The organism is Citreicoccus inhibens (assembly GCF_019039035.1).
In the GTDB taxonomy this organism is placed as follows: domain Bacteria; phylum Myxococcota; class Myxococcia; order Myxococcales; family Myxococcaceae; genus Citreicoccus; species Citreicoccus inhibens.
The window spans coordinates 452,795-510,465 of the sequence record NZ_JAHNZT010000001.1 but is presented as its reverse complement, the minus strand read 5'-3'; the positions used below and the strand labels follow the sequence as shown (position 1 = coordinate 510,465).

44 protein-coding genes (2 of these 44 running past the window's edge) are annotated in these 57,671 nt (G+C 68.1%); 28 read left to right on the top strand and 16 right to left on the bottom strand.

All coding sequences use genetic code 11. From position 1 onward, the window contains the following. On the bottom strand, positions 1-139 hold the beginning of the coding sequence (locus KRR26_RS01985) for a peptidase M3 (RefSeq protein ID WP_217078984.1). 1,382 nt of this gene lie to the left of the window's left edge; 139 of the gene's 1,521 nt are visible here — the first part of the coding sequence; it begins with the start codon at positions 137-139; its stop codon lies beyond the left edge, outside the window. Positions 140-420: 281 nt separating this feature from the next. On the opposite strand from KRR26_RS01985, the gene KRR26_RS01980 reads away from it, so the two are divergent. Together KRR26_RS01980 and KRR26_RS37565 are read left to right on the top strand one after the other, a co-directional pair. Further along, the gene (locus KRR26_RS01980; protein ID WP_217078983.1) at positions 421-1,368 is read left to right on the top strand and encodes an RluA family pseudouridine synthase; all 948 of its coding nucleotides are present in this window, start codon (positions 421-423) and stop codon (positions 1,366-1,368) included. Between the two features lie 2,252 nt (positions 1,369-3,620). Then, a complete protein-coding gene (locus tag KRR26_RS37565) occupies positions 3,621-7,058 on the top strand; it encodes a hypothetical protein (protein WP_328707043.1) in 3,438 nt (1,145 codons plus the stop codon). A gap of 6 nt (positions 7,059-7,064) precedes the next feature. On the opposite strand, the gene KRR26_RS01970 is transcribed toward KRR26_RS37565, so the two are convergent. Continuing rightward, positions 7,065-7,937, bottom strand: coding sequence for a PorV/PorQ family protein (locus tag KRR26_RS01970; RefSeq protein WP_233577481.1), 873 nt, complete (start codon positions 7,935-7,937; stop codon positions 7,065-7,067). Between the two features lie 59 nt (positions 7,938-7,996). Between KRR26_RS01970 and galU the strand changes: the two genes are divergently transcribed. From galU to def, 6 genes are all read left to right on the top strand, one after another. Then, a complete protein-coding gene (gene galU / locus KRR26_RS01965; protein WP_120210358.1) occupies positions 7,997-8,899 on the top strand; it encodes a UTP--glucose-1-phosphate uridylyltransferase GalU in 903 nt (300 codons plus the stop codon). Continuing rightward, positions 8,896-9,651: a LolA-like protein gene (locus tag KRR26_RS01960; protein WP_120210359.1), complete on the top strand. Its 756-nt coding sequence runs from the start codon at positions 8,896-8,898 to the stop codon at positions 9,649-9,651. Before galU ends, KRR26_RS01960 begins: the two co-directional genes overlap by 4 nt. A 95-nt stretch (positions 9,652-9,746) precedes the next feature. Next, positions 9,747-10,370, top strand: a complete 624-nt coding sequence (locus KRR26_RS01955) for a glutathione S-transferase family protein (protein ID WP_120210360.1) — start codon at positions 9,747-9,749, stop codon at positions 10,368-10,370. Between the two features lie 162 nt (positions 10,371-10,532). Beyond that, positions 10,533-12,926, top strand: a complete 2,394-nt coding sequence (gene priA, locus KRR26_RS01950; protein WP_120210361.1) for a replication restart helicase PriA — start codon at positions 10,533-10,535, stop codon at positions 12,924-12,926. Between the two features lie 15 nt (positions 12,927-12,941). Continuing rightward, a complete protein-coding gene (locus KRR26_RS01945) occupies positions 12,942-18,161 on the top strand; it encodes a response regulator receiver protein (protein ID WP_217078981.1) in 5,220 nt (1,739 codons plus the stop codon). An 87-nt stretch (positions 18,162-18,248) separates the two neighbouring features. After that, a complete protein-coding gene (gene def, locus KRR26_RS01940) occupies positions 18,249-18,776 on the top strand; it encodes a peptide deformylase (RefSeq protein WP_120210363.1) in 528 nt (175 codons plus the stop codon). Here the strand turns inward: def and nth are convergent. Next, positions 18,736-19,518, bottom strand: coding sequence for an endonuclease III (gene nth, locus KRR26_RS01935; RefSeq protein WP_217079037.1), 783 nt, complete (start codon positions 19,516-19,518; stop codon positions 18,736-18,738). The two genes, def and nth, sit on opposite strands and share 41 nt — an antisense overlap. Here nth and ltaE point away from each other — a divergent pair. Beyond that, positions 19,517-20,557: a low-specificity L-threonine aldolase gene (ltaE, locus tag KRR26_RS01930; RefSeq protein WP_217078980.1), complete on the top strand. Its 1,041-nt coding sequence runs from the start codon at positions 19,517-19,519 to the stop codon at positions 20,555-20,557. The two genes, nth and ltaE, sit on opposite strands and share 2 nt — an antisense overlap. Positions 20,558-20,596: 39 nt before the next feature. Continuing rightward, positions 20,597-21,622: a M23 family metallopeptidase gene (locus KRR26_RS01925; RefSeq protein ID WP_120210366.1), complete on the top strand. Its 1,026-nt coding sequence runs from the start codon at positions 20,597-20,599 to the stop codon at positions 21,620-21,622. A 31-nt stretch (positions 21,623-21,653) separates the two neighbouring features. Here KRR26_RS01925 and KRR26_RS01920 read toward each other — a convergent pair whose 3' ends face one another. Further along, entirely contained in the window at positions 21,654-21,923 is a 270-nt protein-coding gene (locus tag KRR26_RS01920) for an HU family DNA-binding protein (RefSeq protein ID WP_120210367.1), read from the bottom strand. 311 nt (positions 21,924-22,234) lie between these two features. On the opposite strand from KRR26_RS01920, the gene KRR26_RS01915 reads away from it, so the two are divergent. Beyond that, positions 22,235-24,208, top strand: a complete 1,974-nt coding sequence (locus tag KRR26_RS01915; protein ID WP_217078979.1) for a DUF1565 domain-containing protein — start codon at positions 22,235-22,237, stop codon at positions 24,206-24,208. Positions 24,209-24,490: 282 nt separating this feature from the next. Here KRR26_RS01915 and KRR26_RS01910 read toward each other — a convergent pair whose 3' ends face one another. Continuing rightward, positions 24,491-25,612, bottom strand: coding sequence for an alpha/beta fold hydrolase (locus KRR26_RS01910; RefSeq protein WP_120210369.1), 1,122 nt, complete (start codon positions 25,610-25,612; stop codon positions 24,491-24,493). A gap of 116 nt (positions 25,613-25,728) precedes the next feature. On the opposite strand from KRR26_RS01910, the gene pssA reads away from it, so the two are divergent. The 5 genes from pssA (at position 25,729) to KRR26_RS01885 (ending at position 31,892) form a co-directional block, all read left to right on the top strand. Next, the gene (pssA, locus tag KRR26_RS01905) at positions 25,729-26,574 is read left to right on the top strand and encodes a CDP-diacylglycerol--serine O-phosphatidyltransferase (protein ID WP_120210370.1); all 846 of its coding nucleotides are present in this window, start codon (positions 25,729-25,731) and stop codon (positions 26,572-26,574) included. Between the two features lie 947 nt (positions 26,575-27,521). Next, positions 27,522-27,977, top strand: coding sequence for an AAC(3)-I family aminoglycoside N-acetyltransferase (locus KRR26_RS01900; RefSeq protein WP_217079036.1), 456 nt, complete (start codon positions 27,522-27,524; stop codon positions 27,975-27,977). Positions 27,978-28,638: 661 nt separating this feature from the next. Then, positions 28,639-29,904 (top strand): CinA family nicotinamide mononucleotide deamidase-related protein, encoded by a 1,266-nt coding sequence (locus KRR26_RS01895; RefSeq protein ID WP_217078978.1) that lies wholly within the window; start codon positions 28,639-28,641, stop codon positions 29,902-29,904. After that, positions 29,901-31,325: a hypothetical protein gene (locus KRR26_RS01890; protein ID WP_217078977.1), complete on the top strand. Its 1,425-nt coding sequence runs from the start codon at positions 29,901-29,903 to the stop codon at positions 31,323-31,325. Before KRR26_RS01895 ends, KRR26_RS01890 begins: the two co-directional genes overlap by 4 nt. Positions 31,326-31,388: 63 nt before the next feature. Beyond that, a complete protein-coding gene (locus KRR26_RS01885; RefSeq protein ID WP_217078976.1) occupies positions 31,389-31,892 on the top strand; it encodes a DUF1285 domain-containing protein in 504 nt (167 codons plus the stop codon). Here the strand turns inward: KRR26_RS01885 and recA are convergent. Next, on the bottom strand, positions 31,889-32,914 hold the full coding sequence (gene recA, locus KRR26_RS01880) for a recombinase RecA (protein WP_120204993.1): 1,026 nt from the start codon (positions 32,912-32,914) through the stop codon (positions 31,889-31,891). The two genes, KRR26_RS01885 and recA, sit on opposite strands and share 4 nt — an antisense overlap. Positions 32,915-33,252: 338 nt before the next feature. Here recA and KRR26_RS01875 point away from each other — a divergent pair, with 338 nt between their 5' ends. Beyond that, positions 33,253-34,584, top strand: a complete 1,332-nt coding sequence (locus KRR26_RS01875) for an NAD(P)/FAD-dependent oxidoreductase (protein WP_217079035.1) — start codon at positions 33,253-33,255, stop codon at positions 34,582-34,584. 9 nt (positions 34,585-34,593) lie between these two features. Here the strand turns inward: KRR26_RS01875 and KRR26_RS01870 are convergent, their stop codons facing one another. The 5 genes from KRR26_RS01870 to KRR26_RS01850 form a co-directional block, all read right to left on the bottom strand. Then, positions 34,594-36,195, bottom strand: coding sequence for a YifB family Mg chelatase-like AAA ATPase (locus KRR26_RS01870; protein WP_120204997.1), 1,602 nt, complete (start codon positions 36,193-36,195; stop codon positions 34,594-34,596). 310 nt (positions 36,196-36,505) lie between these two features. Then, positions 36,506-37,006 (bottom strand): ExbD/TolR family protein, encoded by a 501-nt coding sequence (locus tag KRR26_RS01865; RefSeq protein ID WP_120204999.1) that lies wholly within the window; start codon positions 37,004-37,006, stop codon positions 36,506-36,508. Then, positions 37,006-37,422 carry an ExbD/TolR family protein gene (locus tag KRR26_RS01860; protein WP_120205000.1) on the bottom strand — a complete coding sequence of 139 codons (417 nt, stop codon included), beginning with the start codon at positions 37,420-37,422 and terminating at the stop codon, positions 37,006-37,008. Before KRR26_RS01860 ends, KRR26_RS01865 begins: the two co-directional genes overlap by 1 nt. A gap of 84 nt (positions 37,423-37,506) precedes the next feature. Further along, positions 37,507-38,193: a MotA/TolQ/ExbB proton channel family protein gene (locus KRR26_RS01855; protein ID WP_120205002.1), complete on the bottom strand. Its 687-nt coding sequence runs from the start codon at positions 38,191-38,193 to the stop codon at positions 37,507-37,509. Positions 38,194-38,264: 71 nt separating this feature from the next. Next, positions 38,265-39,014 carry an energy transducer TonB gene (locus KRR26_RS01850; protein ID WP_120205003.1) on the bottom strand — a complete coding sequence of 250 codons (750 nt, stop codon included), beginning with the start codon at positions 39,012-39,014 and terminating at the stop codon, positions 38,265-38,267. Positions 39,015-39,244: 230 nt separating this feature from the next. Here KRR26_RS01850 and KRR26_RS01845 point away from each other — a divergent pair, with 230 nt between their 5' ends. The 4 genes from KRR26_RS01845 (at position 39,245) to KRR26_RS01830 (ending at position 45,819) form a co-directional block, all read left to right on the top strand. Beyond that, on the top strand, positions 39,245-42,400 hold the full coding sequence (locus KRR26_RS01845; RefSeq protein WP_120205005.1) for a TonB-dependent receptor: 3,156 nt from the start codon (positions 39,245-39,247) through the stop codon (positions 42,398-42,400). 30 nt (positions 42,401-42,430) lie between these two features. Continuing rightward, positions 42,431-43,150: a hypothetical protein gene (locus tag KRR26_RS01840; RefSeq protein ID WP_120205006.1), complete on the top strand. Its 720-nt coding sequence runs from the start codon at positions 42,431-42,433 to the stop codon at positions 43,148-43,150. A gap of 111 nt (positions 43,151-43,261) precedes the next feature. After that, the gene (locus tag KRR26_RS01835) at positions 43,262-44,803 is read left to right on the top strand and encodes a radical SAM protein (RefSeq protein ID WP_120205008.1); all 1,542 of its coding nucleotides are present in this window, start codon (positions 43,262-43,264) and stop codon (positions 44,801-44,803) included. Between the two features lie 98 nt (positions 44,804-44,901). Next, on the top strand, positions 44,902-45,819 hold the full coding sequence (locus KRR26_RS01830) for a hypothetical protein (RefSeq protein ID WP_217078975.1): 918 nt from the start codon (positions 44,902-44,904) through the stop codon (positions 45,817-45,819). A gap of 84 nt (positions 45,820-45,903) precedes the next feature. Here the strand turns inward: KRR26_RS01830 and KRR26_RS01825 are convergent, their stop codons facing one another. Both KRR26_RS01825 and KRR26_RS01820 read right to left on the bottom strand, forming a co-directional pair. Further along, positions 45,904-46,503, bottom strand: coding sequence for a hypothetical protein (locus tag KRR26_RS01825; protein ID WP_120205010.1), 600 nt, complete (start codon positions 46,501-46,503; stop codon positions 45,904-45,906). Between the two features lie 3 nt (positions 46,504-46,506). Next, a complete protein-coding gene (locus tag KRR26_RS01820; RefSeq protein WP_120205011.1) occupies positions 46,507-47,055 on the bottom strand; it encodes a DUF4920 domain-containing protein in 549 nt (182 codons plus the stop codon). Positions 47,056-47,144: 89 nt separating this feature from the next. Between KRR26_RS01820 and KRR26_RS01815 the strand changes: the two genes are divergently transcribed. Together KRR26_RS01815 and plsY are read left to right on the top strand one after the other, a co-directional pair. Then, entirely contained in the window at positions 47,145-47,576 is a 432-nt protein-coding gene (locus KRR26_RS01815; RefSeq protein WP_217078974.1) for a DUF2752 domain-containing protein, read from the top strand. Positions 47,577-47,585: 9 nt separating this feature from the next. Next, positions 47,586-48,164 carry a glycerol-3-phosphate 1-O-acyltransferase PlsY gene (gene plsY, locus KRR26_RS01810; protein WP_120205015.1) on the top strand — a complete coding sequence of 193 codons (579 nt, stop codon included), beginning with the start codon at positions 47,586-47,588 and terminating at the stop codon, positions 48,162-48,164. Here plsY and KRR26_RS01805 read toward each other — a convergent pair. Beyond that, on the bottom strand, positions 48,081-49,385 hold the full coding sequence (locus KRR26_RS01805) for a THUMP domain-containing class I SAM-dependent RNA methyltransferase (RefSeq protein ID WP_217078973.1): 1,305 nt from the start codon (positions 49,383-49,385) through the stop codon (positions 48,081-48,083). The two genes, plsY and KRR26_RS01805, sit on opposite strands and share 84 nt — an antisense overlap. 266 nt (positions 49,386-49,651) lie before the next feature. Further along, entirely contained in the window at positions 49,652-52,708 is a 3,057-nt protein-coding gene (locus KRR26_RS01800) for an FtsK/SpoIIIE family DNA translocase (protein WP_120205018.1), read from the bottom strand. Positions 52,709-52,894: 186 nt separating this feature from the next. On the opposite strand from KRR26_RS01800, the gene KRR26_RS01795 reads away from it, so the two are divergent. The 4 genes from KRR26_RS01795 to gatB are packed head-to-tail and all read left to right on the top strand — an operon-like array spanning position 52,895 to position 56,448. Beyond that, on the top strand, positions 52,895-53,227 hold the full coding sequence (locus KRR26_RS01795) for a TFIIB-type zinc ribbon-containing protein (protein WP_120205020.1): 333 nt from the start codon (positions 52,895-52,897) through the stop codon (positions 53,225-53,227). A gap of 21 nt (positions 53,228-53,248) precedes the next feature. After that, on the top strand, positions 53,249-53,536 hold the full coding sequence (gatC, locus tag KRR26_RS01790) for an Asp-tRNA(Asn)/Glu-tRNA(Gln) amidotransferase subunit GatC (protein ID WP_120205022.1): 288 nt from the start codon (positions 53,249-53,251) through the stop codon (positions 53,534-53,536). Positions 53,537-53,542: 6 nt separating this feature from the next. Further along, positions 53,543-55,012, top strand: coding sequence for an Asp-tRNA(Asn)/Glu-tRNA(Gln) amidotransferase subunit GatA (gatA, locus tag KRR26_RS01785; RefSeq protein ID WP_217078972.1), 1,470 nt, complete (start codon positions 53,543-53,545; stop codon positions 55,010-55,012). Continuing rightward, complete coding sequence (gene gatB, locus KRR26_RS01780) at positions 55,003-56,448, top strand: Asp-tRNA(Asn)/Glu-tRNA(Gln) amidotransferase subunit GatB (protein ID WP_217078971.1); 1,446 nt, start codon at positions 55,003-55,005, stop codon at positions 56,446-56,448. Before gatA ends, gatB begins: the two co-directional genes overlap by 10 nt. A 40-nt stretch (positions 56,449-56,488) precedes the next feature. Here the strand turns inward: gatB and KRR26_RS01775 are convergent, their stop codons facing one another. Then, positions 56,489-57,451 (bottom strand): isopenicillin N synthase family dioxygenase, encoded by a 963-nt coding sequence (locus tag KRR26_RS01775; RefSeq protein ID WP_217078970.1) that lies wholly within the window; start codon positions 57,449-57,451, stop codon positions 56,489-56,491. Positions 57,452-57,624: 173 nt separating this feature from the next. Between KRR26_RS01775 and KRR26_RS01770 the strand changes: the two genes are divergently transcribed. Then, positions 57,625-57,671 carry the start of a serine/threonine-protein kinase gene (locus tag KRR26_RS01770; protein ID WP_217078969.1) on the top strand. The gene runs 2,116 nt beyond the window's last position, so only the first 47 of its 2,163 coding nucleotides appear in the window; its start codon is at positions 57,625-57,627; the stop codon falls past the right edge of the window.

Here is a 57,671-nt window from a genome sequence, read left to right as displayed (position 1 = left end):
ACAGTTCGGGGAAGTCTGCGTACAGGCGCGTGACGGGGAGGTCCGCGGTGAATCCCGCGCCGTGCCGGTACTGAAGGGTGGCGAGCTCGGCGAGAAAATCGTCCAGCCGCGTACGCACGGAGTGCAGGGGACGGTCCATGGCGGGGCGCAAGGTAACAGGAAGCCCGAGGCGTGGCAGTCCTCCGGACATAGAGTGCGCCGCATGCGTTTCATGCCCGATGGGATGTCTCCTTCACCCGTGCGCGTCGCCGAGGAGCGACCGCGTGCCCGGTCTCCACTCCCTGGGGACCGGCGGTGCGGCTCCTTGTTGGGGCGTGGCGCGTGTCAGGGCGGGACGGTTGGACGTGGAGCCCTGCGGTGCGGCCCGTCTCCGAGAGGTGATGCCCGACTGGGTGGCCATGAGGGATGTGGAGGCCACGCGTGAAGCGGCGGACCTTCAAGGCCGAGCAGGCGGGGCTCGCGGTGGGCGCCGCCTTGGCCTCCGAGTTGGGGATATCCCCCGAGGAGGCGCGGCGACTCGTCGAGGTCGGGGCGGTGTACGTGGCCGGCAAGCGGGCCCGTGACGCGGGGGCGCGGCTGGGAGTGGGGCAGGTGGTGACGGTGGTGCTGGAGGAGGCGGGGACGAGCTCCCTCGCGGCGCCCGTGCCCGCGCTCGCGCTGCGCGTGTTGTTCGAGGACGCGGAGATCATCGCGGTGGACAAGCCCGCGGGCATCAACGCCCAGCCCTCGGAGGGTCGGGTGGGCGAGAGCCTCGTGGACCGCGTGAGCGCGTACCTCGGGAGCGAAGCGGGGCTGGTGCACCGGCTCGATCGCGAGACCTCCGGGGTGACGGTGTTCGGCAAGACGGCGCGAGCGACCTCGGCGCTGGCGGCGGAGTTCCGCGAGGGCCAGGCGCGCAAGCGGTACGTGGCGGCGACCGGTCCGGGGCTCCCCGAGCGTGGCACGGTGGACCTGCCCCTTTCGAAGGACCCGTCGCGCCCGGGGCGCTGGCGGGCGACTCGCGCGGCGAATGGCGTGCCGGCCGAGACGGACTTCCAGACGCTCCACGCAGGGCCGGAGTTCTGCCTCGTGGAGCTGTGGCCGCGCACGGGGCGCACGCATCAGCTCCGGGCCCACCTCACGGCGCTCGGCGCCCCGATTCTGGGGGACTCGCGATATGGCGGGGCCAAACAGGCTGCGGGCCTCGCGGCGCCTCGGTGTCTGCTGCACGCCCAGGCGCTGCAACTGCGCCATCCTCGGACGGGAAAGCCGTGGCTCGTGGAAGCCCCGGTGCCCGAGGACCTGCGCCGCTTCTTCTTGGCGGCCGAGGTCGAGCCTCCGAGTGGCCCAGTGGCTCCGGTTCCGGGACCTGTCGCCGGGGGCACCTGACACCTCGGGAGGATGGCGCTCACAGCCCTGGCGCGGGGGCTTGAAGTCGCTCGGCTGTCAATCGACGTGCGCGTGGGGCAGGGGCTTGATGAGGGCCCCACGGGGCCATGCATCGTGTGTAGACTGCCGCACCCATGGGTGGCGGGAGAAACGGCAATGGCGCTGGCATGCCGGAGTCTGCGGCTGCGGAGCAGCCAGCACTCCGGGCCGGCGCATACGCAGGAGGCTTCGCGCGCGAGGTCGACGCCGCGGTGGCCAGGTTGTGCAATGACGCCGCGAGCCTGCTTCGAGAAGGGCATGCCGCGCGGGCCTTTGGGGAGCTCGCGCGGGCCAGCCGCACCCTTCCGATGACCCCGCGTCTGGCCGCCGCGCTCGTGCGTTTCTCGTTGCGAGCGGGGACCGAGGCCGCCGCCATCACCCTGTTGGAAACCGCGGCGCGCACGGGAAGTGAGGCCGTGAGGCCGGAGGCTCGGCGACAGCTCGCGCGTGTGCTGCGTCGCGTGGACCAGCCGTCGCGGGCGGTGTCCGCGCTCGAGGCACTGCTCTCCGAATCGCCCGACGATGATCGGGCTCGGTTCGTCCTCATGACCGTGCGAGAGCGCATGGAGGGGACACCGCAGAGGGTGTCGCGCAAGGAGCGGCTCGGCGATGAGGGCTCGGACGAAGGCGAGCCCGCGGGTTCCCTGCCGGGTGGCTCGACCGTGGAGGTGGTGGGTACCCCGACCACGGTGCTCCCACGCGAAGGTCTGGAGCCGATCATCCTCAACGCGGAAGAGTCCGCGCTGCGCCGTGAGAGCGAATCCCGCTCTGAGCCCTCGAGCATCGAGGCCCTGCCTCCGGCTCCGCGTGAGGGCATGGTGCTCGTGCCGTCGTCGGCGCAGGGCGAGCCCGATGCGCCGCAATTGGCCGCGACAGAGGATGCAGGCATCGAGCGCATGGCGCGAGTCGGAGCGGATCCGAACGCTTCGACAAGCGCCGAGGTTCCTCCGGCTGAAGCCGGGCTTGAGGCGCGCGGAGACTCCGAGCCGCGAGCGACCCTCGTGATGCCCGCCGTGGGCTTTGCGCCTGCGGAGTTGGTTTCGCACCAGGTGGATCCGTCTGGCGAGGTCACACCGGAGCCCTCCGGGCATGAGCCCGCGGTAGATGGACGCGTGGAGGCACGCGAGCCGGCGTCGGCTTCGGTGGCCGAGTCACAGGAGGCCTCATTCGAGCCGCGCGCGGATGTGGCCTCCGTGCTTTCGGCGCCAGCGGCAGACCTGACACAGGCGCCCTCGCTCGGGACGTCAGACACCGCGCAGGCGATTCCTGCTGAGGGAGTTGGAGAAGCCCTCCTTCCGCGAACGAAGTCGTCGGTCGAACCTTCCTCGCGCAGTCCTTTGCGAGCCGTGCCTCCGGACGGGGGCGCACCGTCTGAGGGCACTGCAAGGGGGGCCGAGGCTTCGGCCCCTTCACCCAGTGCATCCCCCGTCGAGACTGTCGCGAGCACTCCAGCGCAAGCTGTGCCTGTGGCAGCTGCCGTATCGCCCGAGGGTGATGCGGGGAGCGTCGGCGCGTCTGCCTCGCCGCGCGCGGCGTCCGTGGTCACCCCTGCTGTCGACGCTGCGACTTCGGCGCGTGGAGACGGTGCCACGTCGTCCACGCGCCCCACGGGCGCGGCGGCGAAGGCACCTCTCGCTCGCACGGCTTCTTCGTCCGCGATTCCGCAGTCCACTGCGTCGCGTGCGACGCCACTCGCACCTTCGTCGGTGCCCACGGGTCGTGCCGCGGCTCGCTCCACTACGTCGTCGGACTCACGTCCGACGATCATGATGCCGGCAGTGAGCTTCGAAGCGCTGGAGGGGGCGAAGACTCGCTCGTCTTCCGCCGCGCAAGACACGGGGACGAGCCCTGAGTCCACGACCTCTGCGTCTTGGGACCGTGCTCGCGCTGAAACTGTGGAGGTGCCGCTCGTCGGCCTGCCGCTGGAAGCCACCAAGGTCGATGCGCCGAAGTTCCCGTGGGAAGACGACGGGCCAGGAAAGGCCGCGCCGGCGTCCGGGCGAGAGCGCTCACCCGCGGAGACGAGTCCTGTCGCAACGAGTGGGCCGCGGCGTTCGGACACCGTGCTCGTTCCGGCGCTCGGCGGAGATGCGCTCGCATTCGAACCTGCTGCGAAGCGCGCGGAGGAGGATTCGTCCAGCAGCGCGCGTCCTGCCGCGAAGCGCCCGGAAGACGCGGGGAGTCCAGGTGTCTCCACGAAGCGCTCGGAGGATGTGAGTTCCTCAGGCGCTGTACCGAAGCGCTCGGACACGGTCCTGGTGCCGGCGCTCGGCGCGGAGTCGCCGGTCAGCGGTTCGGGGGCTTCACCGAAGCGCTCGGACACGGTGCTGGTGCCCGCGCTGAGCCTCGAGGCGCTCTTGGGGACGGCCACGGCTGGGCCGAAGCGCACGGATACGGTCCAGCCCCCAGCGTCGGGTGACGCCGCAGGGGCATCGCCCCCGGCGACGAACAAGTCGAAGCGCTCCGAGGCGGTGTGGGGCCCGGCGACTGTCCGTGGCGCGCCGCCCGATGACGAACTTCCGACCGCGGAGTCCATTCCACCTGTTCCGATGGAGACGGGTGCCTCGGTCGCGCGAAGCCCCGGGGGGGGCCCGCCGCGAGGTGAGCCCAGCCGCGAGCGACCATCCCCTGCTTCGGGTCTCGCCCAAGGCGAGGGCCAGCGCAGCACCGAACCACCCGAAGCCAGCCACGTGCCGCGCCCGGTGTCCGCGGAGGACGCCGCGGAGCTGGCTCGCTCTCAGCGCATGGAGGCTCAGCTCATCGCCAAGCGCTCCTGGCGTGAGCTGGCGCAGCTCTACCTCAAGCGGTCGGAGCAAGCGAAAGAGCCCCAGGCGCGGGCCGAGGTCCTCACCCGGCTCGCGGAGGTGATGGAGACCGAGCTGAAGGATTCGGTCGGCGCCGCCCGTGTCTATCGGGAGATCGTCGAGCTGACCGGCGATCGCGATGCGCTTCGTGAACAGATTCGGTTGCTGACCCAGCGTGGCGACGCCAGTGTCGTGCGGCGCGCGTTGGATGAAGCCATCCTGAATGCGCGGACGCCTCGGGCTCGTGCGAGCGCGCTCCTGACGCGAGGCGAGCGGTGGCTCCACCTCGCGGAGTTGGGCAAGGCGCGCCGAGACTTCCACGCGGCCGAGGCGATTGCGCCGGGCTTGCTGCCCGTGCTCGCGGGGCTCGTGCGCTGTGTTGCGGACTCGGAGCGCCCCGCCGTCGCGGAGCGGTTGAAGCAGGCCTGCATCGGCGCGCCTCGTCGCACGGTGGATCGGCTCGATGCGCTCAAGGTGCTCGCGAGCACGGCCGAGAACGTGCTCGGAGACCTGCGGCTCGCGCAGTGGGCCTGGGCGGAGGCTCTTTCGGAGAGCCCTGAGCACGCGCAGGCCCGGGAACGCCTCGTTGTTCTTGCCCGTCGCCTGGGGGACTTGGCTTCGTTGGGCTATCTCCTGCGCTCGCAGCTCACGCGAGAGCCCCGTGGGCTCGCCGCGCGCGAGGCACGCTTGGAGTTGGTGTCCACGCTGGAGTCCGCGGGGGACTCCGAGGCCGCGCTCACGGAGCTGCGCCAGGCCGTGCGCTTCGAGCCGGGGCACAAGGACGCCTGGTTGATGCTCTCGGATCGCCTCAGCGCGCGCGGCCAGTTGGGCGAGGCCGCATGGGCGCTGGAGAACGCCGCGACCGCGATGGAGGACGAGGAGGAGCGGGAGCGCGCGTGGCAGCGGCTCGCGGTCTTCTGCCGCGAAGTTCTCCGCAATCCCGAGCGTGCCGAGCAGTACGCACGCCGCGCGGAGAACATGCGACTCGCGCGAGAGGAGAGTGCGCCTCCTCCCCCCGAGCCACCGCGGAGCGCGACACCGAAGCGCGAGCCCAGTGGTTCGCGCTCGGTCCTGGTGGCGCCTCCCGTGACGGTGAGCCTCACGCCCGCGGGCAGCACGGACTTGTCCGACGAGACGACGTCCAACACGGACTTCGACCTGGAAGGCGTGCCCGGAGGCGTGAGCGGCCGAGGCACGTCCTCCGAGAGCGCACCGCCGGCGAAGGGGGCCGCGCGAAGTGCCCCCTCCGCGCCCAAGTCCGCATCGAAGTCCGCGCCAGTAGAAGCCGCTCCGTCCAAGGGCGTCCCAGCGCCGAAGTCCGCAGTGGAACCCGCGGCCTCCAAGAGCGCACCGGGAGCGAAGCCCGCGCCCGCAGAGGCTGCTGCATCCAAGAGTGCGCCCGCAGATGGTGCTGCGGCGAAGAGCACGCCTGCCTCGAAGAGCGCGCCAGTGGATGCTGCTGCGTCGAAGAGCACGCCAGCCTCGAAGAGCGCGCCAGCATCGAAGGCCGCGCCAGTGGAGTCCGCAGCATCCAAGAACGTCCCGGTGCTCCCGGACTCCGCATCGCCCAAGTCCGCGAAGGGCGCGGACGCTGCTGTCTCCAGCGCGAAGGGCGTGAAGGATGCCTCCGCCGCGCCGAAGTCTGAGCCCGCGGTCGCGCAGAACCGCGGGGCGAAGTCTCGCTCGCTCATCGACGATGGCGAGGACTTGCGCCCGGACGCCATCAACGCCACGCAGGTCATCGGCTGGGAGGCGCCTCCTGGCCGGATGGATCCGGTTCGCCGGCTGCATCGGCCGCGCTCGGAGGGCACGGTCGCTGGCCCCGCGCCGAGTCGTCCGCCCGAGCCCGCCGCGAAGCCCCCCGTGGGCACGGCCGAGACGCGAGAGTCCGTCGCCACCGCCGAGCCCGAGCCCGCCACGTCGGAGCCCGCGGTCTTCCGACTCGTGCGAGAGCAGCCGCTCGATCCGAAGCCTTACCGTGGCCTCGTCGAGCACTTCGAATCCCGAGGCGACGTCGCGCGCGCCTCGCTCATGCAGGAGACCGCGGACGCGCTCGAAGGCAAGGAGTCACCGGCACCGCGTGGCCTGCGCGCGCCGCTCTCCGGTGATGAGCGAGCCGGCCTGCGCCATCCCGGCCTGCGCACGCCTTCGGGCGAACTGCTCGCCTGTGCTGGCCTCGCGCTGTGCCGTCTGTTCCCCACACAGGGCCGCACGGCCGGCGTCACCGAACCCCTCCGCTCCAGCTCCGGCCCTGGCGCACCCGCCATCCTCGACACGCTCCACACCGTCGCCCGGATGATGGACGTGCCCCTCCCGGAGCTCGTGCTCGCGGAGGACGACGGACCGCCCTTCACCGTGGTCTACACCACCGCTCCGCGACTCGTGGTGGGCCGAGAAGGTGTGCGCCAGGCCATGCCCGCGGCCGAGCTGCGCTTCCACGCGGGCCGCGCACTGTTCTCGCTGTCGCCGGATCTCCTCGCGCTGCGCACCCTCAAGGAGATGCAGCTGCTGCGCGCCCTGGCCCTGTTGTCCTCGGTGCTCAAGGACCCGCGCGCCACCAGCGACGAGGCCCGCATCGTGCGCGAGGCCCTGTCACCCCGCGCGCTGGAGCGAGCCGCCGCGCTCATGGACGCCGGCACGCGTGACTTCAAGGCCTCCACGTTGATGGACGCCGCGCGTGACTCGGTGAACCGCGCGGGACTCGTGGCCTGTGGAGGCGTGGGACCCGCGCTCGCCGCGCTCCGGGCCCGTCGCGTTCGGGAGCCCGAACTCACCGAGCTGCTGCGCTTCGCCGCCTCCGAGCGCTACCTCTCACTGCGCTCCTCGCCCGAACGTTCCGGGCGCTGAGGGAACTCACCCGCCGCCGCCTCCCACGTTGAGGCGGAAGGTGAGGATGAGCAGCCGGCCCTTCGCTCCGCCGAACTCGTGCTGGTAGCCCAGGTCGATTCCTCCGCCGCCCGGTGACATGAAGCCCAGGCCCAGGCCCAACTTCGAGGAGCGGCTGAAGCCGTCGTACGTGTAGCCCGCGCGCAGCGGAATCACCTGGTCCAGCACGTACTCCAGGCCGCCGTTGTACGTGAACACGGACGACTCTCGCGTCGTGAAGTCACCGCGCACGTCGAACGCCGCGGTGACGGTGCCGGCCAGGATGCCCAGGTGCCCGGAGTAGTAGCGCGTCAGCTCGGCGTTGTGCGTGTCGATGAGGTTGTGCGCGGAGAAGCCCACCACGATGGCCTCGCTCAATCGCAAGAGCGCGCCCACATCCAACGTGGTGGAGTTGGCGTAACGGTCCTGTCCCGACAACCGCAGGTAGCGACCAATCACGCCCACCATCACGCCCTGGGTCAGCGGCACCGCGGCGCCCAGCGAACTCAAGTGCGCGCTGGCGCGGCTCCCGGCACCACGCAGGCTGACCCAGTGATAGTCCACGCCGAGCGCCAACTTGCTGGTGCTCGAGTCCATCAATCCAATGCCAAGGTATCCGTCCTTGGTGTGGGTATCCCATGAACCAGTCGCTTCGACCCGGTAGGCGGGGAACAAGGCCATGGCGGCGGGGTTGCCCTGGAGTGCTTCCGTACCCTGACCCAATGCGCGGTAGGCATTGCCCATGCCTACTGCGCGGGCACTTGAAATGGTTCGCAGCTCCTCGGCGGGCTCGGCGGCGAATGCCGCGGGACAAACAGACACCACACTGAGCAGGGCGAGGACGGCGGAACGAAGCGACATGGCTGGATGACTCTATCCGGCTTGCTGGGGTGCAACGCCATCAATAGATTCCCTGGCCCATGTCCTCCACTCCATCGAAGGCAGCGCCGCTGATCCGCAAGTGCGTCATTCCCGCCGCCGGTCTGGGCACCCGTTTCCTTCCGGCGACGAAGGCGGTCCCGAAGGAGATGCTGCCCATCGTGGACACACCCACGCTCCAGTACATCGTGGAAGAGGCGGTGTCCGCTGGCATCGAGGACGTCATCCTCATCAACGGCCGCGGCAAGGGCGCCATCGAGGACCACTTCGACATCGGCTTCGAGATTGAGACCACGCTGCGCGCGCGCGGCAAGACGAGCGAGGCTGACAAGCTGCGCGCCATCGCGGACATGGTGCGCGTCGTCAGCATCCGCCAGAAGGAGCCCAAGGGGCTCGGACACGCGGTGCTGTGCGCCAAGAGCGCGGTGGGCAATGAGCCCTTCGGTGTGCTGCTCGGCGACGACATGATTGACGCCGAGGAGCCGGGCATCCGCCAGCTCGCGCGCGTCTACCGCCAGTACAACCAGGCGGTCATCGCGCTCATGGAAGTGCCGGACGATGAGACGCACATGTACGGCATCGCCGCGGGCACGGACCTGGGCAACGGCGTCATCCGCATCGAGCGCGTGGTGGAGAAGCCCAAGAAGGGCACCGCGCCGTCGAACCTCGCCGTCATCGGCCGCTACGTGCTGCCGCCGGACATCTTCCCCATCCTGGAGCAGCAGACCCCCGGTGTGGGCGGTGAAATCCAGCTCACCGATGGTCTGGCCACCCTCCAGAAGTCCCACGGCCTGCTTGGCTACAAGTTCCAGGGACAGCGCTATGACGCGGGGGACAAGGTGGGCTACTTGAAGGCGAACATTGCCTACGGCCTCAAGCGCCCCGAGCTGCGAGAAGGGCTGCTCGCGTACCTGCGAGAGGTCGTCAAGACGGAGAAGTCGTGAAGCGTTCGTTGGCCCTGCTGGGCATCCTGGTCTCGCTCGCCGCTGGCGCCTATGTGCTGCCCGGTGGCTCCATCCTCCGCCGCACCGTGGCCGCGCGCGCGGAGAAGAACCTGTCTGCCCTGCGCGTGGAAGGCTCGCTCATCTTCTCGGGCCCGGCGGTGAAGGAGGCGGGCTCGGCCCTGGGCGCGCCCACGGAGCGGCCCGAGTTGCAGGGGGACGGCGTCCTGTTCGTGAAGATGCCGGGGCGCTGCCGCTTCGAGGCCACCACGCCCGACGGCGGTGGCAAGGCCGCGGCGGTGCTCGCCAACGGCCGCAAGCGCGCCGAGGGCCCCGAGGTCCCGGCCATGACCGCGCTCGTCGCGCAGGTGTGCGGCGTGCTCGCCACGGACCTGGGCTCCGCGCAGGAGTCCCGCGAGGCGCTGGAGCAGCACCTGGCCAGCCTCGGCGTGGACACCAAGCGCACCTCGCTGGCGCGCTTCGGCGGCGAGGTCGCCTACGTGCTCGGAGACCCCGACGAAGGACGGCCCCAGTTCTGGGTGTACAAGGACACCTTCCGCGCGGCGCGCGTGCGCTACCGCGACGCGGCGGGCAACGCCTGGGATGTGCGCTTCGTGGACTACACGTCGCCGGCCACGGGTGACTGGATGCCTCGCACCATCGAGGTGTGGAAGGGCAACCAGCGCGCGCTGCGCTTCACCGCGCTCAAGGGCGAGTCGCGCGCCGCCGTGCCGGACAAGCTCTTTACGCCGTAGCCGCGCGAAGGGGTTGCGGAGCGAGGGGCCTGCGGGAAACCATCCGGGCGCATCCGGTCGGGCTGGGCCCGGCCGTTGCTCGGAGGTTCCCGCACATGAAGGTCTATGGTCATCCAGCGAGCACGTGTACCCGCGCGGTCCTGACGGTCCTGGCAGAGAAGGGGCACGAGGCCGAGTTCGTGCTCGTGGACCTCGGCAAGGGTGAGCAGAAGCTGCCCGCGCACGTGGCACGTCAGCCCTTTGGCGTGGTGCCGGTGCTGGAGACGGATGATGGCTTCCAGATGTACGAGTCGCGCGCCATCATCCGCTTTCTGGACCGCACCCTGCCGGGCGTGGCGCTGACGCCGGCGGACCCCAAGGCCTACGCGCGAATGGAGCAGTTCATCAGCGTGGAGCACTGTTACTTCAGCCCCGCGGCGATGAAGATCATCTACGAGCGGCTGCTCAAGCCCATGCGGGGCCAAGCCACGGATGAAGCCAACGTGCAGGCCGGCCGCGAGGGCCTGCGCCGGCCGTTCGAGGTCGTCGACGCCGTGCTGGCCAAGCAGCCGTTCCTCGCGGGAGAGGCCTTCTCGCTCGCGGACGTCTGCTGGGCGCCCTACATGGAGTACCTGTTCGCGGTGGGCCAGGCGGACCTCGTCGCGCAGTACCCGAACCTCTCCGCGTGGTGGACCCGCGTGAGCACGCGCCCGTCGTGGAAGCGCGCCACGGGGCGCTGATCCCCATCGTTCATCGCGGGGTTCGCGGGGCTCCTCCGCGCCTTCGGGCGTCGAGGGGCCCCGTTGCGTTGGGCCCCCGGAGCGCGGGCATGTCAGAGGGGCCGGGCACAGTGGGCCCTGGGTGATGGGGGAGGGGCTGGGGCCACGCGTGCCGAGGGTGCCATGGAGCAGCAGCACTTCGAGCTGAAGCCGCTGGATTTCCGCGACGACCCATCTCCCACTCCGGGTTCGATGCCCCTGCGTACCTTGCGTGCGAACCTCCGCCGGGAACTTCCGGGCGCGGGACGTACCGCTACAGTGCGGCCCGTCGTGAGTCCCACCCCCGCCCTTCTTGCGTCCGTCGCCGTCGGTCGCCCCGTTCGCGGGGAGTTCACCTACCTTGTCCCGGAGGCGCTCGCGGGCAACCTGGCTCCGGGCCAGCGCGTGCTGGTGCCCTTCGGGCGCGGCATGGCGCTCGGCTTCTACCTGGGGCCCGCCACGCCGCCCGTGGAGGGAGGCGTTCGGCTCAAGGCCATCCAGCGCGTGCTGGAGGACTCGCCGTCACTGCCCAAGGACCTCATCGCGCTCCTGCGCTTCGCGGCCGAGCACTATCGCTATCCGTTGGGCGAGGTCATCCGTGGCGCGCTGCCGCCGGGCCTCTCCACCGCCGTGGACGAGAAGGCCGCGAAGGCGGACGTGCAGCACTTCGCGGTGGCGCTCGTCACGGAAGCGCCTCGCCAGCTCTCGCGAGCCCCCGCTCAGTCCGCGGCGATGGCGTACCTGCTCGCGGTGGGCGGCCGAGCCCCGCTGGAGGAGGTGGCGCACGCCATCCCCGGCGCGCGCGAGACGCTGAAGAAGCTGGCGGAGAAGGGGCTCGTGCGCATGGAGGAGGTGGAGCTCAAGCCCGGCGTGCGCGAAGGGCTCCAGCAGGGGCGCCCCGCGCAGCTCACGCCCGAGCAGGACGTGGCGGTGCGCGAGCTTCAGGGCGCTGTCGACGCGGCCGGCTTCCAGCCGTATCTCCTCCACGGCGTCACCGGCAGCGGCAAGACGGAGGTGTACCTGCGCGCGGTGGAGCACGCCCTGTCGCGAGGGCGGGGCAGCCTGGTGTTGGTGCCGGAGATCGCGCTCACGCCGCAGCTCGTGGGGCGCTTCCGCAGCCGCTTCGGTGGCGACGTGGCGGTGCTGCACTCGGGGCTGAAGGACCGCGAGCGGCTCTTTCATTGGCAGGCGCTGCGCAAGGGCACGGTGAAGATCGCCGTGGGCGTGCGCTCGGCGGTGTTCGCCCCCGTGGAGAACCTGGGGCTCATCGTGGTGGACGAGGAGCACGACCCCTCGTTCAAGCAGGACGAGAAGCTGCGCTATCAGGCGCGCGACCTCGCGGTGGTTCGAGGGAAGCAGGCGGGCGCGGTGGTGGTGCTCGGCTCGGCCACGCCCGCCCTGGAGACGCTGCACAACGCGCGCAGCGGTCGCTACAAGTTGTTGGAGTTGAAGCGCCGCGTGGATGACCGGCCCATGCCCACCATCGAAATGGTGGACCTGCGCGTGGAGCGTCCGCGCGATGGCGTGGTGACGGAGGAGGCGCCCATCCTCAGCCCGCCGCTGCTTCAGGCCATGGAGGAGACGGTGGCCAAGGGCCAGCAGGTCATCCTCTTCCTGAACCGCCGCGGGCACAGCACCATCCTGCTGTGCGAGGTGTGCGGCCTGTCCCTCAAGTGCCAGGACTGCGACGTGTGCCTGACGCACCACCGCTCGCAGAACCGCGTGGTGTGCCACTACTGCGGCGTGGCGTTCCCGGTGCCGGACCGTTGCCGCGAGTGCACGGGGCCGATGTTGAAGCTGGGCATCGGCACCGAGCGCGTGGAGGCGGAGGTCGCCGAGCGATTGCCGCAGGCCCGGGTGGCGCGGCTGGACCGCGACTCGGCCACCAGTGCCGAGAAGTTGACGGAGCTGCTGGCCTCGTTCGCGCGTCGGGAAATCGACATCCTGGTGGGCACGCAGATGGTGGCCAAGGGACATGACTTCCCGGGCGTGACGCTGGTGTGCGTGGTGATGGCGGACACGTCGTTGGCCATCCCGGACTTTCGCGCCTCCGAGCGCACCTTCCATTTGCTCACCCAGGTGGCGGGCCGGGCCGGGCGCGGCAAGGACCCGGGGCGCGTGCTGGTGCAGACGTACAACCCGGAGGCCGAGCCCGTGAAGCGCGTGCTGGCCCACGACTTCGATGGATTCGCGCACCAGGAATTGGAGTGGCGCAAGGCGCTGGCCTACCCTCCGTACGCGCGCATGGCCTCGGTGCGGCTGGAAGGGGAGCATCCCGAGCAGACCGCCAGCGTCGCGCGCTACCTGGGCAACCTCGTGGGACGGCACATGCCGCCGGCCTCGGCCGGGGTGCGACTGCTGGGGCCCGCGCTGGCGCCCATCGCCCGCATCCGGGGCAAGACGCGCTGGCAGCTCCTGGTCAAAGGGCCGACCCATGCCTCGCTCGCCCCGCTGCTCGCCCGGCTGGAGGCGGCGCTCGCGGAGGTTCCTTCGGGAGTGAAGGTCGTCCTCGACGTGGATCCAGGGGCCATGCTGTAGACTTGGCGCCCCCCCATGGGCGCCTCGGTCCTTCTCGTACACGACGACATCGCCACCATCGCCGCGGTGCGGCGCTTGCTCTCGCGCGAAGGGCACGAGGTCATCCTCGCGACCTCCGCCGCGGACGCGCTCATCGCGTTCGGTCACCACTTGCCCGAGCTCATCGTGCTCGCGCCCGGAGTGGAGAGCGGCCGAGGCCGCGTCGTGTTGGAGGAGTTGGTGCAGCACCCGGAAGGCCACCGGGCGCGCGTGTTGCTCCTGTCCGAGTCCATCGAGGGCTTCAGCGCTCCGGTGGCGCCGCTCCCGTTGGATGGGCCGAGCTTCGTGGCGCTGGTGGATTCGCTGATCCACTCGCCCGCGGAGGCGGATGGGTGGCGCGTGATGGAGAACCGCACGCTCACGCCTCCCGCCGAGGGGGGTGGAACGGAATCCTCGGGGGAAGAGACGTGGCACGCCACGGCGCCGCGAGCCGTGGGGGGCGACCCCGCGCTGGCCAACGCGCTCTTCGGAGACCTGGCGCCGCTGTCCCAGACGGACTGGGAGCTGGCGGCGATGACGGACGAAGAGCGCATTGCGCTGGAGCAGAACCAGCAGCGCGAGCAGCAAACCGCGCTCGCGATGGACGCTGCCTTCGAGCAGACGCATCAGGAGGTCGAGGCGGAGGCGATGGCCTCCATCGACTCGGTTCTGGCGGGAAGTGGCACGGCGGGGGGCGGGGGAGAGTGGGCGGAGTCGGCGATGGTGGATGGCGCGCCGCCGGACTGGGAAGGACCCACGGAGTCCGAAGGTGCCAGCGCGGAGCCGGATTGGGGCGACGCCGCGACCGCCACGGGGGCGGAGTCGGACTGGGGCACCGAGGCCACCGGCGCGCAGCAAGACTTGAGCGCGACCGCGTCCGAAGATGCGACTTCGGAGACGAGCTGGGGCGCGCTCGCCTCGAATACGGATGCACCGTCGGACGCGAGTGGGGCATCGCCCGAAGGCGTCAGCGCGGAGACCGACTGGAGCGCGACCGCGCCCGAAGGTGCGAGCGCGGAGACGGATTGGAGCGCGATAGCTCCTGACGCTGCGAGCGCTGAGCCGGACTGGAACTCGACGGCGCCTGAAGGTGCGAGCGCCGAGTCCGATGGGGGCACGACTCCCGACGGCGAGCGCGCGAGCGCAGCGTCAGACTGGCCCGCGGATTCACCCGAGCGCGCGAGTACCCAGACGTCTGAGAACGGCGCGAGCGCAACGGATACTGACCCCAGCGCGGGCTGGTTCAGCGACAACGATGGGGCCGAGCACGACGAGGCTTCGTCGCTCCCGTCGAGGTGGAGTGGAGAGGGCGCCCCCATCTCCGCGCGAGCCTCGGGGAGCGCGACGGCGACGGAGTCCGCGCCACCGCCGGGGAATCTCGCGTTTCGCGAGGAACACCTGCGGCCTCCCGGCCTGCGCCCCGCGAAGCCCGCGCCCAAGTTGGGGGACGAAGGCTTCTTCGACGTCGATACCCCGGATGCAGCGGGGAGCGCGGATCCGCTCTCCGCCGCGGAGGCCGAGCTTCGGACGCTGCGAGGGGCCGCGGATGGCGGCACCTGGACCGAGCTGCCACCTGATCCCGAATTGGAATCGGGCACCGGCGGAGACGGCGCGAACTGGGACGAACTGGAAGCGCAGCTTCGCGCCGAGGACTCCGAGCGAGACGGCTCCGGGAACACCCTCGTGACCCACGCGCAAGCGGATGCGCTCGCCTCCGAGCCCTCCGCGCCAGCGCACGAAGACGCTCAAGAGGCGCATTCGAACTGGGACGAACTGGAAGCGCAGCTTCGCGCGGAGGCCGCCGAGCGAGAGGGCGCCACCTCGCAAGAAGACACGCCAACTCCAACGCAGGCCTCAACCGCCTCCGAGTCGGATGATGCCGAGGAGACGGACGCCTCCCAGTCGAACTGGGACGAACTGGAAGCGCAGCTTCGCGCGGAGGCCGCCGAGCGCCTCGATGCCACGGGCGGGGAGGGCGCGGAGGAGATGTCCCAGTCGAACTGGGACGAACTGGACGCGCAGCTCCAGGCCGAGGCCCGCGCGCGTGCCACCGAGGACACCGAAGCGCCCAGCGTGGGCGATGCGCCGGCGCCCACGGTGGGCTCCGATTGGTTCGACACCGAGACCGATTCCGCGACGAGCACCGCGCCACCGGCCGCGGTGGCGCCGCTGTCAGAGACCGACTTCTCGCGCCTGAGCGAAGAGGGCGAAGGGAGGGCTGTCTCAGCCCCGACCGAGCGCTTCGCGATGCCCACGCCGAGCGAGGAGGAGCCCGCCCCAGAGCCGGTGCCTCCAGAGCTCGCGGAGCAGGAGGCCGTCGAGCACCAGTTCGAAGAGGCGCATCAGCGGGTGCGTCACGTCCTCGCGGAACTGGAGCGCGAGCGAGGCCAGCGGACCCACTTCGAGCAGGCCTTCCATGAGGAGGCCGCGCGAGCCGAGGCCGCGATCGCGCAAGCAGACGCGGCGCGGAGCGAGGCCGAAGCCGCGGTGTCCCTCATCGAGCGGCTCCAGGCTGGAGCCCAGCAGTCCCAAGTCCAGGTCGCTGAACTCCAAGCCCTCCTCTCTGCGGCGAACGCGCGCGCGACGGAGGCCAGCGCGGCGCTCGAACTGGCGCGAACGCACACCGAGCAAGCGCAGGCCGAGACCACCCTCGCGAAGGCCCGAGTCGCGGAGGAGCGTGCACGCGCGGATGCGGAGTCCGCGCGCTCCGAGTCGCTTGTGGGCGCAAGCGAGAGGGAGGTCGCGCTCACGGCGGACCTCCAGGCGCTGCGTGAGCAGAATGCTCATCAAGCCGAGGCGCTCGGTGCTCGCGACGCGGAACTGGCCCGGCTGGCCCGTGATTCAGAACAGCGAATCGCTGAACTCGAAGCGCAGCACTCCCGGTTGAACGAAGCGCTGGAACGCGAGTCCTCGCTGCGGGCTGACACGCAGGCCCATTCCGCGGCGCAGACCACCGCGTTGCAGGCACAGCTCGACAAGGCGCGTGCGCGCCTCGACGCGGAGTCGACCGCCCGCGCTTCGGTGGATGCGACAGCCAAGGCCGCGCTCGCGCGAGTGGAGAGCCGTGAGCAGGACGTCACCGCGCTCCAGGCACGACTGGCGGATCTTGACCGTGCCCTCGCGGAACAGACCCGAACGCGGGCCACCGCGGAGGCTCGTGCCGAGTCGGAGTCCCAGGCACACGAGGACCTGGAGGCGCGGCTGCGCGAGTCGCAGGCGGAGCGAGAGCGGCTGGACGCGCGAATCCTCGAGGCCGAGGCGCGAGCAGAATCCGAGGCGCGCGGGCGTGCATCGCTTGTGGAGAGCCTCGCGAAGGAGCACGAAGCGCGCCTCGAAGCGGAGTCCCGAGGGGCCGAGACGCTCGGTGCATTGAAGGACATCGAGTCCCGGCTCGCGTCTGAATCCGGTGGTCGCGTGGACGCGGAAGCACGCGTTGCGGCGGAGGGCAAAGCCCATCGCGAGGCCGAGGCCCGCGCGGAAGTGACGCGGCTGGAACTCGATGCCGCCGAGGCTCGGCTGACGCAAGAGACAGTCGCTCATGAACAGGCGCGAGCCGCCGCCGAGGCCCAGCTGACAAGCGAGGTCGCGGCGCACGCGGAGACACGCGCCGCCGCCGAGCGCCAACTCGCCAGCGCGGTCGAGGCCCGCGAAGAGGCCCAAGCCCAAGCGGCCGCAGGAGAGCGCGCCCGCGTGGCGGCAGAACTCCGCGCGGAGCAGGCGATGAAGGCCCGCGCCGAGATGGAGTCGCGCGCCGAGGCGGAGATTCGGGCTCGCGAGGCAGCGGAGGCTCGGGCCGAAGCAGAGGCGGAGGCTCGCGCGGAAGCCGATGCCCGCGCCGAAGCCGCAGCCAAGAGCCGCGCGGAGGCGATGGAGCGAGCGGAGTCGGAGGGCCGCCATCGGACCGCGTTGGAAGTCCGCATGGAGGTCGAGTCGCGAGGCCGTGCGGATGCCGAGGCACGCCTCGAAGCGGAGTCACGAGCCCGCGCTGAAGCTGAAGCCGAGGCCCGTCGCCATCACGAGGAGCTGCTCCAGGAGCGCGCCGCCCGAGCGAAGCTGGAGGCCGACGCCATCGAGCAACGTGCCCATGCCGAGCGAGAGCGGCTGGCACTGGAAGAGCGCGCGCATCGAGATGCCGAGGAGGCCGCGGCCCAGGCTCGCGCGTCCTTGCTCCCACTGGAGGCCCCCGGCCGTCCCGAACTCGCCGTGGCGCGCAGTGGCAGCGTGACGCAAGAGGGCCTGTCCCGACTGCTGCTGCGCATGTGCGACGCGCGCATGGAAGTGCGGCTGGAGCTGAAGGTCGTCAACGCCCTGCGCATCCTCTGGCTGCGGGATGGAACCCTCGTCGGCGCGGCCTCGTCCGCCGCGGGCGAGTCCCTCATCGACCGGGCGCGCGCGGATGGCCTCATCGACGCGCGACAGGAGGCCGAGCTGCGGCTCGTGCGCAGCGCCACCACGGGCGCGCTCTTGGAGGCCCTCCGTGGACGCGGTTATCTGCGTGAGACCGAGGCCGTGCCGCTCGTGCAGCGCTACACCGAGCAGGTCTTCCTGGACGCCCTGGCGGAGCCCTCCACGCTCTATCGCCTCGTCCAGGAGCCCGCGCCGCACGAGGTGGCCCTGGCCGCCGCCACGCGTCCACCGCTGCACCTGTTGGCGGAGGCCCTGCGCAACACGCTCACCTCCGAGTCCCTGCTGGAGACCGCGGGCTCCCTGCGAGCCCGCGTGACGCGCGGCGATGCCCACGTCGCACCCAGCGAGTTCGGCTTCCCCTCGCGCGAACTCCACCTGTTGGAAGGGGTGGATGGCGAGCGCACCTTGGAGGCCCTCCTCCTGAGCGCGGGGATGCCGCAGGACGTCACGCTGAAGGCCCTGTCGGTGGCGCGCACCTTGGGCCTCGTCGCGTTGCAGCCCGACACGTTGGACGGCATGGGCGACCATCCGCCGGAACTCGACGTGCGGCGTCTCGAAGCGAAGTTCGAGGAAGTGCAGGACGCGGACTACTTCACCGTGCTGGGGCTCGCGCGTTCGGCGGGAGGCGAGGAGGTCAAGCGCGCCTACGAGCTGCTGTCCGCCGAGTTCCACCCGTTGCGCTTCGCCGGCCACCCGGATGCCGCCCTCCAGCATCGAGCGCAGCAGGTCCGCGTCATCCTCTCCGAGGCGGCCCGCGCGTTGGGCGATGACCGGCTGCGCGCGGAGTACGCGAGGAACCTGCTCGACTGACGACGGGTGGACGCCCTCGCGCTTGGGCGGGGACGGAGCGGGCTCCAGTGGTTGCCCGTCCCGCGCTGCGGGGTTAAGACGGCAGCCATGGTCCGCGACATCCTCATCTGGCCTGACCCCATCCTGAAGCAGAAGGCCAAGCCCGTGGCGAAGGTGGACGACTCCGTCCGCGCCCTGGTGAAGGACATGTTCGAGACGATGTACGCCGCCGACGGTGTGGGCCTCGCGGCCCCGCAGGTGGGGGTGCTCCAGCGCATCGTCGTCATCGACGCCTCACCCCGCCAGCCTGAATCCCAGCCCCTGGCGATGATCAACCCCCGCATCATCGCGACCGAGGGCGAGACCACCTACACCGAGGGATGTCTGTCCATCCCCGGCGAGGCCGAGGACGTCGACCGCGCGGCCATCGTCACCGTCACCTTCCTGGACGTCGAAGGCCAGGAGCAGACGCTGCGCTGCGACGGGCTGCTCTCCATCGCGGTGCAGCACGAGACGGACCACTTGGATGGCACCGTCTACGTGGACCACCTCTCCACGCTGAAGCGAGAGATCATCCGCAGGAAGATGAAGCGGCTCAAGACTTCGCGCGCGGAGGACGCTGCGTCGTCGGCCTAGTCTTCGGGGCGGGCTCGGCCTTCGCGGCGCTCACGCCGCGCTTCGGGCACAGGTCCGCCACGGGGCAATGCTCGCAATCGGGTGAGCGCGCGAAGCAGGTGCGCCGCCCGTGCCACACCAGCAACTGGTGCCCGAGCGTCCACCGCTCCTTCGGCACGATGGCCTGCATGTCCGCTTCGATCGGGTCCGGGTCCTCGCGGGACGTGAAGCCGAGCCGGTACGCGAGCCGCTTCACATGCGTATCCACCGGGAAGGCCAGGTCTCCGCCCAGGTGGATGCACACGACGCCGGCGGTCTTTCGCCCCACGCCCGGCAGCTTCTCCAGCACCTCGCGAACGAGCGGCACCTGCCCGCCGTGCTCCTCCATCAGCACTCGGGCCGCGGCGACGATGTTCTTCGCCTTGGCGCGATACAACCCGCACGTGCGGATGAAGGGCTCCACGTCTGAGGGCTCGGCGCGCGCATACGCGGCGGCGTCCGGGAAGCGCTGGAAGAGCGCGGGCGTGACCATGTTCACGCGCTTGTCCGTGCATTGGGCGGAAAGAACGACGGCGACCAGGAGTTCCAATGGGGTGCGGTAGTCCAACTCGATGCGGGCATCCGGCATGGTCGCCTCGAGCCTGTCCAGGACCGTCACCGCGCGCTGTCGCTTCTCTGCTGCCGTTTCTCGCCGAGCCACGCCGCCGTTGTATGTCACCCCTGCTGCGCGCCCAAGCCCCGGCCGCAGCCCCTGGAGACCCATGAAGCCCATCGACTTTCGCTCCGACACCGTCACGAAGCCCACCCCCGCCATGCGTCGTCTCATCGCCGAGGCGGACGTGGGTGATGACGTCTACGGCGAGGACCCCACCGTGCGCCGGTTGGAGGAACAGGTGGCCGAGCGCCTCGGGCTGGAGGCGGCGGTCTTCGTCCCCTCGGGCACGCAGGCGAATCAGATCGCCATCGGCGCGCACTGCCGCACGGGCGACGAGGTGCTCACCGAAGCGGGCAGCCACATCATCCAGTACGAGGGGGGCGCCGTCCCCGCGCTGTGGGGCGTTCAGCCCGGGCCCATCGCGGGCGAGCGCGGCCTCATGTCACCCGAGCAGGTGACGGCGGCCGTCCGCGAGGACAACATCCACAACCCGCGCACGCGCCTGCTCTCCTTGGAGAACACCCACAACCGAGGGGGCGGCACGGTGTGGCCCGTGGAGCGCTTCCGCGCGGTGGTGGCGGCGGGCCGAGCCGCGGGACTCGCGGTGCACCTGGATGGCGCGCGGCTGTTCAACGCGGAGGTGGCGTTGGGAGTGCCGGCCTCCACCTGGGCGAAGCTGACGGACTCGACGTCGGTGTGCTTCTCCAAGGGATTGGGCGCGCCGGTGGGCTCCGCGCTCGCGGGCCGCGCGGACGTCATTCGCGAGGCGCGGCGGCTGCGCAAGCGCTTGGGCGGCGGCATGCGGCAGGCGGGCCTCCTGGCGGCCGCCGCCCTGTACGCCTTGGAGAACCACGTCACGCGGCTCGCGGAGGACCATGCGAACGCACGCCGGCTGGGGGAGGGGCTCGCGAGGATTCCCGGGGTGCGCGTGGACCTGGGGCTGGTGGAGACGAACATGGTCTTCGCCGAGTTCTCCAAGCCCGCGTCCGAGGTGGCCCGTGTGCTCGCCGCGCGCGGGGTGCTCGCCAACGGGATGGGGGCGAGCGCGGTGCGCTTCGTCTGCCACCTGGATGTGTCCGTGGCGGACATCGACGACGCGGTGTCGCGCGTACGAAGCGCGGTGGAGGACGGAGCACTCCGGCCGTAAACGTGAGTGCCCGCGACGGCATGGTAGGCTCCCGCCGTCGTGCGCCGACCCGCCGTCCTCTCCCTGATGCTCCTCTCCGCGTGCGCTACGCCGCGCGCCGAGAAGATGAGCTTCGACGAGCTGTATGCCACCGCGCGTGGCCGGCCCGATGACGCGACGGTCATGCCCGAGGCTCGGGTGCAAACGAACGCGCTGTCCGGAAACGGGCGCTCCACCCTCCTCGCGCCCGAGCCCGCGCTGGAGCTTCAGCGCACGCTGACCGACTTCGCCGAGCAGGCGAAGTCACTCCGCAAGCAGGTGAAGCGCGGGAGCGCGATGCCCGCGGACGAGGCTCGGAACTGGGAGCGGATGAACGCCGCGCTGGACGCGTTCCTCGCGCGTCCGGTGGAGCGCACGGACTCTCGGGACGTCGCGCGCGCCCGCACCGTGTTGGAGGCCGAACTGGAGCAGGACGCGCGCCTGTACGGCGACATGTCCTCGGCGCTGGCGGAAGGGGTCGTGTTGCGCGTAGGCGGGCTCGCGGTGCGCATGGCCGAGCTGCGGCGCCTGGAGCACCCGCCCGAGCCCGTGGGAGGCCCGCCCACGCTCGTCTGGCCCGTGGAGCCAGTGACGGTCACCAGCCTCTACGGCGAGCGCTGGCACCCCATCATCAACGAGCGCCGGCGCCACCTGGGCGTGGACCTGGCCGCGCGGCCGGGACAGGCCATCTACACGGCGGCGAAGGGCGTGGTGCTGCGCGCGGGCTGGAACGGCGACCACGGCTTGCAGGTGGAGGTCCAGCACGCGGGGCCGTGGGTGACGCGCTACAGCCACATGTCCCAGGTGTTGGTGCAGCCCGGCGAAGTCGTCGAGCGAGGGGACGCGCTCGGCCTCGCGGGTGACACGGGGCTCGCCACGGGCGTGCACCTGCACTTCGAGCTGTGGCACGACGGCGAGTCCATGGATCCGCTGGACGCGCTGGGGACGCCAGACGCGGCGGGCTCGGAGCCCGTGGCGCATGGCGGAAATGCGTGGCCCGCAACGCATCAGGGGCGCCACCCGACGACCTCGGGTCAGCGCCCCTGATGGGCACATCCGCCACACGCACCGCCGCGGCTCAGAGCGAGTTCTTCAGTTCCTTCGCCGGCCGGAAGCCGATGGTCTTCGACGCCTTGAGCTTCATCATCTCATTCGTCTGAGGGTTGCGGATCTTCCGGGCCTTGCGTGAGCGCATGGACCAGGTGCCGAACCCGGGGTAGCTGAAGCGCGAGTCCTTCTTCACCGCCTTGCCGATATTGGTGAAGACGATGTCGAGAATCTCGGCTGCCGACTTCTTGGTCAGCCGCGTCTGCGCCGCCACCACCTCCACGAGCTCTGCCTTGGTCATTACGCCCCTCCGTCTGTGCGTTGTCTGGCGTTGAACGAGCGGAAAGCGGAGGTAACAAATCGCGCTTTCGACTGTCAATGCAGCAGGCGCTCCCGAGCCGGAAAATCGGCCTCTGGACGAAAATTTGGCCGCTTGAAACACAAAGCGTAGACAGGAGTCTGATCGCATCTTTTGACACACCGGCGCACCCTGAACTGGCTGGAGATGGTTTGGGAATGATCGCGCTGGGGTGAATGTCTTTGGAAAATCGATCACTTGGCGAGTGGGTCTGATCGCATGGGGTGACGCCCTGTCGGGTAGACTGCGGCGCCATGTTCCGGTGGTTCTTCGTCTCCGTGTCCCTCGTGCTGACGGCCTGCCGAGGGCCGGGGTCGGCGAGCGCGGGCCCGCTGGCCGAGGTTGGTCCGCAAGGGGAGGTGTGGGTGGACGTGGCGGGTCCGGGAACCGGGGACGGCTCGCGCGAGCACCCCCTGCGCTCGTTGGCCGAGGCCCTGGCCTTGCCGGGGCGTCCACGGGTTCACCTGGCGCCAGGGCGGTACGCAGGCCCGCTCCAGGTGCCAGACGGAGCGAGGCTCACGGGTGGGGGCGCCGGCACGGTGGTGTGGGCGGAGGACGGCGCCGAGGCGCTGCTGCGCCTGGAGGGAGGCGCCGAGCTGACGGGCCTGGAGTTCCAAGGTGGACAGTGGGGGCTGAGCCTGGGCACGGGCTCCGAGGTGCGGCTGAAGGAGGTGCGCTTCAGTGGCCAGCGCCAGGGCGCGATCCACCTGACGGCAGGCTCGCTGTGGGTGGAGCGGAGCCACTTCGATGCCGCGGAAGCGCAGTCCGCCAATCAGCACGCCGAGGCCCAGGATGAAGTCCGGACCGAGCCCCGCGCCGAGGCGCGAAGTCCGCGGGCCGAAGCGCGCGAGGAAACCCGGGGCGGGTCCAGGGGCGATGTTCGAAGTTCGCACGTCATCGCCCGGCACGCAGAGGCACGAGAGAAGTTTCAAAGCACGTCTCAGGCGGATGAGGGGGAGACGCAGCGCTCAGGGCCGCGCGTTGAGTTCCAATCGAGGCGTCAAGCCGCGAGCCGCGTCGAAGTTCAGGACACGGCCCCCGCGGGGCTTCACGTCGCTGCGAGAGAGGTAGAGCAACGCGGCGCTCAAGTGAGCGAGGGGACGCCGGGTTTCGGCATGCTTCGCGTTGATGCCCAGTTGGAACTCGGGGTGGCGCGTCGCGTGGCTGCGGGCGGGATGCAGCTCGCGGCGCCTCTCGTTGAGGCCGAGGCAGGGCGTCGTAGTGACTCACAGGGAAGCCGCCCGGGAACGAACATCGTGGGGATTGATGTCGAGGCCCGGGAGGGAACCGGAAGTACGACTCGGTTGGAGGTGCGGGAATCGGAGTTCGTGGGGCCCTATCGCCGTGCGGTGCGCCTGCGAGGCGGAGGCCGCGCGCGACTGCAAGACGTCCGCTTCGAAGGGCCCGAGACCGCGGTTGGCCAAGCTGGCGGACGGGTCGATTTGGAGGACGCAGTGGCGGAGGGTGGGCGCGGCCCAGCGTTCAATGTCGTCGAAGGAGCCCTGTCGCTGAATCGGGTGCGAGTGCTCGGCCACGAGTACGGCCTCACGTCGATGCGCGCGAAGGTCGAGGTTCACGACTTCACTTCCGTGCGAGCAGCGCGTGCTGGCCTCGGCCTGTCTGCATCGGAAGCCGTGCTGGACGACGTGATGGTTCTGTCGAGTGGAAACCTGGGAGGTGTGCAGCTCACGGACTCGCGGGTGTCGATTCGTGGCCTGCGAGTGGACGGGGCCGCGGAGTACGGCCTCGTGGCGGTGCGAGGCACCCTGCGACTTCGCGAGGGTGCTGTGTCACGGGTCCACTCCGCGGCTGGAGACACAGGCGAAGGGCTGCACCTGCGAGAAGTGGCGGCGGACGTGGCGGGGCTCGAAGTGCGTGACGTGGAGGGCGCGTGCGTCTGGGCGGCACAGGCGGCGCGAGTGCTACTGCGAGACGCCGTGCTTCGCGGCTGCCATCAGGCGGGGCTCAGTGTGGACACCGAGGCTCGCCTGGAGGCCAACGGCGTCTCGGTCAGCGGCAAGGGACATGCGCTGACGGCCATGAACAGGGGCGTGTTGTCCGTCGATGGGCTCCGAGTCGAGGACCCCACCGAGCCCCTCCTCTGGGCGGAATGCGGGAGTGGGACGAAGGTCGTCCTCGGTCGGATCCACGCGTCGAATCACGAAGGGGCGCAGGTCACGTGCGCGGAATCCCTGCGCAAGGACCCGCCTGGGAGTCCCCATCCCTGAACAGCGCAGAAGACTGCGTCACGCTCGCCCGAGCGCACCGAACGAAGCAAGCCGAGTGCAACGCTCCGAGTTCAAGTCCATCGCGGACAGGTGCGCATCGGTGCCTGCGTGTTGGGGACGTTGCAGGCCCGAAGACGTGAATCGTTCGCTGCCGCACACGGAGCTGCCCCACAGCGCACCTGAAGCACGTGTCTCCCGCGAGTCCTCGTCTGGAGGTCACCGCGCAGAAGCCTCATCCGGAGAGCGCCGTCTCAGTTCGTCACGGCAGCCGCATGGGTTGGTTCACGCGCTCCGATCCGAGGCGGCATCGGCGACGAGCGGAGTGGCATGTCGCTCGAGCCAATCCCGGATGACGGGGTACACCTCCGTGGGAGCGCCCTGTCCGAAGATGAGGTCTCCGTGTCCGTAGTCCTGCTGGTCGCCATGGTCGCGACCAAAGACGTGCAGGGACTTGTCGGGAGCGGTGAGGAGCGCGTACTGCGACTCGACGTTCTGCGCGGTGGCGAGGCGGTCCGCGCTCCCGCCCATGACGAGCACGGGGAGCTGGAGCCGAGCGATGCCCGCGCGCCAGTCCGTGCGCCGGTCATATGAGCGGAACGCGTCGTGCTCGATCCAATCCTGGAACTGGAGCAGGACCTTGCGGCTCATCGACGACATCATGTTGGCGTAGACCTGTCGCTGGATGCGCGGCGGGATGTGCTTCGGGTTCACGACGAGGTCCGACAGGGGAAGGGTGATGTATCCGAGGAAGGGCGCGAGGCTGGCGCTCATCCATTCTTGTCGGAGCTGACCGGGCCAGGCGGCGCGAACGCCGAGGGAGATGAGCGTGCGGAGGAAGGGCTCTGACTTGAAGTGCACCGGTGAGCCGAGCACGAGGAGTCCCGCGAGCTGCGCGGCCTCAGGCCCTTGCGCCACCGCGTAGCCCACGAGCCCGCCCAGCGAGTGCCCCAACCAGAACGCACTCGCCGCACCGGTCTCCTTCAGCGCGAGCGCGAGGAGGGCGGGGGCATCTTGCAGGACGTGATCATCAATGGAGAAGTCGGTGTAGCGCCGACCCGGGGGCGGGCGCCGGGAGTGGCCGGTGCCGCGCCACTCGACGCTGAAGCAGTCGAAGCCGGCCTCGGTGAGCGCATGGGCGACGGAGTAGGGGGGCTCGAAGTCGAACGTGAAGCGATTGGCGGCCAGCCCGTGGCACAGGAGGACGGGTTCCTGGAAGCGCCGCACGGGGGCCCGGCGGACATGGACGGCCAGCTCCCACCCGTCCGAACAGCGCGCGCGCAAGGTCTGGGGGGGAGGTGTGCGGAGTCGGTACCAGCGCCTCACCAGCGCCACCCAGGCGACGTTCCCCAACACCAGGGCCACCACCGCGACCAACCCCCACATGGCCCACTGCACGGCGCCCATTTCGTCTCCTTACCGACCCGGGTCGGACGACGCAGCGAATAAAACCCTGCTAAGGTCCGTTCCCTCGCCGTTTCTGTCGCCGGGACTCACGGCCATCAGGGGAAGTCGAGGGAACGATGAAGCTGCGGAAACTGATGTTCGTGCTCCCGAACCTGTTTACCGTCACGTCGATCTTCTGTGGGTTCTACGCCATCACCCTGTGCACGGGCGAGGCGGGTCCTGTGCAGTTCTACCAGTCGGCGCTGGCCATCTTCTTCGCGATGTTCTTCGACGGGTTCGATGGTCGCGTGGCGCGGCTGACGAAGACGCAGAGCGACTTCGGGATGCAGCTCGACAGCCTGGCGGACGTGACCTCGTTCGGAGCGGCGCCTGCCCTGCTTGTGTACAAGTGGGCGCTTGCGCCGATGGGGTTCCTGGGGCTGTTCATCTCCTTCGCGTTCGCGGCGTGTGGAGCGATGCGGCTGGCGCGCTTCAACGTGCTGGCGCAGCGTGATCCGCATGGGGGCGGGGGTGGCCACTTCGTGGGGTTGCCCATTCCGTTGGCGGCGGGTGTGTTGGTGTCGTTGATCATCTCGCACCACGTGGCGGCGGCGGGTGAGCCGTTGACGGTGGGGGCGCGGGTGCCGGTGGCCGTGGCGGTGGTGGCCCTGTCGCTGTTGATGGTGTCGACGGTGCGCTATCGAACGTTCAAGGACGCTCGGCCGTCGCGGAAGACAGCCCTGGTCTGCGGAGTGATGGCGGTGGCGGGAGGGGTCATCGCAAGGCAGTTCCATCCCGCCTGGGTCCTGGTCGCCTACAGCTTCGCGTACTTGCTGCTGGGGTTGGTGGAGTCGGCGGCGCAGGTGGGCAATCGCCTGGTGGCGCGCAAGGTCGGAGGCGGTGCCGCGGTGGTCGCAGCGGTCATTGACGATGACGAAGACGAGGACGAAGGTCCCGGAAGCGACGGCCCGGCCTACCTCTGAATCCCAAGGCCCCAATCATCCCGTGAGCCAAAGGGCCCACGAGGGATGAGCGAGAGGCCGCAGTCCATCCAATCGCGAACGAGCAAGGCCCGCAGGCTTCGGTTCCCCACGGAATCCAGCGGGCCCTCTGCTGCGGTGTGGCAGAGCCCAAGTCGGTCCGCGGCGAGCTGGGCTCCCAAGACCCACAGCGCCATCACCTCCCGAGGCCAACGACTCCACTGCGCTCTGACCGCTGCCCCATTCAGCGGGTCACCATGTCTGGGTCCAAGGTCTCCGCGCGCCAGCCACTTCCGTCGCAAGCAAAGCCGCTGCGCGAACTGCCCCGACCAGCAGGTCACCTTGCCGAAGCCCAACGCGCCTCGCGCCGGTACACCGGCAAGTGAACGTGCCGGGCTGCATTCGTCGCAAGAACTGGCTGGTCGCCTGGACGGAGGTTGCGGCACAGCGTGCTGGCATCTGCCGGCACCGCTTCAAGCAACCGGGCCCTCCATGCTGTGAGTAGTGCCAGAGTTTTCGGGGCCCGTAGCCAGAGACCCCGTGCACAGCGCGCCGGAAACTCCCGAAGCAATGGGACCGCAGCGCCGTGAGTGGTTCCCGAGTTGGCGGGGCCCGTTGCTGGAGAGCAAGGTTCATCGCTCCGGCACCTCGCGACACAAATGAACCCGCCGCATTGTGAGTGATGCCCTATCGAGTCGGCCTCCATGCCGGGGCCCAAGGCAATGAGACCGCTCAATGCCTGCGCAAGCAGTGTGCAGAGACAGTCACCCTCGTTGTCTGGTCATGAGCTTGAACTCTACCGTGTCGTTACGTCGGAGACGTCTCGGCTTCTGCTCTTTCGTCATGTCGGACACCGTACTTGCCTCTTCTTTGGTGTCCCTGAGGCGGCTCAAGCCCAGCTGGTGTCACAGCATCGCGAGTAGATTCACCGCATGCAGACACCCTCATTCATGGTCAAGCGCCTGGGTCCGTCCGACGTCGACCTGATGCACGGCATGCTGACCGTATTGGGCGAGGCCTTCGAAGAGGTCGAGACATACGGCCGAGCGCGTCCGAGTGCCGCCTACTTTGGACGCCTGCTCTCGGGGGACTCATTCATCGCGCTCGTGGCAATGGACGACGGGAAGGTTGTGGGCGGGCTTGCGGCATACGAGTTGAGGAAGTTTGAGCAGGAGCGCAGCGAACTCTATATCTACGACCTCGCGGTGGCTTCAGCGCATCGTCGTCGAGGAATCGCGACCGGGCTGATTCGAGAACTCCAGCGTCTCGGTGCGGAGCGGGGAGCCTACGTCATGTTCGTCCAGGCGGACCACGGAGACGACCCTGCCATTGCGCTCTACACGAGCCTGGGTACTCGAGAAGACGTGTTGCACTTCGACATCCCGGTGGATCGACAAGCGCGCTAGCGTTTGAGCTGTCGGGCCCCAATCCCGAACGGCCAGAGTCTGTACCGGCAAGGATGTGCCAGCAGCATCCCGCGTCGTGACCCAGTCGGTTCCATTCCAGCGGGACGCGGTAGGGGAAGTCATCACTCGACGGAGGGTCCACGGGGGAGATGTCGTAAAGGGTCCACGGCCGCCTGCGCGAATGCCGACGAGCAATTGCTTGATTGTAGAGGTCGGTCGAGTGTGCGGCGACTGCCGAAGCCCCACAGACATGCAGGCACCAACTTGGACGCAGAGGAGCTACCCGAGTTGGTCGCTCGGAGCGCGTGGCGGCCCGCCTCAGACGCCCCCTGTGGGAACAGACCCCGCGCCGAGAACCAGGGACACTGAATTCCCATGTGGGCACCTGGATGCCGACTTCCCGCGGGCATCCAGATGCAGAAGTCCGCGGACCAAGGCCCATGGGGAGAGTTCCCCTGAGCCCCCGGGATGCAGAGGCGCAGGTCCCAGCGGCCAGACCTCCCACCAGGACACCTGAACGCAGCCAGCGGCCGCTCGCCAGCGCGGCTGCGAAAGCATGCGTGCAGGTGAAGGAGCAGCCCTGTCGAGTGCTCGCCCGGTGGGGTGGTGGGGGCGCGTCGTCCGTGCCCTGGGCCCGCGCAGCCGGTAGGATGCCGCACCCATGCGCGTCGAACTTCTGTGCACAGGTGACGAACTGGTCACTGGCCTCGTCACGGATACGAACAGCAGCTACCTGGAGGCCCGGCTCTTCGAACTGGGCGTGAAGGTGGGGCGAGTCGTCTTGGTGGGCGACGTGAGGTCGGACATCCGAGATCGGCTGCTGGAGGCCGCCGACCGTGCAGACGTGGTCATCGTCTCCGGTGGACTGGGACCGACCGCGGATGACTTCACCTTGGAGTGCGCGGCTGAGGCAGCGGGGGTACCGCTGCAGAAGGATCCCCAGGTTGTTCTGTGGCTGGAGGCGCGATTCGCCGCACGGGGAGTCCCCATGAATCCGAGCGCCCTGCGAATGGCGAGGATTCCTGAAGGGGCACAGGCCATCCAGAATCCCGTAGGCTCGGCACCGCTGGTCCACCAGCGGATCCGGAACTGTGAGTTCTTCTTTCTCCCCGGTGTTCCTCGCGAGTATCGAGCCCTGGTCGATGGCGAGATCCTCCCGCGCATCCGCGCGACCTTGGAGTCTGGTCCAGCGCGCACCTTTCGCGCCTTCCGCTTGCTGCGCACCGTCTCCCTGTCCGAGTCGATGTTGGATCAGACCGTGATGCCGCTGGCGCCGGGGCATCCGCATGTCGTCTTCGGCTTCCGTACCCATGCACCGGAGAACCACCTGAAGCTGATGTCGGAGGGGGCTTCGCAGCGCGAAGCGGATGCGGCGCTGGATGCCGCGGAGGCAGCCTCTCGACACGTGCTCGGGGCGCATGTTTTTGGAGTGGACGGTGACGAGTACGCCGCGGTCCTCGTGCGGATGCTGGCTCAAACGGGGGCGACCCTGGCAGTGGCCGAGAGCTGCACGGGGGGACTCATCGCGCAGCAGCTCACTGGCGTTCCGGGGGCAAGCAACGTCTTTCTTGGTGGTGCTGTCGTGTACTCGGAGAAGATGAAGTCCGCCTGGGTGGGCGTTCCCCCCGAGGTCCTCGCGCGACACTCCGCAGTGTCGAAGGAGACGGCGCTGGCCATGGCCGAGGGAGTTCGTGCCGTGACTGGGGCCACCTATGGCCTGTCGGTGACAGGGTATGCGGGGCCGGGCGGTGGAACCCAAGAAGACCCGGTCGGCACGGTGTACTGCGGGATGGCTGGACCCGGGATTCCGGCGCGATATGAACGCATCTTCATTCATGGCGATCGCGAGCGTGTGCGCCTCTTCGCTGCTTCTCACTCTCTGGAATTGCTGCGTCGGCATCTGCTGACCGCGTCTGCCACCCCATGAGCCGCTCCAAATCCAAACAGCATGGCCCTTCCGGGGCTGAGCCCGCGGGTCCTCTCTCCTCGGAACCGCCCATCGCACCATTGTCGTCGGCCGAGCCCCTGTCGCGGGCAGTTGGAACCTCCGCCATTCGCATCTGGCTCGGCGCGTACCGTGTCGAGGTTCTCCTCTTCCTCGTGTCGTTCGCGGTGCTCGCCAGCTTCAGCTCCCAGCGTTTTCTCCGGCAGAGCGCGGCGCCACACTTCATCTACCAGGCGCAGTCGTGGTTGGAGGGGCGCCTGGATGTGGACCCGCAGGTGTTGCCCAACCTGGAGGACTGGGCCTGCGTGCGTCAGGTGGATGGCGCGAAGGTCCGCTGTGAAGGCAGGCCCCTCGCGGACGATCGCTGGTACGTCAGCTTCCCCTCGTTCCCAGCCGTGGTGATGCTGCCGTTTGTCGCGCTGCACGGATACCAGTTCAACGACACCAGCTTTGGCGTTGTCGTTGGCGCGTTGGCAGTGGCGCTCTTCTATTCGCTGCTGCGCTTCCTGGCGAAGGAGGGCGAGACGTCGCGTGAACGCAATGACAACATCGCCTTGTCGCTCGTTCTCGCGTTCGGAACGCTTTTCTTTTATTGCGCCATCCGGGGCGAGGTCTGGTTCAGTGCCGAGGTCATGGGGGTCGCCTGGACCTGTCTGTATGTACGCAACGCGGTCCGTGCGCGTCGCCCGGTTCTGGCAGGGCTGTTCTTCTCGATGGCAGTGCTCACACGCACACCGCTGTTGTTCGCGGGCCTCTTCTTCGTCCTCGAAGCTCTGTGTCCTGGCCCTGATCGCCGCGCTCAGCTCAAGTCGCTCGGAGTGAACTGGAGGGCTGCGGCGCGCAAGCTGGGGCTGTTTGCCGCGGGAGCCGCACCCCTGGGGCTGCTCGCTGCTGCGTACAACGTCTATCGCTTCGGGCGTCCGGGGGAGTTCGGACACGCGTTCCTCTTCAACAACCGCGTCAACGCAGACATCGACCGTTGGGGGTTGTTCAACGTCAGCTATCTGGCACGCAACCTCCAGGCTGCGTTCCTCAATCTCCCGAAAATCTCCTGGGAGCCGCTGCGTCTTGCGTACGACCCGTACGGGTTGACGCTGCTGCTGACCCTGCCTCTGATTGTCTTCCTGCTGGTTCCGAAGGAGCGGCCTCGCCTGCACTGGCCCATGTGGCTGACCGTGGCAGTGTGCGCGCTGCCGGGCCTGTTCTACCAGAACACCGGGTACATGCAGTTCGGCTTCCGATTCAGCCTGGACTACACGCCGTATCTGCTCGTGCTGTTCGCTCTGGGGGGATGGTCGCTGCGCAACCGAGCAGTGATGGGCGTGGTCGCATTGGGCTTCTTGGTGAACTTCTGGGGCGCGGTGGCTTTCCGTGGTTACACGGAACTCGTTCGGAACTGGTAGGGCGAGGACTCCAGGCCACGAGGAGTTGCTCCATCCAGCGCGCAGGCGCAGATAAGGAAGGTCATGGAACCACCCAGCGGTCCGCCGCCCCCAGGCAAGCGTTGGCACACCCGCGAGGACAGCGGCATTCGCCTCGACCCCACCCTGCGTTGGTGGCACGACGACGAGCCCATCCTCCATCCGCGCATCATCGAGTTGTTCGATGCCTCGCTCGTCTTGGACGACCAGGGGCGTTACCAGCTCCGCATCGGGAATGACTGGTGCTACGTCCAGGTGGAGGACGCGGCCTACGAGGTCCGGACCGTGGATGTGTCTCCGTCGGACCTTGTCTCCATCCGACTGAGTGATCGCACCGCCGAAGCCCTCGATGTTGCGACCTTGCATGTCGAGTCGGACGGGGTGGTGGGCTGCCAAGTCAAGCAGGGACGTGCCAAGGCTCGCTTCTCGCGCGATGCGCAGTACCAATTGGGCCAGCTCCTGGAAGAGGGGCCAGAGGGCGCATTGCATTTGTGTGCGGGACAGCGTCGGGTGCCCGTCCCCTTGTCGTTGGCAGCCGTCCAAGGCTAGGCGGCCTCGGCCGCTGCAGGAGGGCAGGGGAGGGCAGCGGCGCCGACCAGCTCACGGGCGAGCGCCTCCAAGGCCTCGGGATGTTCGCGCAGCCACTCGATGGCACGCTCGCGGCCCTGCCCGATGCGCTCCCCGCGAAGACTGAAGTGGCTGCCGGACTTCTCCACCTGTCCACCGGCGACCGCCATGTCGAGGACCTCGGCCGGACGATGAATGCCTGAGCCGTACATCACATCGAACTCGGCTTCTTGGAATGGGGGCGCGACCTTGTTCTTGACGACCTTCACCCGCGCCTTGGACCCCACCACGGAGTCGCCCTCTTTGATGCTCCCTGTTCGGCGGATCTCCAGGCGCACCGAGGAATAGAACTTCAGTGCATTTCCTCCCGTCGTGGTCTCGGGATTTCCAAACATCACACCAATCTTCATTCGAATCTGATTGATGAAGATGATGCAGGTGCCGGACCGGCTGACGGCCCCCGTGAGCTTGCGGAGGGCCTGGCTCATCAGTCGTGCTTGCACGCCCATGTGAGCATCTCCCATCTCGCCTTCAATTTCCGCGCGGGGAACCAAGGCCGCGACAGAGTCCACGATGATGAGGTCCACGGCGCCAGAGCGCACGAGGTGTTCGGTTATCTCGAGCGCCTGTTCTCCCGTATCGGGTTGAGAGACCAGCAGCTCTTCCACGCGGACGCCCAGCTTGCGTGCGTAGGTAACGTCCAGCGCATGCTCTGCATCAATGAAGGCCGCGACACCCCCAGCGGCCTGCACTTGGGCAATCGCATGCAGGGTCAGCGTGGTCTTCCCGGACGATTCATGTCCGAACAGTTCCACGACGCGGCCGCGAGGATACCCACCCACTCCGAGAGCTCGATCCAATCCCACGGAGCCTGTGGGAATCACCGCGACCTTCTGGACCATTGCCTCAGCTCCCAGTGGCATCACGGCCCCTCGGCCAAACTGCTTTTCGATCGCCGCCACCGCAGCCGCCACTGCCTTCAGCTTCTCCGTCAGCTTGCTCATTGCGTCCGACTCCCTTGCCGCCTTGATGGGTGATGTGCGACGCGCGCACGGATGCGCCGAGGCCGAGCCGGTCGCGCGTTACTTGCCCTACCGAGCAATGGGCATGCCGCTGTGCGTACTCGGGCGGAGACTCGTGAATCGTCCAGAGTGACTCCAAGCGTCCGACCATCCGGAGTGACTGGCCCCCGGAGCTGCTGCCTGCTTTCCAGGTGAGCAAGGAGCCGAGGTGCCCTGCGCACAGCCGACTCCACCGAGCAGCCAGGCTGCTTGCGTTGAAATTCGAGGAGCGCTGCCTCACCTTTCCAGACGTGACCAAGAACCGCGCAGACCTGCCGCACGTGGTCATCCTCGGTGGAGGTTTTGGTGGCCTCTATGCTGCCCGGCAGCTCCGGAAGGCCCCGGTGCGGGTGACCCTGGTGGATCGACACAACCACCATCTCTTCCAGCCATTGCTCTACCAGGTGGCCACGGCGACGCTGAGTCCCAGTGAGATTGCGGCCCCCCTTCGAGGCATCCTGGGACGACATCGCATCCAAGTGCTGCTGGCGGAGGCGACTGGCATCGACCTGGAGCACAAGCGGTTGCTGCTCGCGGACGGTGAGCTGAGCTACGACTTTCTCATCGTGGCTACGGGCGCAACGCACTCCTACTTCGGTCATGACGAGTGGGCGCGACACGCGATGGGGCTGAAGACTATTGAGGACGCGGTCGAGATCCGTCGCCGCGTCCTGCTCGCCTTCGAGATGGCCGAGCGAGAGTCTGACCCGGACGTTCGGCGAGCGCTGATGACATTCGTCATCATTGGCGCGGGTCCTACGGGGGTGGAACTCGCGGGAGCGCTCGCGGAGATCAGTCGCAACTCACTGCCAGGTGAGTTTCAGAACATCGACCCGAATCAAGCGCGAATCCTGCTCATCGAGGGGCTGGGCCATGTTCTCCCCAGCTACCCTGAAGCGCTCTCGGTTCGTGCGCGCAAGGCGTTGGAGCGTCTCGGGGTCGAGGTCATGACGGGGGCTCGGGTGACGAGCATCGATGCGACCGGCGTCTTCATGGGGTCCGAGCATTTGCCGGCACGGACGGTGCTTTGGGCTGCAGGGGTTTCAGCTTCCCCGGTGGCGCGCTCCCTGGGGGCGCCGATGGATCGCGCCGGACGGGTCATGGTGTCCCCGGAGCTGACGGTGCCCGGCAGAACGGATGTCTTTGTTGTTGGCGACCTGTCATTCGTCAAGCAAGGCGATGGAACGTCAGTTCCCGGAGTGGCGCCTGCGGCCATGCAGGAAGGGAAGCATGCGGCGCTCAGCATCCTGAGACAGATCCAAGGGCAGCCGATGATGCCCTTCCGCTACTGGGACCGAGGCACCTACGCGGTGATTGGCCGCGGACAAGCGGTAGGAGTGGCCTTCCGTCGCGTGCAACAGTCAGGTGTCGCTGCTTGGTTTGCGTGGTTGTTCATTCACATCACCTTCCTCATTGGCTTTCGAAGCAAGCTGGCGGTGCTGCTCAACTGGGCGTACTCGTATCTGACGTTTGGCCGTTCAGCGCGCATCATTACGGGCGCCGTGCCGCGTCTGGATAAGCTTGAGGAGCGGTTTCATCCGACGGTGCTGCCCGCACCGCAGGAACACCAATCACTCCCAGCGCCGTCGGAGCCGCATCCCTCGCCTCGCTGAACGAGCTGTTCAAGATGGCTCGATGAGGCGGGAGAACGGGTCGCTTCGTGAGGAGCGGCTACCCTGCACGTTCGCGTGCAGCCAACTCCGCCGGTCCAACATCCGGCAGTCGACCGCAAGTTGCATATCGACATCCTCGATGCGGGCATGTCCCTCCAAGTCCGAGCGCGTCAGGGCCAGCTTGAGGATGCGGTCATGCGCGCGAGCGGAGAGCCCATGGTGGCGCACCGCGAGTTCGAGCGTTCGTTCTGCCCGTGGCGCGAGGACACAGTATCGCCGTAGCAAGTGAACTGGCATCTGGGCGTTGCAGTGCACTCCCGGTTCGGCCTTGAACCGTTCTCGCTGGCGCTCCCGTGCAATGGCGACGCGCTGCCGATAGTGATGGCTGGGGAGCTCCGGCGGCGCTGTCGAGGAGAGTTGATGGTACTCCACGGCGCGGGTCTGCACGGTGATGTCAATGCGATCGAGAAGGGGGCCGCTCACCTTGGAGTGGTAGTCGAAGACGCGGTGCTCCGAGCAGGTACATGTCCGGCCGGGGACGTTGAAGTACCCACAGGGACACGGATTCATCGCGGCAACCAGCATGACGCGGCACGGATAGGTGATGTGCTGATTTGCACGCGCGAGATGGATGGCCCCCTCCTCAAGTGGCTGCCGGAGTACTTCCAAGACATTCTTTCGGAACTCTGGCAGCTCATCGAGAAACAGGACCCCGTGATGGGCGAGAGACAACTCACCTGGTCGCGCAGTGGGGCCTCCTCCGACGAGTCCCGCGTCCGAGAGGGTGTGGTGCGGCGCGCGGAACGGGCGCTCACACATCAATGCCTGCTCCTCTCCAAGGAGCCCCAGGACTGAGTATATTTTTGTGACCTCGAGGGCCTCGCTGAACGCCATCTCGGGAAGAATGCCTGGCAGCCTTCGCGCAAGCATGGTCTTGCCAGAGCCAGGTGGCCCGCACATGAGCAGGTTGTGTCCGCCTGCCGCGGCGAGTTCCATCGCGAGCTTCAGTTCGGGTTGCCCACGGACATCCGCCATGTCGGGCATGGCTGCCCGCTCCACCACCTGCGGTCTCGCGGCCCTGACGTAAGCTGGGAGGACAGCGCTGCCAGTGAGGTGTTCAACCGCGCTGCGCAGATGAGAAATGGGAAGGATTTGAATCCCCTCGACCAGCGCGGCCTCGGCGGCATTTGCCGTGGGCACCATGACGCCCGAGTAGCCGTTGTCGCGTGCGGCTGCCGCGAGCGCGAGGACTCCCTTGATGGGTTTGACGGTCCCGTCGAGGGAGAGTTCACCTCCAAACAGGAATGGCTCCAGGTTCTGAGCCTCGATGAGGCGTGCGGCGGCGAGCACCCCCAATGCAATGGGGAGTTCGAAGGCCGCTCCTTCCTTCCGCAACTCTGCGGGGGCCAGGTTCACTGTGATGCGCTTCTGAGGGAGCTCGAACCCTGCGTTCTTCAGGGCGGAGATGACTCGAACCTTGGATTCGCGGACCGCGCCTTCCGGAAGCCCTACGACGTTGAAGTAGGGCAGGCCGAGCGCCATGTCGACCTCGCACTCCACTACGACCGCGTCGACGCCCATCAGGGCTCCCGACCTCACCCTTGCCAGCATTTCTCACTCCCTTCCGCTGTCGTGAGGAAAGGAGAGCAAACGTCGTACCTGGGATGCCTCGGGTGAACACCTCTCTCGGGGCGTCCATCGGCGGAGATGCTGGTCCGGCGCAACGGGACGCCCTGAACGGCGTTATGGCGCGCGCTGAATCGCGGAACAGGAGAACTCTCTGGGAGGCCGTCTCGTTGCCCAGCGCGGCCGTCAGAGGCCACAAAAGCGAACGCCCGCCGGCCATATGGAGGAGAACTCCGGCCGACGGGCGTTCTGTTTATCGAGAGCTCGCTGGTCCGCGAGCCCTCGATGCTTTGGACTACGGGGTGGCGGGGGGGGCTTCAGGCGCCCCCGGCTGACCGGTGCCCTGGACGACCGCGTTCTCGGGCAGCTCCGTCGCCATGCCGAGGATCTTGGCTCCTGCGGCACGGGCGCCATCCAGCGCGCCAACGAGCTTCCCATAGTTGGTTGAGTCATCCGCCATGAAGAAGACGATGCGGTCATCCGGCTTCTTGGCGTTCAGCATTCGCTTGAGACGCGCAACGTAGTCCGCGGCGGGAATCTGCTCCGTGTTGATGGAGTAGCCGCCGTTCTTGTCGACCTGAACGACGAGCTGATCGTCGCTGGGATCCGGAGGCGTATTGTCCTGCATCTCCGTATCAGGGACGCGGACAACGATGTCCTTCTCCATCAGCGGAGTCACCACCATGAAGATGATGAGGAGCACCAACACCACGTCCACGAGCGGCGTGACGTTGATGTCCGAGTTGGGGGCGCTCTGCGGTTGCACCCATTGGCGCGACTTGTGTCCGCGGGCCATTACTTCTTCTCCTCGACGCCGAGCGCGATCTGCTTCGCCTTCGCCTTGCGGGCGATGTCCAGCACCTTGCGCACGTCGCCCACGTTGAGCGCGTTGTCGCCCTTGAGCAGGATCTTCTTGCCCGGATCCTTCACGAGCTCCGCGGCGAGCTTCTCCTGCAACCCCTGCTCATTCACCTCGTCGTTCTCGACGAAGACCTTCTTGTCAGGGGTGATGGACAGGATGATCGGCTCGGATGTGTCTTTTACCCCGTTCTTGTCAATCTCCGTGGCCTTGGGCAGCTCCACGGACTTTCCGCGCTGGAGCATGGGGGTAATGACCATGAAGATGATGAGGAGCACCAGCACCACGTCGACAAGGGGCGTGACGTTGATCTCGCTCTTGATGCCCCCTTTGGGGCCTGCTGACATTCCCATGCGTGCACCTGGATCTGGATGGAGAGGCCCGCCTCTCGGAGATTCCGTCGAGGCGGGCCCTGACTCCCCCGCGTGCGCGGGGAACTAGGCCGCGTGCGAGGACTGCGTCCCGCCGCCGGCCATGTGCCGTGCGACCACGTCCAGGAACTCGTTGGAGGACTCAGAGATGTCCACCGCACGAGCGTCCACCCAGCCCTGCAGGAAGTTGTACGCCATCACCGCGGGGATGGCCACGAGCAGACCGAACGCGGTGGTGATGAGCGCCTCCGAGATACCGCCAGAGATGGTGCCCAGACCGCCGGCGCCGGACTCGGCCATCATCGAGAAGGCGTTGATGATGCCCATCGTGGTGCCAAGCAGACCCACGAAGGGGGCCGTGGAGCCGACCGTCGCCAGCACGCCCAGACCGCGCTTGAGGCTCTGCACCTCACGCTGCGCCTGGCGCTCGAGCGCACGGGCCACCGACTCAACCGCGACTTCCTTGTTGCCCGGGCTGATGCGGTAGGCCGTCAGACCCGAGTTGATGACGCGGCCCAGGTGACCCACATCCTTGCCCAGGTTGGTGTTCGCGGCGGTGGTCAGGTCGCCCTTCGCGAGGATGGCGCCCATCTTGGACGCGAAGTTGCGGCTGTCGGAACGCGTCTTGCGGAAGACGAAGATGCGCTCCGCCATCACGACCAGCGAAGAGACAGACATGATCGCCAGGGTGATGATGATAAGGCGGGCAAAGAGGCCCGTCTGCGCCCAGATTTCAGAAAGAGTAAAGTGCATGGCTTTCGAGCGCTCCTCCTCACGAGCGCGGGGGAAAATCGTCGCTGCTACCTATTTTCGTGACGCGTTCTTCAACGCGGCATGGCAAGCTTGATATTGAAGGTGTAATCAACCTGGACAGCGCGACCCTGGAACATGACCGGCTTGTAGCGTGAGGCCGCCAGCGCGTCCAGGACCGCCTTCTCCATGTGAGGGAGCGGCTTGATGACTCGGCAGCGCTCGACCTTTCCCTCGGTCGTGATGACGCACTTGACGATCATCAGACCTTGGACGTGGGCCTCGAGCGCTTCACGCGTGTAAGAGATTTCCGGGCCGCCGACTTTCTCCGGCCGCGACATGCCAGAACCGAACGGGAGGACGTCTGTTCCCGTGCTGCCCAACTGGCCGCCCACCACGCCGCCAATCACACCACCGACGACGCCACCCACCACACCACCCGCGACGCCTCCCTCGACGCCTCCCTCAACCTCGTCCTCTGCAGCGGCCTGCTCGGGTTCAGCCTCCTGCTGAGGCTCGGCCTCGGGCGGCTTCTCCTTGGGAATCTCCTTGGGCTGCACGATCACGTCCTTGGGCTTCTTGGGCGTGACCTTCTTCTCCGTCTTGGGCTTTGACGCAGGAGGAGGAGGTGGCGGGGGGGGAGGTGGCGGGGCCATGGTGGCCTTCAGCGTCACCTCGACCTCCTTCTCCTCAACAGGAGGCGGCCGAGTTGACAGGTAGACCGCCAGGACAAACAGGCCGAGGTGGAGCAACGCCGAGACGACGGCTCCGACGCCGAAGCGCGACCTGGGTCCTTGCCCGCGGTCAAGGACTGAATCGAACATGCACTTTACTCCTCTTCACCAGTGGACACCCGTCACGCCCTGCCCGGATTGAAGGGCGTGCTACCATACAGAAACGTGGACCGGGTTCAAGCGACCCTGCCGGGAAGCCTCCAGCGTGATCGCGCAATGCCCCACTGGTCACCAAAAAGCAACGGTCTATTGACAACTGCCCGACCTCAGATATTTTCCGCAGTCATTTTCGGTTGCAGCCCACCTTGGAGGGGTTTGGTATGCAAGTGAGCCGAGTGCTCCGGGAAACCGGAGTTGTCCTGGCTGCAGGTCTGCTTTATGGATCTGCGGCTTTCGCACAGTCCAGCGTCATCATCGGTACGGTCATCAATACCGAAAGCAAGCAGCCTGCTGCTGATGTCGTTGTGACCGCTACCTCGCCCAATCTTCAGGGCGAGCAGACCGTGGTTACTGACGCTCAGGGTAACTATCGTATTCCCCAGCTGCCGCCGGGTACGTACACCCTGCGGTTCGAGAAGGAATCGTTCAAGCCGTTCGCCCGGTCGGATGTTCAGCTGCGGCTCAACCGCACGATCCGTGTGAACGTGGAGTTGCTGCCGGACTCCTTCTCAGGTGACGTGACGGTTGTTGGCACGCCGCCGACCATCGACGTCGGCTCGACGAACACGGGCGTGAACGTCGATCAGGAGTTCATCAACCGCATCGCGGTGGCCCGTCCGGGTGGCAAGGGTGGCGCGGCGCGCTCCTTCGAGTCCCTGGCCGAGCTGGCGCCTGGTGCGCAGGCGGACGCCTACGGTGTCTCGATCAACGGCACGACCTCGCCTGAGAACGGCTACGTGGTGGACGGTCTGTCCACGAACGACCCGGCCTACGGCGTGAACGCGAGCCCGATGAGCATCGAGTTCGTGCAGGACGTGAACATCATCACCGGCGGCTACATGCCGGAGTTCGGTCGCTCCACGGGCGGTGTCGTCAACGCGGTGACCCGCTCGGGCTCGAACGAGTTCCACGGTTCCGTGTTCGGCAACTGGACCCCGGGTGCCTTCGAGGGTAACCGGAAGCTGGTCGTCGAGGACGGCACCACAGTCACGGGCAACAACGCCCTGAAGCACATGGGCGACTTCGGCGCCACCCTCGGTGGTCCGATCCTGAAGGACAAGCTGTGGTTCTTCGCCGGCTTCGCGCCGTCGTTCACCCGCTACACCCACACCCGCGCTCTGAACTCGTTCGAGCTGGATGACACGGGTGCGGTGAAGAAGGACACGAACGGCTTCAGCGTCGTCAACGAGATCCCTGGGTCCCAGAGCAAGTACTTCGCCGATGCTCGGACGATCCAGTACATGGGTAAGTTGACGTACCTCATCAACCAGGACCACAACGTGTCGCTGTCCCTCAACGGGACGCCGTCGACGACGGGTGGTCTGGGCAAGCTGCAGATCAACCCCCAGACGGGTGGTCTGCCGGCGGCTCAGGTTGCGCGTCCTGGGAGCTTCGGCCTCATCTCGCGTGACACCAACACGACGGCGCTCGGCCTGAAGTACGCCGGTGCCTTCATGGAGAAGAAGGTCCTGGTTGACGCGAACCTCGGCTGGTTCCACCAGACCGACTCGCGCCTCCCGGCGGACGGCTCCAAGATCGGTTCCGATCAGGGTCTGGCCGGTCTGTCCCAGGCGCAGTACGTGGCCGAGCGTCCGCTGTCCCTCTTCGAGAACGTGCCGAACGCGGAGCAGTACTGCGGCAGCACGCCCGAGGAGCAGTTGCTGCGCTGCCCGGTGACGAACTACGTGGTGGGTGGCCCTGCGTTCCTCTCGGACGCGAAGCTGGATCGCTACCAGATCAACGCCAAGGCCACGTACCTCCTGAACAACGCGCTGGGTAACCACGTGTTCAAGGGCGGCGTGGACACCGAGTTCCTCGTCTATGATCAGACGAAGGCCTACGGTGGTGGCGTGTTCTGGCAGGAGAACTCGCTGGGTAACTGGAGCGACTCGCGTCGCTACGGCTACCAGACGGCGCCGGACAGCCCGGTGACCGAGCTGACCCAGCAGTCGCACACCAAGAGCAACACGGTGGGCGGCTTCCTGCAGGACAGCTGGTCCATCGCGAACATGGTCACGCTGAACCTGGGCGTGCGCTATGACATGCAGATGATGTACGGCGGCAACGGCCAGAAGGCCCTCGTGCTTGGCAACCAGTGGTCGCCTCGCCTGGGTGCCATCGTGGACCCGCTCCGTAACGGCCGTGCGAAGCTGTTCGTGAACTTCGCTCGCTACTACGAGCAGGTCGCGCTGGACATGATGGACCGCGCCTTCCCGGGCGAGCGCCGCTACAGCGCTCAGCGCCGTCTGGCGGAGCCGGGGCAGTCCGGTGGTTGTGATCCGACGACGCGTGAGGGGCAGCGCAACGAGTGCGCCGATCCTGCGTACCTGGTTCCGCGCGCTGAGAGCAGCCTGAACGCGAACCAGCTCTACTCCGGTGGTAAGGTGGAGAGCGAGCCGGTTGACCCGAACATCAAGCCGCAGTCGTCGGATGAGTTCGTGGTTGGCGGCGAGTACGAGCTCCTCGCGAACACCCGCGCGGGCGCCACGTACACCCACCGCGACATGAACTCGGTCATCGAGGACATGAGCCGCGATGAGGGCAACACGTACTTCCTCGGCAACCCGGGCTCGGGCTTCGCCAAGGAGTTCCCGAAGCCGGTTCGTAACTACGACGCCGTCACCGTCTACCTGAACCGCACGTTCTCCGACGGCTGGCTGGCCCAGGCGAGCTACACGTGGTCGCGTCTGTACGGTAACTACCCCGGTCTGTTCCGCCCGGAGAACAACCAGCTCGATCCGAACATCCTGTCGGACTTCGACCTGATTCGCCTCCTGGACAACCGCACGGGTCTGCTCCCGTTCGACCGTACGCATGCCATCAAGGTGTTCGGCGCGAAGGAGTTCAGCCTCACCAACGCGCTCACCGCGAACATCGGTCTGTCGTACCGTGGCAACTCCGGTACGCCGATCAACTACATGGGCGCCTACCCGGGTTACGGTCAGGATGAGACGTTCATCCTCCCGCGTGGCTCCGGCGGCCGCACCCCGTGGATCAACAGCATCGACTCCAACCTGGGTGTGAACTACCGCGTCAGCAAGGACAGCGTGTTGTCCGTGACCCTCGATGTCTTCAACCTGTTCAACTTCCAGGGTGTTGACAGCGTCGACGAGTCCTACACGTTCGCCGAGGTTCTCCCGGTCAAGGGCGGCAAGGCCAGCGACCTGCCGACCAAGGACAACCCGACCGGTGGTTCGGTCACGCTTGCCGAGGATGGCAGCAACCTGACCTACGACGACGTGAACAAGAACTACAAGAACCCGGATCGTTACCAGCCGCCGCGTCAGATTCGTCTCGGTGTGCGGTACACGTTCTAGTCACCAGACCACGTGAGGAAGATGAGTAACATGCGCAAGAACATTCTTTCGACAGTGGTCATGCTCGGTATCGGAATGGGCGTGTCCGCTTGTGACTCGGACCAGCCGACGCCGGGTTGCGTGGTGCAGGACTCGGGCTCTTTGCCCTGGTTCGGGAAGTACGACCTGGTGGAAGGGCCGACCCCGACTGCCGCGGGCATCACCTGCGATGCGTCTTCGCAGGCCCCTGCAGGAGAGGACCTGGGCGTCTGGAAGTTCTACGACGTCGCCACGAACAAGGCCTCGCTGACGATTCGTCCGCGTGGTCTTGCCTCGCTGGGTTCCAAGGACCCGAACAACAAGTACTCGGATCTGCAGGGCACGGGCGGCATCACCAATGACGTCGACGCGAACCAGTTCTGCAACGCGAACGACTTCAACCTGGCGAAGGTGAACGCCATTGATGGGGCGACGACCACGTCGATCTCGTACCAGTTCAGCAACGTGCGGGTTTACTCCGCTCCGAGCGCCCCTGGTACGCAGTTGACGGGCGAGCTGACCTACATCAAGAACGGATGCAAGTCGACGTACGTCGTGCGCGCCATCTGGCCCTCGACGCCTTGCAACCCGACGCTGGACGCGTCTGACCCGGCGAACGCGGCGGATACGTGCGGCGAAGGCTCTGGCGTCAACCCGGACTTCGACGTGGTCTGCGATGCGACCGTGAAGAAGTGCGCGGCTGGGAAGGCGATCCCGTCGTTCAAGAAGTGAGCTGAACGGCATTGCTTGCCTGCTGCGGCCCCGGCGGCCCTCCCTCATGGGAGTGGCGGTCCGGGGCCGCAGTGTTTATGGAGCCTCGGGTCGACCTGGCTGGGAGGAGCATTGGAGGGCCGCTACGCGCTGATTGAACGTGTCCGCTCGCTGCTTGCGGATGAGCAAGGCACGCTTCACAAGGAGGCGCCCTACCGGGTGGCTCTCTGCTACCCAAGTCCCTACCACGTGGGGATGAGCTCCCTGGGCTACCAGGCGATCTACCGAGAGATTCATTCTCGGCCTGGTGCCACGGCTGAGCGGGTCTTCCTCCCAGATGATGTGGAGGCGTTCCGTCGAACGCGAACGCCGCTGTTCACGTGGGAGTCGCAGGCGTCGGTGTCGGAGTTCCCGATGCTGGCGTTCTCGGTGGCCTATGAGTTGGAGCTCACGGGACTGTTCTCGATGTTGGAGCTGTCGGGGATCCCGCTGCTCCGAGAGCAGCGAGGTGCTCGCCATCCACTGGTGGTCGCGGGCGGCCCGCTGACCTTCTCCAATCCAGATCCGCTTGAGCCCTTCGTGGATGTCTTGGTTCAGGGGGAGGCGGACGACCTCATCCACGTGCTGCTGGATGCGGCGCAGTCGATGGATCGCGAGCCGCTGTTGGATGTCTTGGCGCGCACCCCTGGCTTCCTGGTCCCCGGGCGAGGCGGCGCTCGGTATCACGTCGCGAAGGCGACGGATGCTCGGCTTCCCGCTCGTACGCAGATCATCACTCCGCACACCGAGCTGCGCTCGATGTTCCTCATCGAGCCGGAGCGGGGGTGTTCGCGTGGGTGCCATTACTGCGTCATGCGGCGCACCACGAATGGGGGGATGCGGACCGTGCCTCCCGAGCGTGTGCTGTCGCTGATTCCCGACCATGCTCGCCGGGTGGGGCTCGTGGGCGCGGCGGTGACGGACCACCCGAGGATTGTCGAGTTGCTGCGGACGCTGGCGGACTCGGGGCGCGAGGTGGGTGTCTCGTCATTGCGAGCAGACCGGTTGACCCAGGAGTTGGTGGATCAACTGCGTCGCGGCGGAGCGACGAACCTCACCGTTGCTGCTGATGGTGCGTCTCAGCGCATGCGGGACCTTGTGGACCGGAAGCACTCGGAGGAGCAGATCGTCCGGGCTGCTCAGTTCGCTCGCACGGCGGGGATGCGGCAGCTCAAGGTCTACAACGTCGTGGGTCTGCCTTACGAAGAGGACGTGGATGTGGACGAGCTGATCCGTTTCACGACGGAACTCTCGCGCATCCTTCCCGTGGCCTTGGGTGTGGCGCCCTTTGTCGCGAAGCGCAACACGCCCCTGGATGGGGCTCCCTTCGCCGGGGTTCGTGAGGTGGAGAATCGGCTGGAGCGCTTGCGGCGCGGATTGCGCGGGCGTGCCGAGGTTCGTCCGACCTCCGCCCGCTGGGCCTGGGTGGAGTACATGCTGGCCCAGTGCGGCCCCGAGGCGGGGCTCGCCGCGATGGATGCCTGGCGGGCGGGGGGGAGCTTCTCGGCCTGGAAGAAGGCCTTCGAGGCGCGAGGCTGTGTCCCCTACCTTGCCCGGCGAGTGGAGGACGGACGGCGCAACCCGACGCAGTGGCCCGTCGTGCCGGCTTCCGGTCCGCCCGCGTCCGCCGCTTGACGGGGACGTTCACCCCGTCCGTGCATGCTGGCCCCGTCTTCCGCTAGAAGGCGCCCTGCGGCGCCGATGGCGGCGTCCCTGGCATCGGAGAGCGAGCGGTGAGCACGCAACGCGTGGACAAGGGCTGGCAGCAGAAGGGCCTGGGGGGCTACTCGACGGAGGCCCTGCAGGGCACGCTCGGGCACTACGGCATCCCCATGAGCGAGGCTGACTTTCGCAAGCTGGCGGAGTCGGCCTATCCCCTGGGCATCGCCCAGCAGTGGAGTTCTCAGTGGAAGGGGACCGGTCCCTTCAAGGATTTCGTGGTGGCCGCGGCCGTGGAGCTGTGGCGTCGGTGGACCCCGGATCTGGTTTCGCCGGTGGAGTTGACCGAGAGCATCGCGGGGCTCATGGCGGTGTTGAGCCAGCGGCTCGCGGGTGTTGCCGATGCGCCGGTCGCGCCCGCTTTCGAGCGGATGAAGGCGCTGCGGTCCAAGCTCCCCGTGGACGAGAAGGGAGCCCTGAAGGGGGGCTTCCTCCAGGAGGCCCTGGCTCCGTTCACCGAGCGGGACGCGGAGCTGTTTGATGGGCTCGCGGAGTCGCTTGCGGCGAAGGGCCATGTGGAGGACGCGGAGTCCTTTGCCGACCTCGAGGAGTTCCTCCTCCCGGACCGGAAGGGCATCTCCCGCGCGGTGGCTCGTGCGGCTCGGGGAGAGCGCGAGCCCGCGGTGCAGGACCTCGTGAACATCACGCGCGATACTGCTCGCGCGCCCATCACCCGTTTGCTCGCGGTGGATGGGCTCATCCATCTCCAGGCCAACGAGCAGGCTGCTGCTCGGGCGAAGGACTTGTTGGAGACGGCTGAGAAGGAGGGCGAGCTGCACCTCGCCCTGGACCTGATTCCTCGCCTGGAGCACGTCTTCAAGCAGCAGAATGATCGCGCTGCGCTCCTGGAGTTGGTCCGCACCGCGGATCGCCTGGAAGCGGCCCACGACAAGATGCACCCTGGGCATCGACGCCACCGTCACTCGCACTGAGCGAGGCGAGGCGTCGCGGCGCTAAGCGAGGCGCCGCGATGTCTCGGCTGTGCCTGGGATGGAGCTCCGCGGCGTGCTCTGTCGCTACTCGGCGCGGCGGGGCTTTTCGACCGGCTCGGGCTCCGTTGGGACGGAGGGCTCCGCGGCGGTCGCGGTGGCTTCGTCACTCGCCGGGGTGGCTCGCTTGAGGGGCACGTGCTTGACGCCGCTGACTCCCTCGGCGACGTCTCGCACGGGCACCACGGCGCCTACCGTGGTGTACCGGATGGCGCCTGTCTGGGTGAAGGCGTGCTTGAGGGCGTAGTCCTTCGCCCGCGGGAGGAACCACTCGCGCACGGCACGCAGAGGCAGGGCGTGGAGTACTCCCTGGGTCAGGAAGACGTACACCATCAGGTCCGCGCCGCTGTAGAGGAAGCACCCCGGCGTGTCCTTCTCCAGGTTGGACACCAACTCGAAGAAGTAGCGGCGGCGGTTCGCGTTGCGGTCGCCCTTCACCTCGATGCCGCGGACCTCTCCGGTGGGCAGTTCCCAGAGCAGGTCCACGCCTCGGTGCTGGAAGCGTGGATCGAGCTGGACGTCGTGAACCCGTGAGCCGGGTTCTGTCTCCAACAACCAGGCGCGGGCGTGCTGCACGGCGCGATCCGCCGCGCCTTGCACGCCGCGCATACTGAAGCTGCGGGCCATGGGTTACCGGCGCAGCTCGACGCCCGTCGCCACGAGCTGGATTTCGCGGGGCTTGCCGTCCGCGCCACGCGGGACGACAGCGCCTTCCTCCTCGTAGTGCTTCGCGCGGGCGTCGGTGAGGTCCGCCACCTTCACCACGCCCTCCACGCGGGCCTGTGCGCCCGCCGAGTCCAGCGGAACGAAGAAGCCGTAGTCCTTGAACGTCACCCGCACGCCCGGGTTCTTGTCGTTCGCGGAGGCCAGCTCCATCCAGCAGCCCTTGCGCTCGCACGCCTTGCGGACGAGCCCCTCGACGCGGACCGTCTTGCCGTCATGCGCCTGGGGCTTGGAGAGAAGGTCCGCCAGCTTCACGACCGGCGCGCCCTTGAGGGCCTCGCCACGGGTGAGCGTCCAGCCTGCTGCCGCCGGGGCGGGCGCAGGGGCCGCGGCTGCTTGCGCGGGGTGGTGGCAGTCAGGCTCTGCGGAGGCGGCCTTGGCGGGCGCCTTGTCTTCCGCGAGCGCGACCAGGGGGACCACGGCCAGGGCCAGCAGGGCAGTGCGGAGCGTTCTCATGGGCTGTTCGCTTAGCCCAATCGTCTCGGCCACGGCAAGGCACCCTTCCATCCGAGCGGCGCATCCCGCACACTTCCCGCCCGGCGCGCATGAAGGTCACCCTGTCTCCTCCGAATCGGCGTTTCGGCAACCTGGATTGGATCGGGCTCACCGGTCTGCTGGGGCTGCTCATCGCCCGGTACATCCCGGTCGCGAAGCTCATTCCGTTCTGGGGCTGTGTGCTGCGTCAGCGGACCGGATGGCCGTGCCTGGGATGTGGGTTGACCCGGGTCGCGGACCGCGTGGCCCACCTGAACTTCTCCGGCGCGTGGGAGGCCAACCCACTCGGGACGGTGTGTGCCGTGCTGTTCGGGCTCGCGGCCGTGGCGATGCTGCTGCACCTGGTCTTCAAGCTGCCCATCCCGGAGGTCCGGCTGACCGAGCGCGAGTGGACCGCCGTGCGCATCGCGCTTCCTGTCGTCGTCCTCGTCAACTACGCGTATGTGGTGGTGCACACTCGCTTCCCCCACTGGTTGATGTAGAGCCTTCTCGTGACTCTCGCGCTCGTCCTGCTGGGCTATCTCGCCGGCTCCATTCCCTTTGGCGTGCTGCTCACGCGCTGGTTCCGCGGCGTGGACGTGCGCGACAGCGGGAGCGGCAACATCGGGGCTACCAACGTCACTCGCGTGGCCGGCAAGAAGCTGGGCCTGGTGGTGTTGCTGCTCGACGCGATCAAGGGGGCATTGCCCGTGGTGCTCGCGTGGGTCCTGTTGCCGGGCGAGCCGCTCGTGCACGCGGGTGTGGGATTGGCCGCGGTGCTGGGCCATGTCTATCCCGTGTGGCTCAAGCTGCGCGGTGGCAAGGGCGTGGCCACCGCGCTCGGCGTGCTGTGTGTGCTGATTCCAACCGCGGCGCTCGCGGGCGCGGCCGTCTACGTGCTCGTCGTGGCGAAGTGGCGAGTCAGCTCGCTGGGGTCCCTCACCGCGGGCATCGTCGCCATCCTGACGGCGGTGCTCACCGCGCGCGCGCAGGAGTACGCCATCCTCTCAGGCGTCCTCTTCACCCTCATGTTGTGGACGCATCGGAGCAACATCGGACGGCTCATGCGCCGGACCGAGCGTCGTTTCTGAGCGCGCGGGGCGCGGCCCCGAGTTCCGCGTGGGGTTGGCGTGCGGTCTCGACTCCTCCCGCTCCATGGCCCACTGCGGGCCCTGGGCGCGGTAGCCGAGCAACTCGCACTCGATGGGGCCGTTCCACAAGTCTCTCCGCGCGATGGGGCGCAGGTGGAACGCGCTCTCGAACGCGGGGTTGCCCGAGAGGACCCACAGGCGCCACCCCTGGAGCGAGCGCAGGGACTCGCCGAGCTTGAAGTAGAAGGTCTTCATGCCCTTCTGTCCGCCGGAGCCCAGGCGATCTCCGTACGGCGGGTTCGTGACGAGCAGGCCGCCTCCCTCGGGCACGGGGAGGGGATGGGTGGCATCGCCCTCGGACAGGCGAATCTCCTCGAAGAGCTTCGCGGCTTTGACGTTGCGGCTGGCGGCCTCCAGGGCCTCGTCGCTCTTGTCGAAGCCCAAGAGGGGGACCTCGACCTTGCGCTCGTTGCGGCGAGCATCCGCGCGCATGTCCGCGAGCAGTTCGCGTGCGCGAGGGCCCATTCCGGGCCACCGCTCGACGGCGAAGCTGCGCGCGATGCCGGGGGCCCGGCGGCGTGCGATGAGGCCCGCTTCAATCAGCAGCGTGCCCGAGCCGCACATTGGGTCCACCACGGCCTCTTCGCCCGTGTAGTTGGCCGCGCGCAGGATGGCGGCCGCGAGGGTTTCCTTCAGCGGCGCGGCGGTGGGGCGCACGCGATAGCCGCGGCGGTGGAGGGGATCGCCGCACAGGTCGAGCGAGAGCGATAGCTTGTCTCGGACGAGGTGCGCCACCACGCTCACGTCCGGGTCGCGCGTGTTCACGTCGGGACGGGCCCCGAGCTTCTCGCGAAGGCGGTCCACGATGGCGTCCTTGACCTTGAGCGCCACGAAGCCCGAGTGCGCGTGCGTGGTGTCCTTCAGCGTCGCGTCCACCGCGAAGGTGTGGTGCGTGGTGAGGTGCTCCTCCCATGGCACGCTCGCGGCGGCTTCGTAGAGGCCCTCCGCGCCCGGGGCGTCGAACTCGCCCAGGGGGTAGAGGACTCGCATGGCGATGCGCGACCACAGACAGACTTGCAGCGCCTCATCGAGGGACGCGAGGAATCGGACACCGCCGCGGTCCTGACGGATGCGTTTCGCGCCGAGGTCTTTGAGCTCGGCGGCCAGCAGGTCCTCGGTGCCGCGGGCGGTGGTGGCGAAAAGAAGGAGGCGTTCAGCCATGATTCCTCGCCCTTACGCGACCCTGGGCCGCTTGGGAACCTGCAAGGTGGGCGCGACCGTTCGTCCGGTTGCGCGGCGCCACGGTCGAGGTGGCCAGGGCAGGGGCCTGGAGCCTGGTTCCTGGGTTGTCGTCAGCCTGCGCGGTCCCACTGGGGGTTGGGCTCTCCACGGCGAGCCACTTGCCTTCAGCGTGTCCACCCAATGAAACGGGGGTGCTCCAGACTTGCGTCTGGAGCACCCCCGTGGGGACGACCGTTGCCTGATGGCTACATCGCTCCCGCGCCCGGCATGTCGCCCAGTCCTCGGATGAGAACCTCTCGCGGCTTGGCTCCGTCCGCGGCTCCGACGATTCCGTCTCGCTCCATCCGTTCGATCATCCGCGCTGCTCGGTTGTAGCCGATGCGCATCTTGCGCTGGAGCATGGAGATGGACACCGAGCGCATCTCGCTGACGGCCGCGAGCGCCTGGTCGTAGAGCTCGTCGGACAGCTCGTCCTCCTCGCCTCCGCCCTCCACGTCCTCGTCGCGCGGCTTGAGGATGGACTCGTCGTACACCGGCTTGCCCTGCGCACGGAGGTGGTCCACCGCCTTCTTGATTTCGTTCTCCGACACGAAGGCGCCGTGGACGCGCTGCAGGTGCGCGCTCGTGGGCGGCATGATGAGCATGTCGCCCATGCCGAGCAGCGCCTCGGCGCCCACCGTTCCGAGAATCGTCATCGAGTCCGGCTTCGAGCGCAGCATGAAGCTGATGCGCGTGGGGAAGTTGGCCTTGATGATGCCGGTGACGACGTCCGTGGACGGGCGCTGCGTTGCGACCATCAGGTGGATGCCGGCCGCGCGCGCCATCTGCGCGAGCCGCGCCACGTAGGTCTCCACCTCGCGGCTGGCGACCATCATCAGGTCCGCCAGCTCGTCGATGATGACCACGATGTACGGCAGCTTCTTGAGCTCCTTCTTCTCCGGCGCCGAGGCGGCTTCCGACGCGGGCGCGACGTCCAGCGCTCCGTCCTCCTCGAACTCCGCGTCGACCTCGGACGGGTCGGCGGACATCACCGCCTCGCGCAGATCTTCCTCATCCTCGCGCGGTGCCGCCACGCCCATGCCCTCGCTGGAGATGCCCGCGGAGACGGGCTGCTCTGCGCCCTCCACGTCGAGCACCAGCATCTTCTTGGGCTTGCCCTTCTTCGCGGGCTCGGGCGACAGCGCGGCCTTCACGTCCGAGGCGCTGCTCTCCACCAGCTTGTTGTAGCCGGCGATGTTGCGCACGCCTGCCTCGGACAGGAGCTGGTAGCGGCGCTCCATCTCCTCCACGGCCCAGCGCAGCGCGAGCGCCGCCTTCTTCGGATCCGTCACCACCGGCAGGAGCAGGTGGGGGATGCCTTCGTAGACGGACAACTCCAACATCTTCGGGTCCACCATGATGAAGCGGACCTCCTCGGGCGTGGCCTTGAGGAGGATGCTCATGATCATGGAGTTCACCGCCACGGACTTACCCGAGCCGGTGGTGCCTGCGATGAGCAGGTGGGGCGCCTTCGCGAGATCGAAGACGTAGGGCATGCCCTCGATGTCCTTGCCCACGCACATGGTGAGCTTGCTCGACCCCTTCTGGAACGTGTCCTGCTCGGCGATCTCCTTGAGGAAGACCGTCTCTCGGTCGCGGTTGGGGACCTCGATGCCCACCACGCCCTTGCCGGGAATGGGCGCGACGATGCGCACGCGCATGGCTTCCATCGCCATCGCGAGGTCGTCCTGGAGCGCGGCGATCTTGCTGACCTTGATGCCCGGGCCCGGCAAGAACTCGTACATGGTGACGACGGGGCCGGGGCGGATCTCCACCACCTCGCCCACGATGCCGAAGTCCGCCAGCTTCGCGCGCAGCTTCTCCGCGGTGACGAGGAACGCGTCCTTGTCGAGCGCCGAGCGCTCCTTCTTGTCGCACTCGAGCACGTCGAGCGGCGGCAGCGAGAAGCTCTTGCGGTCTCCGATGAACTCGAACTGGTCCTGGTTCTTGCGCGGCGCCGTGGGCTTGGGCGGGGCCTTGGGCTCCACGATGAGCGGCATGCGCGCCAGCTCCGACTTCGGCGCAGGCACGATGGCACCCGCCGTGGGCGCGGCGGCCTGCGGCTGCACCGGCTCCGCGACCACGGGCGCGAGCGGCGCAGGGGCGGACGGCGGAGGCGTGGTGGCGGCCGTGGGCGCGGTGACGATCTGCGGACCCTTGCGTCCCTTGCGAGGCGGCTCGGTGGCGTCGGGCGCGACGGGGTTCGGCTGCGGCGCGAGGAACGACGCGGCCCAGGCCGGGTCGGCGCCCGGGGCGGGGCGCTTCTCCGCGGGACGTGCCTCGACCGGGGGCGAGGACACTTCGGCGTCCGTCTCCTCGGGCGAGTCCTCGCCTCGGCCGAGCTTCTTCTCCAGCTTCGCGCGCTCGCGGCCCTCCTTGAGTGCCTGCTTCGCGGCGGCGGCCTGCTCCTTCTCGGACTGACGCGCGAGCCGCACGGCCTCCTCGGCCATGGCCTCCGCCTCGGCGGCCTCTGCCTCCTCGACCAGGCGCTCGGCTTCGGCGAGCTCCTCCTCGTCCGCTTCAATCTGCGCGAGGAAGGCGGCCTCCTCGAGCTTCTCCGCCGCCACGCGCTCCTGGCGCTCCTTGTACGCGACCTTCTGGGCCTCCCAGAAGACGTGGCTGGACTCGGCGATGCGGCGGCCCAGGACGCACATCCCGGCCCACACGAGCGAGCACAGCTTGAAGAACGTGTACTGCGTGCCGACGATGAGGGCCGCGGCGCTGACCGCCGTCACGAGGATGACGGTGCCCACCGTGGAGAACAGTCCCTCCATCACGCCGCCCAGGCCCGCGCCCAGCGCGCCGCCCGGGGGGTGCGCCCAGCCCGGGTCCTTGGCGAAGAGGAGCTGCGCGAGCACCGCCACGCTGCAGGTGAGCAGCGCCAGCGAGATGATTTGCGGCAGGCGCTTGCGGTCCCGATTGCCGACGAAGAGCACGACGGCCGCGTAGAGGCCGGCCAAGGGAACCAGATAGGCGCAAACGCCCAGCATGCCGCGGAGCGTCTCGGCGATGAGGTGCCCCATGGGGCCCACCGCGTTGCGGAAGCCGGGGCCCACGCGGTCGTGCGCGTCGAACGTCGCGACCGACAGGAGGGAGAGCAGCGAGCCGGTCAGGAGGACGACTCCCAGCAGGGCGCGCCTGGCCGGACTTGCGCCCCCGGAAGCCTTCATCCGCTTGTCTTGCAGCGCGCGTTTGCGCGTCGCGATTTCCTGGCGGGACAGGACCGCCTTCTCCGCCCGTCCGCCCTTCTTGGCCGCAGTCATGTCCCCGTTCCCTCTGCGCGATTCCAGCCGCGTAGCGGGCTGTAGCAATGCCCGCAGCGAGTGTAGGGAGAGAGGGGGGGCGGTCAATTTTCCAGCAGTTGCCGCGCGCGCCTTCCCAGGAGCCTACATTTCGGCTGCGCCCTCCGGGGGAGAGGGTATGGTGCCGCTCGCAAGGAGAATGCCTACATGTCCAACCACCTGGACAAGCCGTCGAACACCGAAGACGAGTACTTCGCCCGCGAGGAGATCGAGGCCAAGCGCAAGCTGGCGCTCCAGCAGGCCACGGCGCTCGCCGCCCGTCAGCGCGAGGAGCTCAAGGCGCTGCACTACATGAAGTGCCCCAAGTGCGGCATGGACCTGCAGACGCTGAAGCAGGGCAATGTGGAGCTGGAGAGCTGCTTCAACTGCCACGGCATCTGGCTGGACGCTGGCGAACTGGACCAGCTCATCGAGCAGCATGGGCATGAGGGAAGTGGCAAGGTGATGGGCGCCATCCTCAACCTCTTCAAGAAGAAGTAGTCGCCCCAGGGGACGCGAGTCATGGCCCTCACGCTCGAGCAGGTGCGCCACGTGGCCACGCTGGCGCGGTTGTCGCTGACGCCGGAGGAGGAGCAGCGTTACGCCACGCAGCTGTCCGCCGTGCTGGACGCGGTGGCGCAGTTGCAGTCGCTCGACGTGAGTCAGGTGGAGCCCACCTCGCATGCCACGCTCGCGTCCTCGCTCTTGCGCGAGGACGTGATGCGGCCGTCGCTGCCGCCCGAGAAGGCGCTGGCGAACGCGCCGGCCAGCGTGGGGACCTGCTTCTCCGTTCCGAAGATTCTGGAGTAGCCCGCCATGTCGCAGCCGCTCACGGACCTGACGATGCTGGAGCTGGCGGCGGCGCTGGCGGCCGGGAAGGTCTCCTCGGTGGAGGCCACCCGCGCCAGTCTGGCGCGCATCGCCCAGGTGGACCCGAAGGTGCGCGCGTTCCTGCGCGTGGACGAGGAGGGCGCGCTGCGCGCGGCCGAGGCCAGCGACGCGCGTCGCCGGGCCTCGGGGCCCGCCAGCCCGCTGGAGGGTGTGCCGCTCGGCCTCAAGGACATCTTCCTCACGGAGGGGCTGGAGACGACGTGCGGCTCGCGCATCTTGCAGGGCTTCGTCCCGCCGTATGACGCCACCGTCGTGCGGCTGTTGCGCGAGGCGGGGCTGCCGCTGCTCGGCAAGCTGAACATGGATGAGTTCGCGATGGGCTCGTCCAACGAGTCCAGCGCCTACTTTCCGACGCACAACCCTTGGGACCTGTCGCGCACGCCGGGCGGCTCGTCGGGGGGCTCGGCCGCGGCGGTGGCGGCGCGCGAGGTGTTTGGCGCGCTGGGCACGGACACGGGCGGATCCATCCGGCAGCCCGCCGCGCACACGAACACCGTGGGGTTGAAGCCCACGTACGGCCGGGTGTCGCGCTTCGGTGTCATCGCCTTCGCGTCGTCGTTGGACCAAGTGGGGCCGATGACGCGCACCGTGGCGGACGCCGCGGCGCTGCTGCAAGTGATTGCACGCCACGACCCGCGAGACTCCACGTCCGCTCCCTTGGAGACGCCAGACTATCTGGCGGACCTGGAGGGCGGGGTGCATGGCCTCAAGCTGGGCGTGCCGCGCGAGTACTTCACCGACGGCATGGACCCCGAGGTGGAGGCGAGCGTGCGCGCCGCGCTGAAGGAGTACGAGCGCCTGGGCGCGACGCTGGTGGACGTGTCGCTGCCACACACGTCCCACGCTCTGGCCACGTACTACCTGCTGGCGCCCGCCGAGGCGTCCAGCAACCTGGCTCGCTACGACGGCGTGCGCTACGGCCTGCGCGCCCGGGACGTGCGCGGCCTCCAGGAGTTGTACGGACAGACGCGAGGGCAGGGCTTCGGCGCCGAGGTGAAGCGCCGCATCATGCTGGGGACGTACGCGCTGTCCGCCGGCTACTACGACGCCTACTACCTGCGCGCGCAGAAGGTCCGCACGCTCATCCGCGAGGACTTCACGCGCGCCTTCCAGCAGGTGGACGCCATCCTGTCCCCGACCTCGCCCGTGCCGGCCTTCCGGTTGGGAGAGAAGGTGGATGACCCGCTGTCGATGTACCTCACGGACATCCTCACCCTGCCGTGCAACCTCGCGGGCCTGCCCGGCCTGTCGGTGCCCTGTGGCTTCACGAAGGCGGGGCTGCCGGTGGGACTCCAGGTGCTCGGCCGGCCCTTCGACGAAGCGGGGGTGCTGCGAATCGGCCGCGCCTTCGAGCGCGAGCACGACTTCTTCCGCCGGACTCCGCCATGCCCCTGAGTGACTTCCAGCCGGTGATTGGCCTCGAGGTGCACGCGCAGCTGCTGACGCACTCGAAGATTTTCTGCGGCTGCTCCACCGCGTTCGGCGCCGAGCCCAACCACCACACGTGTCCCGTCTGTCTGGGCCTGCCCGGCGTGTTGCCGGTGCTGAACCAGCGCGTGGTCGAGTTCGCGGTGCGCACGGGGCTCGCGCTCGAGTGCACGGTGAAGGGCACGAGCGTGTGGAGCCGGAAGAACTACTTCTATCCGGACCTGCCCAAGGGCTATCAGATTACGCAGTACGACCAGCCCATCTGCGAGTGGGGCCGTCTGGTCATTGATACGCCCGCGGGTGAGAAGGTGGTGCGCGTGCGGCGCATCCACATGGAGGAGGACGCGGGCAAGAGCGTGCACGACGCGACGGCGTCCGCGGGCCAGAGCCTGGTGGACCTGAACCGCGCGGGTGTGCCCCTGTTGGAGATTGTCAGCGAGCCGGACCTGCGCGACTCCGATGAAGCGGTGGAGTACCTCAAGTCGCTGCGCGACGTGCTGATGTACCTGGGCGTCAACGACGGCAACTTGGAGGAGGGAAGCTTCCGCTGTGACGCCAACGTGTCGGTGATGCCCAAGGGCTCCACCGTCTATGGCCAGCGCTGCGAGCTGAAGAACCTCAACTCGTTCCGCTTCCTCAAGCAGGCCATCGAGTACGAGGTCGCGCGGCAGGTGGACGTCCTCGAGTCCGGCGGCAAGGTCTTGCAAGAGACGCGGCTGTGGGACGTGAACAAGGGCGTCACGCGCTCGATGCGCTCGAAGGAGGAGGCGCACGACTACCGCTACTTCCCGGAGCCGGATCTGCCGCCGTTGCACGTGGCGGACGCGCTCATCGAGGAGACGCGCGGCGCGCTGCCGGAGTTGCCCCGGGCGAAGCGCCAGCGCTTCATGTCGCAGTACGGCCTGCCCGCCTATGACGCGAAGCTGCTCACCGCCGAGCGCCCGCTGGCGGACTTCTTCGAGGCCTGCGCGCCGCATGCGCCGGACGCCAAGAAGCTCTCCAACTGGTTCCTCGGGGAGCTGAGCCGGTTGTTGAAGGAGGAGGGGACGACCGTGTCCTCGGTGCGCTTCACGCCCACGCAGCTCGGGGAGCTGCTGGGCGCGGTGGAGCAGGGGACGGTGTCCATCAACGCCGCGAAGGATGTCTTGGGCGAGATGTTCCGCACCGGCGCGGCCCCTGCGAACATCATCGCGAGCAAGGGCCTTGCCCAGGTGAGCGACGTGGGCGCGGTGGAGGCGGTGGTGGACGAGGTGCTCGCGAAGAGCGCGTCCGAGGTGGAGAAGTACCGGGCGGGGAAGAAGAACCTGTATGGCTTCTTCGTGGGCCAGGTGATGAAGGCCATGAAGGGCAAGGGAAACCCCACCCTCGTCAACGAGCTGCTCAAGAAGAAGCTCGGAGACTAGCGCCCCGAGGCAGACTCCCTCGGGGCACGGGCGCGCGGGCTTACTTCAGGAAGCCCAGCTCGCGCAGGCGCTGCTTGAGGAACGCGTCCGCGGTGATGGGCGGGTGGCGCGCGGGGTTGTCCGGCGTCTCCATGCTGGGCAGCGGCTTGAGGCTACAGTCCGAGTACGGGTGCACGAAGAAGGGCATCGAGTAGCGCACGGTGTCCTCCGCGGGGCTCGGCGGATTGACGACCCGGTGCGTGGTGGCGGGGATGACGTTGTTCGTCACGCGGCTGAGCATGTCGCCCGAGTCCACGACAATCTGCCCGCGCAGCGTGTCCACGGGGAGCCACTCGCCATCGCGGGTGAGCAGCTCCAGTCCGCCCGAGGTCCCCTCGCACAGCAGGGTGATGAAGTTGATGTCCTCGTGCTCGGCGGCGCGCACGGCCCCGGGGATGAAGCGCTCCTTGAGCGGCGGATAGTGGATGACTCGCAGCACCGAGTTTCCGTCCACGGTCATGTCGCTGAAGGTGGTGCGCGGCAGCTCGAAGTACTCGGCCAGGGCCTGGAGCATGACCGTCGCGGCGCCATCCAGCTCGCGGTAGAGGTTGAGGGTGTGCTCGCGGAAGGAGGGCACTTCCTTCGGCCACACGTTGGCGCCGTAATCCGCCAGGTACGGGTGGCCCGCGTCGAGCTCCCGGCCCACGTGCCAGAACTCCTTCAGGTCACCCACCTTGCGGTTCTTGGCGTGCTCCTGGCCAAAGGCCATGAAGCCGCGCTGGCCGGGCCGCTCGGGGACGGCGTAGCGGGACTTCACGTCCTCGGGGAGCTGGAAGAACTTCTCCACGTCCGAGTAGGTGCGGCGGATGAGCCCGTCCTCGATGCCGTGGCCTTCCACGGTGACGAAGCCGAACTCCTTGATGGCGTCGCCGAAGACCTGGACGAAGCGCGCCCGCTCCTGCGGCATTCCGGAGCGGTAGTGGGACAGGTTCACGGTAGGGATGCGTCGTGCGGAGCGGGACATGGCCGCACACTCTAGCCTCGTGACACCTTCCCGACACAGGCCCGTCTTGTGCCGGACCCCCACCCGGGACTTGGGGCCCGGGCTCGGCCGCACTTTGCGACACCTGCCCTGCCCGCCCAGTGGCCCTTGGTCCCGCCGCTCCCCAGATTGAACGGAGAGGCCGGGGGACAGACATGGCCGACGAGGTGGTGAGCAGCGACCGCGCGTGTGCGGCGTGCGG

Excerpts from the sequence above, each read along its gene's own strand:
- KRR26_RS01970 (WP_233577481.1), bottom strand. The coding sequence starts at position 7,937 with ATGTCGCTTCGTTCCGCCGTCCTCGCCCTGCTCAGTGTGGTGTCTGTT.
- galU (WP_120210358.1), top strand. The coding sequence starts at position 7,997 with ATGTCCTCCACTCCATCGAAGGCAGCGCCGCTGATCCGCAAGTGCGTC.
- KRR26_RS01955 (WP_120210360.1), top strand. The coding sequence starts at position 9,747 with ATGAAGGTCTATGGTCATCCAGCGAGCACGTGTACCCGCGCGGTCCTG.
- priA (WP_120210361.1), top strand. The coding sequence starts at position 10,533 with ATGGAGCAGCAGCACTTCGAGCTGAAGCCGCTGGATTTCCGCGACGAC.
- KRR26_RS01945 (WP_217078981.1), top strand. The coding sequence starts at position 12,942 with ATGGGCGCCTCGGTCCTTCTCGTACACGACGACATCGCCACCATCGCC.
- def (WP_120210363.1), top strand. The coding sequence starts at position 18,249 with ATGGTCCGCGACATCCTCATCTGGCCTGACCCCATCCTGAAGCAGAAG.
- ltaE (WP_217078980.1), top strand. The coding sequence starts at position 19,517 with ATGAAGCCCATCGACTTTCGCTCCGACACCGTCACGAAGCCCACCCCC.
- nth (WP_217079037.1), bottom strand. The coding sequence starts at position 19,518 with ATGGGTCTCCAGGGGCTGCGGCCGGGGCTTGGGCGCGCAGCAGGGGTG.
- KRR26_RS01920 (WP_120210367.1), bottom strand. The coding sequence starts at position 21,923 with ATGACCAAGGCAGAGCTCGTGGAGGTGGTGGCGGCGCAGACGCGGCTG.
- KRR26_RS01915 (WP_217078979.1), top strand. The coding sequence starts at position 22,235 with ATGTTCCGGTGGTTCTTCGTCTCCGTGTCCCTCGTGCTGACGGCCTGC.
- KRR26_RS01910 (WP_120210369.1), bottom strand. The coding sequence starts at position 25,612 with ATGGGCGCCGTGCAGTGGGCCATGTGGGGGTTGGTCGCGGTGGTGGCC.
- pssA (WP_120210370.1), top strand. The coding sequence starts at position 25,729 with ATGAAGCTGCGGAAACTGATGTTCGTGCTCCCGAACCTGTTTACCGTC.
- KRR26_RS01900 (WP_217079036.1), top strand. The coding sequence starts at position 27,522 with ATGGTCAAGCGCCTGGGTCCGTCCGACGTCGACCTGATGCACGGCATG.
- KRR26_RS01895 (WP_217078978.1), top strand. The coding sequence starts at position 28,639 with ATGCGCGTCGAACTTCTGTGCACAGGTGACGAACTGGTCACTGGCCTC.
- KRR26_RS01890 (WP_217078977.1), top strand. The coding sequence starts at position 29,901 with ATGAGCCGCTCCAAATCCAAACAGCATGGCCCTTCCGGGGCTGAGCCC.
- KRR26_RS01885 (WP_217078976.1), top strand. The coding sequence starts at position 31,389 with ATGGAACCACCCAGCGGTCCGCCGCCCCCAGGCAAGCGTTGGCACACC.
- recA (WP_120204993.1), bottom strand. The coding sequence starts at position 32,914 with ATGAGCAAGCTGACGGAGAAGCTGAAGGCAGTGGCGGCTGCGGTGGCG.
- KRR26_RS01870 (WP_120204997.1), bottom strand. The coding sequence starts at position 36,195 with ATGCTGGCAAGGGTGAGGTCGGGAGCCCTGATGGGCGTCGACGCGGTC.
- KRR26_RS01865 (WP_120204999.1), bottom strand. The coding sequence starts at position 37,006 with ATGGCCCGCGGACACAAGTCGCGCCAATGGGTGCAACCGCAGAGCGCC.
- KRR26_RS01860 (WP_120205000.1), bottom strand. The coding sequence starts at position 37,422 with ATGGGAATGTCAGCAGGCCCCAAAGGGGGCATCAAGAGCGAGATCAAC.
- KRR26_RS01855 (WP_120205002.1), bottom strand. The coding sequence starts at position 38,193 with ATGCACTTTACTCTTTCTGAAATCTGGGCGCAGACGGGCCTCTTTGCC.
- KRR26_RS01850 (WP_120205003.1), bottom strand. The coding sequence starts at position 39,014 with ATGTTCGATTCAGTCCTTGACCGCGGGCAAGGACCCAGGTCGCGCTTC.
- KRR26_RS01845 (WP_120205005.1), top strand. The coding sequence starts at position 39,245 with ATGCAAGTGAGCCGAGTGCTCCGGGAAACCGGAGTTGTCCTGGCTGCA.
- KRR26_RS01840 (WP_120205006.1), top strand. The coding sequence starts at position 42,431 with ATGCGCAAGAACATTCTTTCGACAGTGGTCATGCTCGGTATCGGAATG.
- KRR26_RS01825 (WP_120205010.1), bottom strand. The coding sequence starts at position 46,503 with ATGGCCCGCAGCTTCAGTATGCGCGGCGTGCAAGGCGCGGCGGATCGC.
- KRR26_RS01820 (WP_120205011.1), bottom strand. The coding sequence starts at position 47,055 with ATGAGAACGCTCCGCACTGCCCTGCTGGCCCTGGCCGTGGTCCCCCTG.
- KRR26_RS01815 (WP_217078974.1), top strand. The coding sequence starts at position 47,145 with ATGAAGGTCACCCTGTCTCCTCCGAATCGGCGTTTCGGCAACCTGGAT.
- KRR26_RS01805 (WP_217078973.1), bottom strand. The coding sequence starts at position 49,385 with ATGGCTGAACGCCTCCTTCTTTTCGCCACCACCGCCCGCGGCACCGAG.
- KRR26_RS01800 (WP_120205018.1), bottom strand. The coding sequence starts at position 52,708 with ATGACTGCGGCCAAGAAGGGCGGACGGGCGGAGAAGGCGGTCCTGTCC.
- KRR26_RS01795 (WP_120205020.1), top strand. The coding sequence starts at position 52,895 with ATGTCCAACCACCTGGACAAGCCGTCGAACACCGAAGACGAGTACTTC.
- gatC (WP_120205022.1), top strand. The coding sequence starts at position 53,249 with ATGGCCCTCACGCTCGAGCAGGTGCGCCACGTGGCCACGCTGGCGCGG.
- gatA (WP_217078972.1), top strand. The coding sequence starts at position 53,543 with ATGTCGCAGCCGCTCACGGACCTGACGATGCTGGAGCTGGCGGCGGCG.
- gatB (WP_217078971.1), top strand. The coding sequence starts at position 55,003 with ATGCCCCTGAGTGACTTCCAGCCGGTGATTGGCCTCGAGGTGCACGCG.
- KRR26_RS01775 (WP_217078970.1), bottom strand. The coding sequence starts at position 57,451 with ATGTCCCGCTCCGCACGACGCATCCCTACCGTGAACCTGTCCCACTAC.